The organism is Homoserinimonas sedimenticola, from assembly GCF_026094475.1.
Lineage (GTDB): Bacteria > Actinomycetota > Actinomycetes > Actinomycetales > Microbacteriaceae > Homoserinimonas > Homoserinimonas sedimenticola.
Map to the genome: position 1 here is coordinate 228,540 of NZ_JAPELL010000001.1, position 57,671 is coordinate 286,210.

General features: G+C 67.0%; 49 protein-coding genes and 1 tRNA gene (2 of these 50 cut by a window edge). 38 read left to right on the plus strand and 12 right to left on the minus strand.

The window, feature by feature from the left end:
* From OH146_RS01055 to pyk, 17 genes are all read left to right on the plus strand, one after another.
* A protein-coding gene (locus tag OH146_RS01055) for an RsmB/NOP family class I SAM-dependent RNA methyltransferase (protein WP_265156496.1) crosses the window boundary here: on the plus strand, window positions 1–1,002 show its 3' portion. Its footprint begins 411 nt before the window's first position; only the last 1,002 of its 1,413 coding nucleotides appear in the window; its start codon lies off the left edge, out of view; its stop codon occupies window positions 1,000–1,002.
* A gap of 9 nt (window positions 1,003–1,011) precedes the next feature.
* On the plus strand, window positions 1,012–1,674 hold the full coding sequence (gene rpe, locus OH146_RS01060) for a ribulose-phosphate 3-epimerase (RefSeq protein WP_265156498.1): 663 nt from the start codon (window positions 1,012–1,014) through the stop codon (window positions 1,672–1,674).
* Between the two features lie 18 nt (window positions 1,675–1,692).
* Window positions 1,693–2,067, plus strand: a complete 375-nt coding sequence (locus tag OH146_RS01065) for an FKBP-type peptidyl-prolyl cis-trans isomerase (RefSeq protein ID WP_265156500.1) — start codon at window positions 1,693–1,695, stop codon at window positions 2,065–2,067.
* 70 nt (window positions 2,068–2,137) lie between these two features.
* Complete coding sequence (locus tag OH146_RS01070; protein WP_265156502.1) at window positions 2,138–2,401, plus strand: phosphoribosyl-ATP diphosphatase; 264 nt, start codon at window positions 2,138–2,140, stop codon at window positions 2,399–2,401.
* Window positions 2,402–2,460: 59 nt separating this feature from the next.
* On the plus strand, window positions 2,461–3,300 hold the full coding sequence (hisG, locus tag OH146_RS01075; protein WP_265156504.1) for an ATP phosphoribosyltransferase: 840 nt from the start codon (window positions 2,461–2,463) through the stop codon (window positions 3,298–3,300).
* Between the two features lie 8 nt (window positions 3,301–3,308).
* Window positions 3,309–4,070, plus strand: coding sequence for an imidazole glycerol phosphate synthase subunit HisF (gene hisF, locus OH146_RS01080; RefSeq protein ID WP_265156506.1), 762 nt, complete (start codon window positions 3,309–3,311; stop codon window positions 4,068–4,070).
* A 1-nt stretch (window position 4,071) separates the two neighbouring features.
* A complete protein-coding gene (gene hisI, locus OH146_RS01085; RefSeq protein WP_372508443.1) occupies window positions 4,072–4,473 on the plus strand; it encodes a phosphoribosyl-AMP cyclohydrolase in 402 nt (133 codons plus the stop codon).
* A complete protein-coding gene (locus tag OH146_RS01090; RefSeq protein WP_265160587.1) occupies window positions 4,466–5,989 on the plus strand; it encodes an anthranilate synthase component I in 1,524 nt (507 codons plus the stop codon). Before hisI ends, OH146_RS01090 begins: the two co-directional genes overlap by 8 nt.
* Entirely contained in the window at window positions 5,986–6,597 is a 612-nt protein-coding gene (locus OH146_RS01095) for a Trp biosynthesis-associated membrane protein (protein ID WP_265156508.1), read from the plus strand. The genes OH146_RS01090 and OH146_RS01095 overlap by 4 nt, the downstream gene beginning before the upstream one ends.
* A 32-nt stretch (window positions 6,598–6,629) precedes the next feature.
* Window positions 6,630–6,860 carry a DUF6704 family protein gene (locus OH146_RS01100; RefSeq protein ID WP_265156511.1) on the plus strand — a complete coding sequence of 77 codons (231 nt, stop codon included), beginning with the start codon at window positions 6,630–6,632 and terminating at the stop codon, window positions 6,858–6,860.
* A 5-nt stretch (window positions 6,861–6,865) separates the two neighbouring features.
* Window positions 6,866–7,639: an indole-3-glycerol phosphate synthase TrpC gene (gene trpC, locus OH146_RS01105; protein WP_265156513.1), complete on the plus strand. Its 774-nt coding sequence runs from the start codon at window positions 6,866–6,868 to the stop codon at window positions 7,637–7,639.
* A gap of 30 nt (window positions 7,640–7,669) precedes the next feature.
* A complete protein-coding gene (gene trpB, locus OH146_RS01110) occupies window positions 7,670–8,881 on the plus strand; it encodes a tryptophan synthase subunit beta (RefSeq protein WP_265156515.1) in 1,212 nt (403 codons plus the stop codon).
* Window positions 8,878–9,687 carry a tryptophan synthase subunit alpha gene (gene trpA / locus OH146_RS01115; RefSeq protein WP_372508444.1) on the plus strand — a complete coding sequence of 270 codons (810 nt, stop codon included), beginning with the start codon at window positions 8,878–8,880 and terminating at the stop codon, window positions 9,685–9,687. The genes trpB and trpA overlap by 4 nt, the downstream gene beginning before the upstream one ends.
* Window positions 9,688–9,741: 54 nt before the next feature.
* Complete coding sequence (lgt, locus tag OH146_RS01120; protein ID WP_372508445.1) at window positions 9,742–10,770, plus strand: prolipoprotein diacylglyceryl transferase; 1,029 nt, start codon at window positions 9,742–9,744, stop codon at window positions 10,768–10,770.
* Between the two features lie 85 nt (window positions 10,771–10,855).
* Window positions 10,856–15,430, plus strand: coding sequence for a glutamate synthase large subunit (gene gltB / locus OH146_RS01125; protein ID WP_265156519.1), 4,575 nt, complete (start codon window positions 10,856–10,858; stop codon window positions 15,428–15,430).
* Window positions 15,423–16,877 (plus strand): glutamate synthase subunit beta, encoded by a 1,455-nt coding sequence (locus OH146_RS01130; protein ID WP_265156521.1) that lies wholly within the window; start codon window positions 15,423–15,425, stop codon window positions 16,875–16,877. The genes gltB and OH146_RS01130 overlap by 8 nt, the downstream gene beginning before the upstream one ends.
* 77 nt (window positions 16,878–16,954) lie before the next feature.
* Window positions 16,955–18,412 (plus strand): pyruvate kinase, encoded by a 1,458-nt coding sequence (gene pyk / locus OH146_RS01135; protein WP_265156523.1) that lies wholly within the window; start codon window positions 16,955–16,957, stop codon window positions 18,410–18,412.
* On the opposite strand, the gene OH146_RS01140 is transcribed toward pyk, so the two are convergent.
* Window positions 18,394–19,320: a LysR substrate-binding domain-containing protein gene (locus OH146_RS01140; protein ID WP_265156525.1), complete on the minus strand. Its 927-nt coding sequence runs from the start codon at window positions 19,318–19,320 to the stop codon at window positions 18,394–18,396. The genes pyk and OH146_RS01140 overlap by 19 nt on opposite strands.
* Window positions 19,321–19,357: 37 nt before the next feature.
* Window positions 19,358–20,662 carry an MFS transporter gene (locus OH146_RS01145; RefSeq protein ID WP_265156527.1) on the minus strand — a complete coding sequence of 435 codons (1,305 nt, stop codon included), beginning with the start codon at window positions 20,660–20,662 and terminating at the stop codon, window positions 19,358–19,360.
* A gap of 143 nt (window positions 20,663–20,805) precedes the next feature.
* Between OH146_RS01145 and OH146_RS01150 the strand changes: the two genes are divergently transcribed.
* Window positions 20,806–21,273 (plus strand): DUF3237 domain-containing protein, encoded by a 468-nt coding sequence (locus tag OH146_RS01150; protein WP_265156529.1) that lies wholly within the window; start codon window positions 20,806–20,808, stop codon window positions 21,271–21,273.
* Here the strand turns inward: OH146_RS01150 and OH146_RS01155 are convergent.
* Window positions 21,270–21,758 carry a 2'-5' RNA ligase family protein gene (locus OH146_RS01155; RefSeq protein ID WP_265156531.1) on the minus strand — a complete coding sequence of 163 codons (489 nt, stop codon included), beginning with the start codon at window positions 21,756–21,758 and terminating at the stop codon, window positions 21,270–21,272. The genes OH146_RS01150 and OH146_RS01155 overlap by 4 nt on opposite strands.
* A 58-nt stretch (window positions 21,759–21,816) precedes the next feature.
* Window positions 21,817–21,899: transfer RNA gene (locus OH146_RS01160), tRNA-Leu, on the minus strand.
* 39 nt (window positions 21,900–21,938) lie between these two features.
* Between OH146_RS01160 and OH146_RS01165 the strand changes: the two genes are divergently transcribed.
* Window positions 21,939–22,541: an ANTAR domain-containing response regulator gene (locus OH146_RS01165; RefSeq protein ID WP_265156533.1), complete on the plus strand. Its 603-nt coding sequence runs from the start codon at window positions 21,939–21,941 to the stop codon at window positions 22,539–22,541.
* A 45-nt stretch (window positions 22,542–22,586) separates the two neighbouring features.
* Here OH146_RS01165 and OH146_RS01170 read toward each other — a convergent pair whose 3' ends face one another.
* Window positions 22,587–22,934 (minus strand): PaaI family thioesterase, encoded by a 348-nt coding sequence (locus tag OH146_RS01170; protein ID WP_372508484.1) that lies wholly within the window; start codon window positions 22,932–22,934, stop codon window positions 22,587–22,589.
* Window positions 22,935–23,073: 139 nt separating this feature from the next.
* Here OH146_RS01170 and polA point away from each other — a divergent pair, with 139 nt between their 5' ends.
* From polA to rpsA, 4 genes are all read left to right on the plus strand, one after another.
* Entirely contained in the window at window positions 23,074–25,752 is a 2,679-nt protein-coding gene (gene polA / locus OH146_RS01175; RefSeq protein ID WP_265156538.1) for a DNA polymerase I, read from the plus strand.
* A 39-nt stretch (window positions 25,753–25,791) separates the two neighbouring features.
* Window positions 25,792–27,450: a DUF885 domain-containing protein gene (locus tag OH146_RS01180; protein WP_265156539.1), complete on the plus strand. Its 1,659-nt coding sequence runs from the start codon at window positions 25,792–25,794 to the stop codon at window positions 27,448–27,450.
* A 152-nt stretch (window positions 27,451–27,602) separates the two neighbouring features.
* Complete coding sequence (locus OH146_RS01185; protein ID WP_265156540.1) at window positions 27,603–29,714, plus strand: reprolysin-like metallopeptidase; 2,112 nt, start codon at window positions 27,603–27,605, stop codon at window positions 29,712–29,714.
* A 198-nt stretch (window positions 29,715–29,912) separates the two neighbouring features.
* Window positions 29,913–31,361: a 30S ribosomal protein S1 gene (gene rpsA / locus OH146_RS01190; RefSeq protein WP_265156542.1), complete on the plus strand. Its 1,449-nt coding sequence runs from the start codon at window positions 29,913–29,915 to the stop codon at window positions 31,359–31,361.
* A gap of 66 nt (window positions 31,362–31,427) precedes the next feature.
* On the opposite strand, the gene OH146_RS01195 is transcribed toward rpsA, so the two are convergent.
* Window positions 31,428–32,024 carry a DUF4126 domain-containing protein gene (locus OH146_RS01195; protein ID WP_265156544.1) on the minus strand — a complete coding sequence of 199 codons (597 nt, stop codon included), beginning with the start codon at window positions 32,022–32,024 and terminating at the stop codon, window positions 31,428–31,430.
* 83 nt (window positions 32,025–32,107) lie between these two features.
* On the opposite strand from OH146_RS01195, the gene coaE reads away from it, so the two are divergent.
* A complete protein-coding gene (gene coaE, locus OH146_RS01200) occupies window positions 32,108–32,728 on the plus strand; it encodes a dephospho-CoA kinase (protein ID WP_265156546.1) in 621 nt (206 codons plus the stop codon).
* Here the strand turns inward: coaE and OH146_RS01205 are convergent.
* Together OH146_RS01205 and OH146_RS01210 are read right to left on the minus strand one after the other, a co-directional pair.
* Window positions 32,725–33,690, minus strand: a complete 966-nt coding sequence (locus OH146_RS01205; protein ID WP_265156548.1) for a M56 family metallopeptidase — start codon at window positions 33,688–33,690, stop codon at window positions 32,725–32,727. The genes coaE and OH146_RS01205 overlap by 4 nt on opposite strands.
* Window positions 33,691–33,716: 26 nt before the next feature.
* The gene (locus OH146_RS01210; RefSeq protein WP_265156549.1) at window positions 33,717–34,091 is read right to left on the minus strand and encodes a BlaI/MecI/CopY family transcriptional regulator; all 375 of its coding nucleotides are present in this window, start codon (window positions 34,089–34,091) and stop codon (window positions 33,717–33,719) included.
* A gap of 110 nt (window positions 34,092–34,201) precedes the next feature.
* Here OH146_RS01210 and OH146_RS01215 point away from each other — a divergent pair, with 110 nt between their 5' ends.
* The 14 genes from OH146_RS01215 to OH146_RS01280 all read left to right on the plus strand — a co-directional run bounded on the left by OH146_RS01215 (window position 34,202) and on the right by OH146_RS01280 (window position 54,044).
* Window positions 34,202–35,770 carry a cytochrome ubiquinol oxidase subunit I gene (locus tag OH146_RS01215; protein WP_265160593.1) on the plus strand — a complete coding sequence of 523 codons (1,569 nt, stop codon included), beginning with the start codon at window positions 34,202–34,204 and terminating at the stop codon, window positions 35,768–35,770.
* 19 nt (window positions 35,771–35,789) lie between these two features.
* Window positions 35,790–36,821 (plus strand): cytochrome d ubiquinol oxidase subunit II, encoded by a 1,032-nt coding sequence (gene cydB / locus OH146_RS01220; RefSeq protein ID WP_265156551.1) that lies wholly within the window; start codon window positions 35,790–35,792, stop codon window positions 36,819–36,821.
* A gap of 38 nt (window positions 36,822–36,859) precedes the next feature.
* The gene (cydD, locus tag OH146_RS01225) at window positions 36,860–40,192 is read left to right on the plus strand and encodes a thiol reductant ABC exporter subunit CydD (RefSeq protein ID WP_265156553.1); all 3,333 of its coding nucleotides are present in this window, start codon (window positions 36,860–36,862) and stop codon (window positions 40,190–40,192) included.
* Window positions 40,193–40,201: 9 nt separating this feature from the next.
* Entirely contained in the window at window positions 40,202–42,280 is a 2,079-nt protein-coding gene (gene uvrB / locus OH146_RS01230; protein ID WP_265156555.1) for an excinuclease ABC subunit UvrB, read from the plus strand.
* A gap of 104 nt (window positions 42,281–42,384) precedes the next feature.
* A complete protein-coding gene (gene uvrA, locus OH146_RS01235; protein WP_265156557.1) occupies window positions 42,385–45,366 on the plus strand; it encodes an excinuclease ABC subunit UvrA in 2,982 nt (993 codons plus the stop codon).
* A 29-nt stretch (window positions 45,367–45,395) separates the two neighbouring features.
* Complete coding sequence (gene uvrC, locus OH146_RS01240) at window positions 45,396–47,375, plus strand: excinuclease ABC subunit UvrC (protein WP_265156559.1); 1,980 nt, start codon at window positions 45,396–45,398, stop codon at window positions 47,373–47,375.
* Window positions 47,376–47,419: 44 nt separating this feature from the next.
* Window positions 47,420–48,295, plus strand: a complete 876-nt coding sequence (gene rapZ / locus OH146_RS01245) for an RNase adapter RapZ (RefSeq protein ID WP_265156561.1) — start codon at window positions 47,420–47,422, stop codon at window positions 48,293–48,295.
* 55 nt (window positions 48,296–48,350) lie between these two features.
* Entirely contained in the window at window positions 48,351–49,331 is a 981-nt protein-coding gene (gene whiA, locus OH146_RS01250; RefSeq protein ID WP_265156563.1) for a DNA-binding protein WhiA, read from the plus strand.
* Window positions 49,332–49,398: 67 nt separating this feature from the next.
* Window positions 49,399–50,025, plus strand: coding sequence for a superoxide dismutase (locus tag OH146_RS01255; RefSeq protein WP_265156565.1), 627 nt, complete (start codon window positions 49,399–49,401; stop codon window positions 50,023–50,025).
* Between the two features lie 169 nt (window positions 50,026–50,194).
* Window positions 50,195–51,202, plus strand: coding sequence for a type I glyceraldehyde-3-phosphate dehydrogenase (gene gap / locus OH146_RS01260; RefSeq protein ID WP_265156567.1), 1,008 nt, complete (start codon window positions 50,195–50,197; stop codon window positions 51,200–51,202).
* Between the two features lie 93 nt (window positions 51,203–51,295).
* Window positions 51,296–52,510 (plus strand): phosphoglycerate kinase, encoded by a 1,215-nt coding sequence (locus OH146_RS01265; RefSeq protein WP_265156569.1) that lies wholly within the window; start codon window positions 51,296–51,298, stop codon window positions 52,508–52,510.
* Window positions 52,501–53,301 (plus strand): triose-phosphate isomerase, encoded by an 801-nt coding sequence (gene tpiA / locus OH146_RS01270; RefSeq protein WP_265156571.1) that lies wholly within the window; start codon window positions 52,501–52,503, stop codon window positions 53,299–53,301. Before OH146_RS01265 ends, tpiA begins: the two co-directional genes overlap by 10 nt.
* Window positions 53,302–53,418: 117 nt before the next feature.
* A complete protein-coding gene (secG, locus tag OH146_RS01275) occupies window positions 53,419–53,670 on the plus strand; it encodes a preprotein translocase subunit SecG (RefSeq protein ID WP_265156573.1) in 252 nt (83 codons plus the stop codon).
* An 11-nt stretch (window positions 53,671–53,681) separates the two neighbouring features.
* On the plus strand, window positions 53,682–54,044 hold the full coding sequence (locus tag OH146_RS01280; RefSeq protein ID WP_265156575.1) for an RNA polymerase-binding protein RbpA: 363 nt from the start codon (window positions 53,682–53,684) through the stop codon (window positions 54,042–54,044).
* 59 nt (window positions 54,045–54,103) lie between these two features.
* Here OH146_RS01280 and pgl read toward each other — a convergent pair whose 3' ends face one another.
* The 4 genes in view from pgl to OH146_RS01300 are tightly spaced (at most 2 nt apart) and all read right to left on the minus strand, a layout consistent with a single transcriptional unit that may run on beyond the window.
* Window positions 54,104–54,868 (minus strand): 6-phosphogluconolactonase, encoded by a 765-nt coding sequence (pgl, locus tag OH146_RS01285; RefSeq protein ID WP_265156577.1) that lies wholly within the window; start codon window positions 54,866–54,868, stop codon window positions 54,104–54,106.
* A 2-nt stretch (window positions 54,869–54,870) separates the two neighbouring features.
* A complete protein-coding gene (locus OH146_RS01290) occupies window positions 54,871–55,815 on the minus strand; it encodes a glucose-6-phosphate dehydrogenase assembly protein OpcA (RefSeq protein WP_265156579.1) in 945 nt (314 codons plus the stop codon).
* On the minus strand, window positions 55,812–57,350 hold the full coding sequence (gene zwf / locus OH146_RS01295; RefSeq protein WP_265156581.1) for a glucose-6-phosphate dehydrogenase: 1,539 nt from the start codon (window positions 57,348–57,350) through the stop codon (window positions 55,812–55,814). Before zwf ends, OH146_RS01290 begins: the two co-directional genes overlap by 4 nt.
* Window positions 57,350–57,671: the final stretch of a phosphoglucose isomerase-related protein gene (locus OH146_RS01300; RefSeq protein ID WP_265156584.1), read on the minus strand. It continues 1,277 nt past the right edge of the window; only the last 322 of its 1,599 coding nucleotides appear in the window; its start codon lies off the right edge, out of view — the gene reads right to left on this strand; it ends in the stop codon at window positions 57,350–57,352. Before OH146_RS01300 ends, zwf begins: the two co-directional genes overlap by 1 nt.

Here is a 57,671-nt window from a genome sequence, read left to right on the forward strand (position 1 = left end):
GGCGTGCTGCGCACGATTTCCCGCTCGACTTCCGAGGAGTGGCGAGGGCGGGCTTTGGCGGCCACGCGGGGGGCTGACGACCGTCTGGCGGTCGAGCATTCGCACCCCACCTGGGTCGTGCGCGCTCTTCGCCGAGCCCTTGCAGCGGAGGGCCGCGAGGGCGAGTTGGAGGCCCTACTCGAGGCCGACAACATCGCCCCCGCAGTGAACCTCGTCGCACTGCCCGGCCTCGCGGAGGCGGGGGAACTCGATGCGGGTGCCGGTCGCCATTCGCCGCTCGCTGCCATCAGCACGGGCGGCGACCCCGCTCGCATCCCGGCCGTCGCCGAGGGGCGCGCTCGCGTGCAGGATGAGGGCTCGCAGCTTGCCGCGCTCGCGCTCAGCCGCGCCGAGGAGGTGCGCGCGGGCGAGCGTTGGCTCGATCTCTGTGCGGGCCCGGGTGGCAAGGCGGCCCTGCTGGCTGCGGAGGCGGCAGCATCCGGCGCCTCTCTTGTCGCGAATGAGGTCGTGCCTGCGCGAGCGGAGCTGGTGCGCCGGGCCCTCGCAGCGGTGCCAGGCGGGGTGGAGGTGAGCGTGAGAGACGGCCGGAGCTGGGGCGAGGCCGCCCCGGGCAGCTTCGACCGAGTGCTGATCGATGCCCCCTGCACGGGTCTTGGCGCGCTACGGCGACGCCCCGAGGCCCGATGGCGCAAGCAACCGCGGGATGTCCCTGCGCTCGCGACCCTTCAGGGGGAACTACTCGAATCGGGAATCCGGGCGGCGAAACCGGGTGGTCTCGTCGCCTATGTCACCTGTTCGCCGCACCTTGCGGAGACGCGCGTCGTTCTCGAGACGGCGATGCGGCGGCATCCCGACCTCACGCTCGAGGATGCGCGGGAGGTGCTTTCCGGCATCGTCTCGCAGCCGCTGGACTTGGGCGATTCGGCCGGGACCGTGCAGCTATGGCCGCATCGTCACGGCACGGATGCGATGTTTATCTCGCTGCTTCGCCTGCCTCGATAGGCTCGCCTCATGAGCGTCCGCGTCAACCCCAGCATCCTCTCCGCCGACTTCGTGAATATGGAGCAGGAGCTCGGTCGCATCGCGGGAGCGGATCTCGTGCACGTGGATGTCATGGATAACCACTTTGTGCCCAACCTCACATTCGGTCCACAGATGGTGGAGCGGATTCAGGCCGTCTCGCCGATTCCGCTCGACGTGCACCTCATGATCGACGACCCCGACCGCTGGGCTCCCGGCTACGCCGAGCTGGGGGCGTATTCGGTCACATTCCACGCGGAGGCGGCGAAGGACGCTGTCGCGTTGGCGCGCCGCCTGCGCGAAATCGGGGCCCGTGCGGGCATTGCTCTCAAGCCCGCGACGCCCGTCGATTCCTATTTGGAGCTGCTCGAGGAGTTTGACCAGGTGCTCGTGATGACGGTCGAGCCCGGTTTCGGCGGCCAGTCCTTTATGCATGGCGTGATGCCGAAGCTTGAGATCCTGCGCGACACGGTGAGGCGTCGGGGGCTGGACGTCTGGCTGCAGGTCGACGGCGGCGTCACGGAGGAGACGATCGGGATCGCGGCGGAGGCGGGGGCGAACACCTTTGTCGCGGGGTCGAGCGTGTACAACTCGCCGGATCCGGCCGCCCAGATTGAGGCATTGCGCACGGCGGCCTCCAGCCACCACCACTGATCTGCTTGGATGGAGCACATGACTGATTCGAACCGCAGCAAGCCCGAGATCGACTTCTACGAGGGCGAGGCTCCCACGGAGCTCGTCATCACAGACATTGAGGTGGGCACGGGTGCCGAGGCGATGCCAGGCGCGACTGTCGACGTCCACTACCTCGGCGTCGACTTCGAGAGCGGCGAGGAGTTCGACTCCTCCTGGAGCCGCGGCCAGTCGATCAACTTCCCCCTCGGCAGCCTCATCGCCGGGTGGCAGCAGGGCATCCCCGGCATGAAGGTCGGCGGCCGCCGCCAGCTGATCTGCCCGCCCCACCTGGCGTATGGTCCGGCGGGCGGCGGGCACCAGCTCTCGGGCCGCACGCTCATCTTCGTGATCGATCTGCTCGGCGTCAGCTGAGCGCTGGGTCGGCGCGCGGCATCCGGCGCCCCGGCATCCGGCACCCTCTAGGACTAGTACCCTTGTCTGCGTGAAGACCTTCGATGACCTGTTCGTGGAGCTCCAGGCGAAGGCCGTCGATCGTCCCGAGGGATCCCGCACGGTCGTCGAGCTCGATGCGGGTGTGCACACGATCGGCAAGAAGATCGTCGAGGAGGCCGCCGAGGTCTGGATGGCGGCCGAGTATGAGTCGGACGACGAGACGGCGGCGGAGATCTCCCAGCTCCTCTACCACCTGCAGGTGCTCATGCTCGCGAAGGGCATCACGCCGGCCGACGTCTATCGACATCTCTGATCCCTTCTTCGCCGCACACCGCCCATGAGCGGGCCTGTCGCGCCCGCAGAGAGAGAATGATGCTTCGCATTGCAGTGCCCAACAAGGGCTCCCTCGCCGAGACCGCAGCGGAGATGCTGCACGAGGCAGGGTACGCGGGTAGGCGTGACCCTCGCGCTCTGACGGTGGCCGATCCGCAGAACGATGTCGAGTTCTTCTATCTGCGCCCTCGGGACATCGCGACCTATGTCGGCTCCGGGGCTCTTGATGTCGGGATCACGGGCCGCGACCTCCTGTTGGATTCGGGTTCGCCTGCCAAGGAGATCGCGAACCTCGCCTTCGGGGACTCGACCTTCCGCTTCGCCGGTCCGGCGGGGCGTTTCTCCGAGCTGTCGGACCTTGAGGGCGTGCGCGTGGCGACAAGCTATCCGGGCCTCGTCCGCGATTTCCTCGCGCGCAACGGCGTGACCGCCGAGCTCGTCAAGTTGGACGGGGCGGTGGAGTCGGCGGTCAAGCTGGGGGTCGCGGATGCAGTCGCCGATGTCGTCTCGACCGGTTCGACTCTCCGTGCCCAGGGTCTTGAGATCTTCGGACCCGTCATCCTCGAGTCGAGCGCCGTCCTGATCGCGGCGGAGTCGGAGCTTCCCGGCATCTCGACGCTTCACCGGCGGCTGCAGGGCGTCCTGGTGGCGCGCCAGTTCGTCATGATGGACTATGACCTCCCGGCCGAGCTGCTTGAGGCGGCTGCCGCGATCACCCCGGGGCTCGAGTCGCCTACCGTCTCGCCCCTGCGGGATGAAAACTGGGTGGCGGTCCGCGTCATGATTCGTCGTGTCGGCATGAACCGTGTCATGGATGAGCTCTATGACCTCGGAGCCCGCGCCATCCTCGTGAGCCCGATTCACGCGGCTCGGCTGTAGGTGTCGCCATGTCGGTAGCGGTGCGGGTCATCCCGTGTCTCGACGTCGCGGCGGGTCGGGTCGTGAAGGGCGTCAACTTCCTCAACCTGCGTGATGCGGGCGACCCGGTGGAGCTTGCACGCAAGTACTACGAGCAGGGGGCGGACGAGGTCACGTTCCTCGATGTCACGGCGACGGTCGACGAGCGCGCGACGATGTATGACGTCGTTCAGGCGACAGCTGAGCAGGTCTTCATCCCGCTGACGGTCGGTGGCGGCGTCCGCACGACCGAGGACGTGTCGCGGCTGCAGGGGCACGGTGCTGACAAGGTGGGTGTCAACAGTGCGGCGATCGCGCGTCCCGAGCTTCTCTCGGAGATCGCGGATCGCTTCGGTTCGCAGGCGCTCGTGCTGTCGCTCGACCTCAAGCGTTCCGAGCGGATGCCCTCGGGTTTCGTCGTCACGACCCATGGCGGTCGCACCGAGACCGATCGTGATGGAATTGCGTGGGCGCGCGAGGCGATCGAGCGGGGTGCCGGTGAGCTTCTCGTCAATTCAATCGACGCCGACGGCACCAAGAATGGTTTCGACCTGGAACTGATCGCGGCGATGCGCGAGGTGAGCTCCGTGCCGGTCATCGCGAGCGGCGGCGCAGGCCGTGTCGAACACTTTCCGCCCGCGATCTCGGCGGGCGCTGATGCCGTGCTCGCAGCATCCGTGTTTCACAGTGGTCAGCTGACGATCGGCGATGTCAAGCGCGAGCTGCGCGATGAGGGAATTCCGGTGAGGTGAGATGACGGACACCATGACGAGCGCCCAGATCGACGAGGTGCTTGCGCGAGCCGCTTTCGGCCGTGACGGGTTGATGCCCGCGATCATTCAGCAGCATGACAGCCTCGAGGTGCTCATGCTGGGGTGGATGGATGCGGAGGCCCTGCGGCGCACTCTGACCGAGGGTAGGGTCACGTTCTGGTCTCGGTCGCGGCAGGAGTACTGGCGCAAGGGCGACACCTCCGGCAACGTGCAGTTCGTCCGCGGCGCCGCCCTCGACTGTGACTCCGATACGATCCTCGTCACCGTCGATCAGGTAGGACCCGCGTGCCACACGGGCGCGCGCCGCTGCTTCGACGTCGATCCGCTCCGGCCGACGCAGGGCCGGGCAGGACAGGAATTCGCAGATCATGACCATGAATGACTCGACGACTCGCGAGCAGTTCGACGCCCTCCTGCCCACCCACCGGGTCATCCCGGTTCTTCGGGAGATCTTCGCGGACGGCGAGACACCGGTCGGAATCTACCGCAAGCTCGCGGATGGCCGCCCCGGCTCGTTCCTACTCGAGTCGGCGGAGCAGGGCGGCATCTGGTCGCGCTTCTCCTTCATCGGCGTCTCGTCGTTCGGCGTACTGAGCGAGGAGGAGGGGCGGGCGACCTGGCTCGACTACGGCCTGCCGGTCTCCCGCGCTTTCGAGGGAGAACTGCCGGAGGGGCCCCTCGCGGCCCTCGATGTTCTTCAGAAGCGCTGGGCGACTCCCAAGGTCGAGGGTCATCCTCCTCTCACGGGTGGTCTTGTCGGGTTCATCGGCTGGGAGGCCGTGCGGCAGCTCGAGCGGTTGCCGGACGGCCCACCTCAGGACTACCCCTTCCCGGCGCAGGCGATGACCTTCGTTTCGGAACTTGCGGTCGTGGATCACCGCACGGGCTCCGTTCTCCTCGTTGCTGCCGCGCTCAACGACGGCGCCGAGCAGCCCGACGAGCTGTGGGCGGATGCCTCGGCGCGACTTGACGCGCTGCAGGAGCGTCTCTCCCAGCCGTCCGAGGCGTGGCTCGCCGACGTCGACATGTCGATCGCCCCCTCACCTGAGGCGCGGATCGCGGAGACCGACTACCACCGCGCCGTTGAGAGGTCGAAGCAGTTCATCCGCGATGGTGACGTGTTCCAGGTGGTCATCTCGCAGCGCTTCGATCACGATGTCTCGGCGGAGCCGATCGACGTCTATCGCGTCCTGCGCACCCTCAACCCGAGCCCGTACATGTATCTGCTCGCGCTCGAGTCTGCCTCGGGGGAGCCGTACTGGGTCATCGGTTCCTCGCCGGAGGCTCTCGTGAAGGTGCAGGATGGGCGCGCTTTCAGCCATCCGATCGCTGGCTCTCGCCCACGCGGCGCGACGCCCGACGAGGATGCATCGCTCGCGGAGGACCTGCTTCGCGATCCTAAGGAGCGCGCAGAGCACCTCATGCTCGTCGATCTCGCGCGCAATGACCTTCAGAAGGTCTGCCTCCCCGGATCCGTGGAGGTCTCCGAGTTCATGCAGGTCGAGCGCTACAGCCACATCATGCACTTGGTCTCGAGCGTCGAGGGCGAGTTGCGTCCGGATGCCTCGCCGCTTGAGGTCTTCGCGGCGACCTTCCCGGCAGGAACGCTCTCGGGGGCGCCTAAGCCGCGCGCGCTCGAGATCATCGACGAGCTCGAGGTGGCTCAGCGTGGATTGTACGGCGGCGTTGTCGGCTACTTCGGGCTTGCCGGTGACGTCGACCTGGCGATCGCGATCCGCACCATGACGATCTCGGGCGGCACTGCACGCGTGCAGGCCGGTGCGGGCCTTGTGGCCGATTCAGACCCGGCGTCCGAGCACCAGGAGGCAAGGAACAAGGCCGCCGCGCCGCTGCGGGCCGTCGCGGTCGCCAACGCGCTGCGGCGGATCACCGGATGACGCGAACGCGGGCGTCGAAGCCTCTCGCCCTTGCCGCCGTCGCACTCCTGAGCGGCGCGATCCTGCTCGCCTGGTCGATGACGTGGTTCACCGTGCGGCTCGCCGATGGCACGTCTCCCACCGGGACGCTGGCTGTCGCGGGCGATGTGGCAGCGCCCGCGCTCGTTCCTCTCGCCCTCGCCTCCCTCGCCCTCGTCGCGGCCCTCGCGATCGCGGGCCCTGCCGTGCGCGTCGTGCTTGCCGTGATCCTCGCGTTTCTGGGGGCGGGGGTCGCGGCGTCGGCCGTCGTGGCCCTTGCGGATCCGCTGCGCGCGGTCGCGGCATCCGTTGTCTCGCTGACCGGTCTCGACGGCGAGAGCGCTGTCGATGCGACCGTGGCCTCGATCGAGGCATCGGCATGGCCGATCGTGACCGTCGTGCTCGGCTGCCTTCTCGCGGGCACGGCAATCGTCGTCGCGATGCGGACGCGCGGCTGGGCCGGCCCGTCGGCGCGCTATGACACGCCAGTCTCGCGCGCGGAGGAGCCACCGCGTGGGGCCTCGACCGTCTCTGACTGGGATGCTCTGAGCGATGGCGACGACCCGACCGGCCCTCCCAGCGCACGATAGACTTTTCCCATCGCACCCGAGAAGGAGTTTCAGTGAGCGACGACAACACCGACCCCGGCCACGGCCACTCTCCCGCAGCCTGGACCGCCGTCACCATCATGCTCATCGCCTTTGCGGCGGGCACCTTGGCGTTCTGGCTCGACCAGCCGGTCTTCGTGTGGGCGTCTGCGGGTCTGCTCGTCGTCGGGCTTCTCGTCGGTTGGATCATGGCCAAGGCGGGTTACGGTGTCGGCGGGCACCGCACGACTCCGAAGGACCACTGAGCTCCGTGCTCGATGACCTTCTCGCCGGCGCGCTGGCGGATGCCGAGGCGCGCCGCAGCACCCGACCGCTCCGCGAGGTCGAGGCCCAGGCCCTCGCCCGTCCTGCAGCTATCGACGCGATCGAGGCCCTTGCTCCGGCTGAGCATGTGAAGATCATCGCCGAGGTCAAGCGCGCGAGTCCTTCGCGCGGCGCCATGGCGGAGATCCCCGATCCGGCCGCCCTTGCCGTCGCCTACGAGACGGGGCGCGCGAGCGCCATCAGCGTCCTGACGGAGGGGCGGCGCTTCGGTGGGTCGCTCGCCGATCTGGAGGCCGTGCGCGCTGCGGTGTCGCTTCCCGTTCTGCGGAAGGACTTCATCGGTGACCCCTACCAGGTGTTCGAGGCACGTGCAGCGGGGGCCGATCTCGTTCTCCTCATCGTGGCAGCCCTCGAGCAGGAGCGGCTGGCGTCCCTCTACTCGCTCATTCGCGAGCTGGGCATGACGGCGCTCGTCGAGACGCACAGCGCCGAGGAGGTGAGCAGAGCGCTCGACGTGGGGGCTGAGCTCATTGGAGTCAACGCCCGCGACCTGTCGACCTTCGAGCTCGATCAGGAGCTCTTCGGCGAACTCGCGGTGCAGATCCCGGCTGGCGTCATCCGCGTCGCTGAGTCCGCCGTGAAGTCGGCGGCGGATGTTGCGCACTACCGCGCGGCGGGAGCTGACGTCGTGCTCGTGGGGGAGGCGCTCGTGACCCAGGGTGACCCCGTCGGCACTCTGCAGGAATACCTGGCCGTCTGACGGCCCCCGAGAACGGAAACCTCGACAGCAATGGCCCTACGAGACCAGACCGGCCCCTTCTTCGGGGAGTACGGCGGGCGCTTCATGCCCGAGTCCCTCATCGCGGCGATCGACGAGATTGCTGAGGCCTATGAGGCCTCGCGCGACGACCCGAGCTTCCAGGCGGAGCTCGCAGAGCTGCACCGCAGCTACACAGGCAGGCCGTCGATCATCACAGAGGTGCCTCGCTTCGCGGAGCACGCGGGCGGCGCCCGCATCATCCTCAAGCGCGAGGACCTCAACCACACGGGCTCGCACAAGATCAACAACGTGCTGGGTCAGGCTCTCCTCACGAAGCGCCTCGGCAAGACGCGCGTGATCGCCGAGACGGGTGCCGGGCAGCACGGTGTCGCGACTGCGACGGCGGCGGCCCTCTTCGGTCTGGAATGCACCATCTACATGGGTGAGGTCGATACCCAGCGCCAGGCACTCAATGTCGCGCGGATGCGTCTTCTCGGTGCCGAGGTGGTGTCGGTGACGACAGGCTCGCGCACCTTGAAGGACGCGATCAATGAGGCCTACCGCGAGTGGGTGACCTCGGTTGAGACGACCAACTACGTCTTCGGCACGGCGGCGGGTCCCCATCCCTTTCCCGCGATGGTTCGCGACTTCCAGAAGATCATCGGTGAGGAGGCACGCGAGCAGGTCCGTGAGCTCACGGGCCGCCTGCCCGACGCGGTGGCGGCGTGTGTGGGCGGCGGATCGAATGCCATCGGCGTCTTCCACGCCTTCCTCGACGACCCGGATGTGCGGCTGTACGGCTTCGAGGCCGCGGGAGACGGTGTCGACACTCCGCGCCACGCCGCCTCGATCGGGCGGGGGCGCCCCGGTGTGCTCCATGGCGCGCGGAGCTATCTCCTGCAGGACGAGGACGGGCAGACGATCGAGTCGCACTCGATCTCGGCGGGACTCGACTACCCGGGCGTCGGGCCAGAGCACGCCTGGTTGGCGGACCTCGGCCGGGCCGAGTACCGTCCGACGACCGACACTGAGGCGATGGACGCCCTCCGGCTTCTGAGCCGTACCGAGGGGATCATCCCCGCGATCGAGTCGGCCCACGCGCTCGCGGGTGCGCTTGAGCTCGGTCGTGAGCTCGGTCCGGAGGCGATCATCCTCGTCAACCTGAGTGGCCGAGGGGACAAGGATGTCGCCACGGCGGGCCGCTGGTTCGGCCTGTTCGATGAGGGGGCACGACAGGAATGAGTGATGCAGTGACGAGGAACGCGGCATCCGTCGAGTCCGTCATCCGCGCACGCCGCGACGCGGGCAGCGGCGCTCTCGTGGGCTACCTCCCCGTGGGGTTCCCCGACCTGGATACGAGCGTCGACGCGGCGGTGGCCCTCGCCGAGAACGGCGTCGACGTGCTCGAGCTGGGCGTGCCGTACTCAGACCCCGTCATGGATGGGCTCGTGATCCAGAAGGCGACGCAGACCGCCCTTGAGCGGGGCTTCCGCCTCCGGGACGTCTTCACGGCGGTGGAGCGCATCCGGGCCCGCGTCGACATCCCAGTGCTGGTCATGACCTACTGGAACCCCGTCATGCAGTATGGCGTGGAGCGATTCGCGACAGACCTCGCGTCGGCGGGCGGCTCCGGCCTCATCACACCGGACATCACCCCCGACTCCGCGGGGGAGTGGATCGACGTGAGCGACCGCACCCGGCTCGACCGCGTGTTCCTCGCGGCGCCCACCTCGAGCGACGCACGCCTGCGCCAGACCGTCTCGGCCACGAGGGGATTCGTCTACGCCGTCTCGACCATGGGCATCACGGGACTCCGCACCGACCTGGATGCTGCGGCCCGCACGCTCATCGCCCGCCTCCGTGATGCCGGCGCTCGCACGGCCTGCGTCGGCATCGGAATCTCGAATCCGGAACAGGTGCGGCAAGTGCTCGAATACGCGGATGGCGCGATCGTCGGCACCGCGCTTGTGAAGTCGCTCGCGGAGGGTGGGGTTTCAGCCTTGGCCGAGACCGCCTCTGCACTCTCCGCCGGTACTAGGCTTAACTAGTTTCTCCACGGGTCCGGCGCAAGCCGCCCGCCCAGACGAAAGGTTGCCCCGCGCGTGATCGTGCCCACCAGCATCCCCAGCCCAGACGACGAGTGGCGCGTCTTCAACCTTGGAGAGTGGTTGCGCGATCTCGGCCTCGACTGGTTCACGCTCGACATCGCAATCCACGCCTATGCGCTCTGCATTCTCATCGGAATCTTCGCCGCGGCGTGGCTCACGAATCGCAGGTTGACGGCGCGAGGTGCCGAGCCGTGGGTCGTCATCGATATCTGCCTCTTTGCGGTGCCCCTCGGCATTGTCGGTGCACGGATCTTCCATGTACTGACCCACCCGGACGACTACTTCGGCCCCGGTGCCAATCCGTGGGCAGTGCTCTTCGTTTGGGAGGGCGGTATCGCAATCTTCGGTGCCCTGATTGGGGGAGCGGTCGGAGCTCTCATCGGCTGCCGCATCACGGGTATCCGCTTTTGGAGCTTCGCCGACGCTCTGGCTCCGGGTCTGCTCCTTGCGCAGGCTTTCGGGCGCTTCGGCAACTGGTTCAACCAGGAGCTCTACGGTCTCCCCACCGACCTGCCGTGGGGCCTTGAGATCGATGCCGACAACCCCGCTTTCCCCGTGGGGCTCCCCGATGACACGCTGTTCCACCCGACCTTCCTCTACGAGGTCATCTGGAACCTGCTGGGTGTCGTCGTCATCATCGCCGTCGCACGCCGCCTGCAGCTGCAGTGGGGTCGCGTCTTCGGGCTCTATCTCATCTGGTACGGCGCGGGCCGGATCGTCTGGGAGTCGATCAGGATCGACCCGAGTGAGGTGTTCTTCGGCATCCGCACGAACGTGTGGGCGGCCCTCGCAGCGGTCATCATCGGCATCGTCATCATCGTCGTTCAGGGGCGTCGCCACCCCGGGCTCGAGCCGAGTCCGTACGTGCCCGGGCGCTCTTGGCAGCCCGACCGTGATGTACACTCTGACGACACATATTCGGACGACGACGATGACTACAGGGTGGTGGTCTCGTCCCCCGAGTCGCCCGCATCCGTGTCATCCACCGGGTCCGCCACAAGCGGCTCGAGCACATCACCCTGAACCGCGAGGCAACCCGCGCGCTGGTACGGGATTTCCACAGAGGGCCATCGGCGTCCCACTTGTTCCAACCCCGAGGACGGTCCTTATGACTCTTCCCAACCCCTTCACACGATTCAGCACCGTTCCCGCCGCGTCGGGCTTGTTCGACCCTGACCAGGAGCGGGATGCTTGCGGCCTCGCAATGGTCGCCACGCTTCGCGGCACGCCAGGCCACGACATCATTGCGACGGCCCTGGAGGCGCTTCGCAACCTCGAGCACCGCGGCGCAATCGGTTCCGACGCGGGCACGGGAGACGGCGCCGGCATCATGACCCAGATCCCCGACGCGTTCCTGCGCGAGGTGACCGACTTCGAGCTGCCCAGGGTTGGCTCCTACGCGGTCGGGATGGCATATCTGCCGACCGAGGCTGACGCCCGGTCTGCGGAGAAGGCTGGCATCGAGGCGATCGTCGTCGAGGAGGGGCTTGAGGTCCTGGGGTGGCGCGAGGTTCCGATCGTCCCCGATGTTCTCGGTAACCTTGCCCGCCAGGCGATGCCTGCCTTCGAGCAGCTCTTCATCGCCGCGGCTGCAGGCGAGAGCGGCGATCGTCTTTCCGGCGTCGAGCTGGACCGGCGCGCCTTCCGCGTGCGCAAGCGCGCTGAGCGCTCGCTCGGGTCGTACTTCCCGTCCCTCAGCAGCAGGACCCTCGTCTACAAGGGAATGGTCACGACGCTTCAGCTCGAGCCCTTCTACCCGGACCTTTCCGACGAGCGTTTCGCGTCGAAGCTCGCCCTCGTGCACTCGCGCTACTCGACCAACACCTTCCCGTCGTGGCCGCTCGCCCAGCCCTTCCGGATGATCGCTCACAACGGAGAGATCAACACGGTGCAGGGCAACCGCAACTGGATGCGTGCCCGGCAGTCCCAGCTGGAGTCGGAGCTGCTCGGCGACATGGCGCCGCTCATGCCCATCGTGAGCCCCGGCGCGAGCGACTCGGCCTCGTTCGACGAGGTTGTAGAACTGCTGGAGCTTTCCGGCCGCTCGCTGCCCCACGCCATGATGATGATGGTGCCCGAGGCCTACGAGAACCAGGCGGACATTGACCCTGCCCGGCGTGCCTTCTACGAGTACCACTCGATGCTCATGGAGCCGTGGGACGGCCCTGCTGCCCTCGTCTTCACGGACGGCAGCCTCGTGGGCGCGACGCTCGACCGCAATGGTCTGCGCCCCGGACGCTTCCTGATCACGGATGACGGGCTCGTCGTGCTGGCGAGCGAGATCGGTGTCTTCGACGTCGAGCCGAGCCGCGTGGTCCGCAAGGGGCGCCTGCGGCCGGGTCGTATGTTCCTGGTCGACACGGCCGCGGGTCGCCTCATCGAGGACGACGAGATCAAGGGTCAACTCTCCGCCGCGCAGCCCTGGCAGGAGTGGCTCGACAACGGGCGGATCAACCTCAAGGACCTGCCTGAGCGCGAGCACATCGTGCATACGCCCGCGTCGGTGACCCGGCGCCAGCGCACCTTCGGCTACACGGAGGAGGAGGTGCGCATCCTCATCGCCCCTATGGCGCAGAACGGCCAGGAGCCGATCGGCGCGATGGGCTCGGACACGCCAATCGCGGTGTTGTCGGAGCGTCCGCGACTCCTATTCGATTACTTCACGCAGCAGTTCGCGCAGGTGACCAACCCGCCGCTCGACTCGATCCGTGAGGAAGTGGTCACGTCGATGCGCACGGGGCTCGGCCCGGAGCGCAACCTCCTCACGGCGACGCCCGAGCACGCGTACCAGATCGCCCTCGATTTCCCCGTGATCGACAACGATGAGCTCGCGAAGATCCTGCGCATCGATTCCTCACCGGGAAGCCGCACGACCACGACGGTCAAGGGGCTCTATCGGCATGACTCCGGCAAGACCGCCATGCGCGATCGTCTCGCCGCCATGTGCGAGGAGGTCGACGACGCGATCGAGCGCGGTGCCAAGTTCATCGTGCTCTCGGACCGTGATTCCAACCGCGACCTCGCCCCCATTCCCTCACTGCTGATGCTCTCGACGGTGCATCACCACCTCATCCGGCGTGAGAACCGCCTCAAGGTGGGTCTCATCGTCGAGGCGGGTGACGTGCGCGAGGTGCACCACGTCGCACTCCTGATCGGGTACGGCGCATCCGCCGTGAACCCGTACCTTGCCATGGAGACGGCGGAGGAGCTTGTCCGCAACGGCACTGTCACCGGCACGACCCCCGACAAGGCTGTTCACAACGTCATCAAGGCGCTCGGCAAGGGTGTCCTCAAGATCATGTCCAAGATGGGCATTTCCGTCGTCGGTTCCTATGTGGGCGCGCAGGCCTTCGAGGCCGTCGGTCTCGCCCAGGACTTCGTGGACGAGTACTTCACGGGAACGACGACCAAGCTCGGCGGAATCGGCCTTGAGGCCATCGCGGCGGAGAACCTCGCCCGCCACTACTCCGCGTATCCCGAGGAGGGCACGTCGCGCACGCACGAGCGTCTCGCAACGGGTGGCGAGTACCAGTGGCGCCGCGAGGGCCCGCCCCACCTCTTCAACCCGGATACGGTGTTCCGACTGCAGCATTCGACGCGTACTCGTCGCTACGACATCTTCCGCGACTACACGCGACTCGTCGACGAGCAGGCGAGCAGCCTCATGACCCTGCGCGGCCTGTTCGAGCTGGAGAAGGGCGTGCGTCCGCCCGTTCCGCTCGACGAGGTCGAGCCCGTATCGGAGATCGTCAAGCGCTTCAACACGGGTGCCATGAGCTACGGTTCGATCAGCAAGGAAGCGCACGAAACGCTTGCGATCGCGATGAACCGGCTCGGTGGTCGCAGCAACACGGGCGAGGGCGGCGAGGATGTCGAGCGGTTGCTCGATCCCGAGCGCCGCAGTGCCATCAAGCAGGTGGCCTCGGGGCGCTTCGGCGTCACGAGCATGTACCTGACGCACGCGAGTGACATTCAGATCAAGATGGCGCAGGGGGCCAAGCCGGGGGAGGGCGGCCAGTTGCCCGCGGGCAAGGTGTACCCCTGGATCGCCAGGACCCGCCACGGCACGGCCGGCGTGGGACTGATCTCCCCTCCGCCCCACCACGACATCTACTCGATCGAGGACCTCAAGCAGCTCATCTTCGATGTGAAGCGGGCAAACCCGGAGGCTCGCGTTCACGTCAAGCTCGTGAGTCAGAACGGCATCGGCGCGGTCGCCGCTGGTGTCTCCAAGGCCCTCGCGGATGTTGTGCTCGTCTCCGGGCACGACGGCGGAACGGGTGCGAGCCCGCTCAACTCCCTCAAACACGCGGGAACGCCGTGGGAGCTCGGCCTCGCCGAGACGCAGCAGACCCTCATGCTCAACGGCATGCGAGACCGCGTCGTCGTGCAGGTCGACGGTCAGCTCAAGACAGGTCGCGACGTCATCGTCGCGGCGCTCCTGGGCGCCGAGGAGTTCGGTTTCTCGACGGCACCGCTTGTCGTCGAGGGCTGCATCATGATGCGCGTCTGCCACCTCGACACCTGCCCCGTCGGCGTCGCGACGCAGAACCCGGAGCTGCGGGAACGGTTCACGGGCAAGGCCGAGTACGTCGTGAACTTCTTCGAGTTCATCGCGCAGGAGGTGCGCGAGTACCTCGCGGAGCTGGGCTTCCGCTCGCTGGACGAGGCGATCGGTCACAACGAGGTCCTCGGCATCGATCGCGCCGTGAAGCACTGGAAGGCTGAGGGTCTCGACCTGACTCCGATCCTCGTGGGCCCGCAGTTCTCCGAGAACGAGCCCCGCCGCAACTCGACCACCCAGGACCATGAGCTCGACCGGCACTTCGACGTCGAGCTCATCCGGCAGGCCGCTCCGGCTCTCGAGAATGGCACGCCCGTCACGATCGAGCTCCCCATCCGCAACACGGAGCGTGCGGTGGGCACGATGCTCGGCAACAGGGTCACGCGTGCGTACGGTGAGCAGGGGCTTCCCCCGAACACGATCGATGTGCGCCTGCGTGGATCCGCGGGCCAGTCGCTCGGGGCCTTCCTTCCCTCGGGCATCACGATTCGGCTTGAGGGAGACAGCAACGACTATGTCGGCAAGGGTCTCTCTGGCGGCAGTGTCGTGCTGCGTCCCGATCGCGATGCCGTCTTCCCGGCGGAACTCAATGTCATTGCCGGCAATGTCATCGGCTACGGTGCGACGCAGGGCAGCCTCTTCATCCGCGGGCGCGTGGGTGAGCGCTTCCTCGTACGAAACTCGGGCGCGACGGGCGTCGTCGAAGGCGTGGGAGACCACGCTCTCGAGTACATGACCGGGGGCCTCGCGGTCATCCTGGGCACGACGGGGCGCAACCTCGGCGCCGGCATGTCGGGCGGCACGGCCTACGTGTACGATCTCGTCCCCGAGCGTGTCAACCGTGAGTCGCTCGCGTCCGGCGAGCTCATCCTCGAACCGCTCGGCAGTGGCGACGTGGCGATCCTCGTCGACCTGCTCGAACGGCACGTCGCCGAGACGGGGTCGACCCTGGCGAAGCGGATGCTCGAGGAGCGCGAGGCGACGATGGAACGCTTCGTCAAGGTGGTCCCGCGGGACTACGCCGCCGTCATCGCTGCACGCGAGACGGCCATCAGTGAAGGACTCGACCCCGACGGCGACGTCGCGTGGTCACGCATCATGGAGGTGACCGGTGGCTGATCCGAAGGGATTCCTGAAGACGCGGGAGCGCGAGCTGCCCCCACGTCGTCCGGTCGCGCTGCGGCTGATGGACTGGAAAGAGGTCTACGAGCAGGGTGACGCGGCGACGCTGCGCCGCCAGGCGGGACGCTGCATGGACTGCGGCATCCCGTTCTGCCACCAGGGTTGCCCGCTCGGCAACCTCATTCCCGAGTGGAACGACCTGACGCGCCGAGGTGAGGGCCGCCAGGCGATCGATCGCCTGCACGCCACGAACAACTTCCCCGAGTTCACGGGCAAGCTCTGTCCCGCCCCGTGCGAGACCTCGTGCGTCTTGGGAATCAATCAGCCGCCTGTGACCATCAAGCAGGTCGAGGCCTCGATCATCGAGCAGGCCTGGGCGAACGACTGGGTCGAGCCGCATCCGCCGGAGCGGCTGACGGGCAAGACGGTCGCCGTGGTCGGCTCGGGGCCGGCGGGTCTCGCGGCAGCGCAGCAGCTCACGCGAGCAGGTCACACGGTCGCCGTCTACGAGCGCGACGACCGCATCGGCGGTCTGCTTCGTTATGGCATTCCCGACTTCAAGATGGAGAAGCGGGTCCTCGAGCTGCGTCTCAAGCAGATGCAGGCAGAGGGCACGCGCTTCCGCGCGGGCGTCAATGTCGGAGTCGACATCTCGTGGAGTGATCTGCGAGCTCGCTACGACGCGGTCATTGTGGCGACGGGCGCGACGGTTCCGCGTGATCTGCCGATTCCTGGGCGCGACCTGGCAGGTGTCCACTTCGCGATGGAGTACCTCGTCGAGCAGAACCGCGTCGTGGCGGGTGACCAGGTGGTCGACCAGATCACTGCCGAGGGAAAGCACGTCGTGGTGCTGGGCGGCGGTGACACGGGCGCGGACTGCATCGGGACGGCCCACCGTCAGAAGGCGCTCTCGGTCACCAATCTGGCGATCGGCAAGCAGCCGCCGTCGGAGCGTCCCGAGCACCAGCCGTGGCCCACGCAGCCCACCCTGTTCGAGGTGCAGTCGGCCCATGAGGAGGGCGGCGAGCGCGTCTACCTCGCTTCGACGGTCGAGTTCCTCTCCAACGAGGTCGGCGAGGTGCGGGCCATCCGTGTCGCTGAGACGGAGTACATCGACGGTCGACGCGTGCCGAAGTCGGGCACAGAACGTGAGATCCCCGCGGACCTCGTCCTCCTCGCTCTCGGCTTCACGGGGCCCGAACGGCAGGACCTCGAGGGCCAGCTCTCCCTGTCGTTCGACGGCACCGTTCCCGCGCGGGAGTCGAACTACGAGTCCGACCACTCGGGCGTCTTCGTGGCAGGCGATGCCGGACGTGGACAGTCGCTCATTGTCTGGGCCATTGCGGAGGGCCGCGCGGTAGCCGCGGAGGTCGATCGCTTCCTGGAGGGGGACACCCTGCTCCCCGCTCCCGTGCGCCCGACTGACCGGCCCATCGCACTTTGATGCCGTTTCGAACATATCCGGCTTTGGTCATAGGCTTGGCCCGTCCCTGAGTTGTCGAACCCGATAGAAAGAGCTGCATGAGACGCGCAAAGATTGTCGCTACCCTTGGGCCCGCGACGTCCAGCTACGAGAACATCCGAGCCATAATCGAGGCCGGGGTAGACGTTGCACGCATGAACCTCAGCCACGGCAGCTACGCCGTTCACGAGGAGATCTACGGGAAGGTTCGGCGAGCGGCGGCGGCGACCAACCGGCCTGTCGCGATCCTCGTGGATCTCCAGGGGCCGAAGATCCGCCTCGGCAAGTTCGCGGACGGGCCCCACCACCTCGAGGTCGGGGACCGCTTCACAATCACGACCGAGGACATCGAGGGGACTGCTGAGCGCTGCAGCACGACCTACAAGGGGCTTCCCGGCGATGTCGCGCCCGGCGACACCCTGCTGATCGACGACGGACGCGTCAAGCTGCGCGCGATCTCCTCCTCCGAGACCGAGGTCGTTGCGGAGACAGTGGTGGCGGGCGCCGTCTCCAACAACAAGGGCATCAACCTGCCCGGCGTGGCCGTGAACGTTCCGGCGCTCTCGGAGAAGGACGAGGATGACCTCCGCTGGGGTCTTCGTCTCGGCGCCGACTACATCGCCCTCAGCTTCGTGCGCAACGCCGACGATGTCGTCAGGGTGCACGAGATCATGGCGGAAGAGGGCGTGCGCGTCCCCGTCATCGCGAAGATCGAGAAGCCGCAGGCCGTCGACAACCTCGAGGCGATCATTGACGCCTTCGATGGGATCATGGTGGCGCGCGGAGACCTCGGGGTGGAGCTTCCGCTCGAGGCCGTGCCGATCGTGCAGAAGCGGGCGGTCGAACTTTGCCGACGCATGGCGAAGCCCGTCATCGTGGCGACGCAGATGCTGGAGTCGATGATCTCGAACCCCATCCCGACCCGGGCTGAGACCTCGGATGTCGCGAACGCCGTCCTAGACGGTGCTGACGCGGTCATGCTGAGCGGTGAGACGAGCGTGGGGGAGTACCCGGTCGTGACTGTGCAGACGATGGCCCGCATCATCGAGTCAACCGAGGTGCACGGGCTTGACCGGGTCCCTCCGCTTGGCACGAAGCCGCGGACGCAGGGCGGTGCGATCACGCTCGCGGCGGCAGAGGTCGCGGAGTTTGTCGAGGCCAAGTACCTCTGCGTCTTCACGGAGTCAGGGGACTCGGTGCGGCGCATGACGCGCCTGCGCAACCCCATCCCGATCCTCGGTTTCACCCCCTCTGAGGACATCCTGCGCCGCATGTCGCTCAGCTGGGGCGTCCAGAGCTTCAAGGTCGACCGGGTCAAGCACACGGACGCCATGTACCGTCAGGTCGACGACGCGCTCCTGGGCGGCGGCTTCGCAGAGGTGGGCGATCGCGTGATCGTGATCTCGGGCTCCCCTCCCGGCATTCCCGGCTCGACTAACGACCTTCGCGTCCACCGCGTCGGAGATGCCCACAATGCCGTCGCCCCTGTGTGGGCTGATCAGGCGCCCGAGGCGTAGAGGTCCTCTGGCCGAATCTCTGGAACGTGCTCCTGCGCGATCGCGACGAAGCGGCGTGCCTTAGCTGAGAGGGGCCGTGCCGCCGGCCAGACGATCGACACGCGTTCGCTGGGCGGAGCGGGGTCGAGGGGACGAGCGATGAGCGGCAGGCCCTCATAGCTGCTGCCGTTGCGCGGGCGCTGGATGAAGATCGAGTAGCCCAGGTTGCGGGCGACGAGGGAGCGAACGAGCTCGAAGTGGGTCGTTCGCAGCCTGATCCTCGGAGCGAGCCCGTTGGCGGCGAAGTAGGCGAGGATGTTGGCCGCTCCCGGTGACGAGTCGAGGGCGATGAGTGGCTCCTCTTCGAGAGCGGTCAGGGGTACGACATCGAGGGCGGCGAGCGGATGCTCGGGAGCGAGGATGACATGCATCGCCGTGTCGTAGAGCTGCACGCTCGAGAACTCGCGGTCGAGATGCATGTTGTAAGCGACGGCGAGTTCAATCTCTCCGGAGCGTAGCTGCTGCACGAGCGTGGACTGGTCGGCCGTCGTGATGGTGAGGGTGACCTCGGGATGCTCGCGCTCCAGGTGGGAGTGCACGGCGGGGATGACGGTGGGGGCCAGGGAGGCGAAGCATCCGATGGAGAGGGGACCGGCGAGGTGTCGGCCGTCATCCGTGCCCGCGAGTTCGTCGGCCTGCTGCAGTAGGGCGAGCGCTCTCTCGAAGACTCTGCGTCCCTCCGCGGTCAATTGGATGCCGTGTGCTCGGTTCCGCACGCAGAGCTGCATCCCGAGTGCTTCTTCAAGATCGTCGAGGGCTGCTGCGAGGGCCGACCGCGAGATGTGCTCCTGATCGGCCGCGGCACTGATGCTTCCGGCTCCCGCAATGGCGCAGAAGTAGCGGAGTTGGCGCAGCGTGAGCGAGGTCATCGTGGCGGGCCGATCGGCGCGGCCCGCCACGTGAGGGTCACCGCAGGGCGCGCCCGCGCGTTTCTGGCATGAAGATCAGCACTGCTGTCGTGATGGCGCATAGGACCATGATGTATGCCGCGAAGCCGAGGTGCAGCCCGAGGCTCGAGAGCCACGTGTTGAGGTAGGGCGCGGTTCCGCCGAAGATGGCGGCGGATGTCGCATAGGCGATGCCGATCAGGGTGGCGCGCTGTCGGGTGGGCACGAGCTCGGCGAAGACGGCGCCCAGCGGCGCACAGTTGGCGGCCATGAGGATCGCGGCGACCCCCATCGTGAGCATGAGGGTCCAGGGGCTGCCCCCGAGGAGGAGTTCTAGCGGGATCGCGGCGATGAGGAAGCCGATCGAGAACACGAAGAGCACGGGTCGTCGACCGACCGCGTCGCTGTAGCGCCCCCACGCGAGGCAGGCGACGAGGAAGATGGCTTGAGCGATGACGCCGATCACGAGCGCGACCGTGGGGTCCATTCCGTAGGCGCGGCTGGCGTAGCCGGGGGCGAAGATGATCCACGTGTAGAACGCGACGACGCCGCTGATGGTGAGACCCACGATCTGGAGGGCTCCGCGTCGTTCCGCCCAGAGTTCGGAGAACGTCGCGCGCAGCGTGGGTCGTTCCTCCTCGGCGGCGGATGCCTCGTAGTGTGCGGACTCGTCCATCCGGAAGCGGATGTAGAGGGCGTAGACACCCAGCAGGGCGCCGATCGCGAAGGGGATGCGCCATCCGTATTCGGCCATGGCAGTGTCGCTGAGGATTGCTGTGAGCGCCGCTCCGAGGCCCGTCGCCGCCATGGATCCGATCGCGACCCCGACCCAGGGTGTGCTGGCCCAGAGCCCGCGCCGGCGCTCGGGGGCGACTTCCGCGAGGTATGTGAACGCGGAGCCCGTCTCTCCGCCGTGGGAGAGGCCCTGCACGAGGCGGGCGAGAAGGAGGACGGCCGAGGCGAGCACTCCAATCTGTGCGAACGTCGGCGACACGGCGATGATGAGGCTACCGATCGCTGCGAGGGCGATCGCGAGGGTCAGGCTGAAGCGGCGCCCGCGCCGGTCGGCGATGCGCCCGAAGACCCATCCGCCGATGGGGCGCATGAGGAAGCCGACGGCGAAGATGGCGAGGGTCGACAGGAGCGCCGAGAGAGTGTCGGTGCTGGAGAAGAACTGCGCGGCGAAGAAGGGCGCGAAGATTGCGTAGATGTTCCAATCGAACCACTCGAGAGCGTTGCCGATGTTGACGGCGACGAGGTCCTTCCGTCGCTTGCGTGCATCGATCGCGGGGGCTTCGGATGCCGGGTGTGCTGTCGTCGTCATGTGCTCCTCCATCGCAGCGGGACAATCGTGGACCTCCCCATGCTGGGCAGCTTCGTTGAAGTCGTCAACGATATTTATCCGACATGAGATGTCGGTTTCCTCGCCATGGCGGCTGCGGCTCGTGCTTGCTACCGTCGCAAAGCGTGATCACTCCACAGACGCCGGAACTTCGCTTCCTCGCGGACATTGCCGTTGCCGTCGGCGAGCCGATCGAGATCGGGGAGACGCTGGGCGGCCGTCGAAGAATCATTCCCATCTTGGGTGGGAGAGTGGAAGGTCCCGAGCTCAACGGCGCAGTCTTGCCCGCCGGCGCGGACTATCAGGTGCTCCGCAGCGAGTCCGTCACCGAATTGCAGGCCGAGTACGCGATCGAGACTGACGAGGGCGAGCGCGTCGCGATCAGCAACTTCGGCATCCGTTCTGGGAGTCCGGAGGACATCGCCGCCCTCGTGAGGGGGGAGCGGGTCGACCCGGGCAGGATCTACTTCCGCTGCACCCCGCGCATGTACTCGGCAGGGCCGCGGTGGAGCTATCTGTCGTCCCGCATCCTGCTGGGGGCAGGCGTGAGAACCCCTGATGAGGTGCTGCTCCGCGTCTTCGTCGTCGACTAGCTCCGAGCGCCCAAGGGCACTGAGGCGAGCACGACACGTCCGCGCGGTTCAGAGCGCGGGGCCATGTCGACGACCGCGACGTGCGAGAGGGTGAGCCGGTCATCCTCATGTACCCGGCCATTGCGCTTGGCGGTGACGTGGGGTCGGAACTCCTGAGACGGATGCCGCGGCGACACCATGAGCGGCTGCAGCGCATTCTGAAGATCTGACTGCAGGGCAAAGAGCCCCTCGTGGGGGCGGATGAGGTTCACTGGGATGTTCTGACGCCGTCCGAACATCGCCTCGCCACCAACCGTGACGCGCAGCGGACAGTAGTCGCGGACCGAATGGATGACGGTCTCCTCGACCTCGTCCATCGAGGAGTGGGTCGAGAAGGGTGCCACGACCGTGACGTGCAGCGGCCAGTAGTCGACGGCGAAGCGCTCGCCCACGTCGAGACGTGCGAGGGGAAGCACGACGACGATGCGCTCGGCTGACTCGCTCACGAGCATCCGCCGTCTTCCCGATGCCCGCGCGGGCAGCTTTTTGGCGCAGGACGGGTTGTGCCGGTGGTGGGGGTCGAACCCACACGTCCTCTCGGACAAAGCATTTTGAGTGCTCCGCGTCTGCCATTCCGCCACACCGGCGCACGATGACCCGGTTCAGAATACCGTAGGCTTTACGGCGTGGCAGACCAGGAATCTACTCAAGCACCCCGTCGCGTCGTCGTGGCCGAGGATGAGTCGCTCATCCGACTCGACATCGTCGAAACGCTCCGCGACAACGGATTCGATGTGGTGGGGGAGGCTGGCGATGGCGAGGCCGCAGTGGCTCTCGCCACGGAGCTGCGACCAGACCTCGTGGTCATGGACGTCAAGATGCCCCTCCTCGACGGGATCTCGGCGGCGGAGAAGCTCAGCAAGAACCACATCGCACCCGTCGTGCTGCTGACGGCCTTCAGCCAGAAGGAGCTCGTTGAGCGGGCAACCGAGGCGGGTGCCCTCGCCTACGTCGTGAAGCCGTTTACGCCCAATGATCTCCTGCCGGCGATCGAGATCGCCCTCGCCCGCTACGCGCAGATCATCGCCCTCGAGTCGGAGGTCTCCGACCTCGTCGAGCGCTTCGAAACCCGCAAGCTCGTCGACCGCGCCAAGGGTCTGCTCAACGAGAAGATGGGGCTTTCCGAGCCCGAGGCCTTCCGCTGGATCCAGAAGGCGTCGATGGACCGCCGTCTCACGATGCACGACGTCGCGAAGACAATCATCGACCAGTTCGCGCCCAAGAAGTAGCACGCGTCAGCAGGGGTAGCGGGGCGTCAGCAGGGGTAGCGCGCGTCAGCGACGGTCGCGCAGCATGTTGGTCATGCGCACGGTCGAGAGACGGTTGCCGTCGTCGTCCGTGATGGCGATCTCGTGGGTCGCGAGAGTGCGGCCGAGGGAAATCGCGCGGCACGTGGCCGTGACCCAGCCCTCCGTGATCGACCGGCTGTGGGTCGCGTTGATCTCGATGCCCATGGCGTAGCGCCCCGGGCCGGCGTGAATCGCGGACGACATCGAGCCGAGCGATTCACCTAGTACGACGTGGGCGCCGCCGTGGAGGAGTCCGATGACCTGCCGGTTTCCCTCGACGGGCATACGGGCAACCGAGTACTTAGCAGACAGCTCGATGAACTCAATGCCCATCTTTCGAGGGAGCTCACCCCCCTGGGTGTCGCTGAGCCGGGCGATCAGCTCGGGGTCCAGGTCCGGGGGGAGCTTCGTCATTGAGGTGCCTTTCCCAGCGGCACGGCGGCGTGTCGGCGGCCCCCGTTAGGCTGGCTTCGTGTCGGATACCGCAAAGCCTACCCTTCTCGTCGTCGACGGCCACTCGCTCGCCTTCCGTGCCTTCTACGCCCTTCCGGTCGACAGTTTCGTCAACCGTGAGGGGCAGCACACGAACGCGATCCACGGCTTCCTGTCCATGCTGCTGAGCCTCCTCGCGCAGGAGAAGCCCACGCACCTCGCGGTCGCCTTTGACATCTCCCGCTACTCCTTCCGCACGCGGGAATATGCGGAGTACAAGGGCACCCGCGGTGAGACGCCGCCCGAGTTCATCGGGCAGGTTCCGCTCCTCGAGGAGGCGCTGTCGGCGATGAACATCGTCACGATCTCGAAGGAGGACTACGAGGCCGACGACATCCTGGCGACGCTCGCGACGCGGGGCGCCGCCGAGGGGTACCGCGTGCTCGTCGTGAGCGGCGATCGCGACACCATCCAGCTGGTCAACGATGACGTCACCCTGCTCTACCCGAATGCTCGGGGCGTCTCCGAGCTCAAGCGCTACGACCGGGACGCGGTCATGGAGCGCTATGGCATCGAGCCGGAGCAGTATCCGGATGTCGCGGCTCTCGTCGGCGAGACGAGCGACAACCTCATCGGCATCGACAAGGTCGGCGAGAAGACGGCCGTCAAGTGGATCAATCAATACGGCAGCCTGGACGAGATTCTCGCGCACGCCGACGAGATCAAGGGTGTCGTGGGGCAGAACCTGCGTGACCAGAAGGAGAACGCGATTCGCAATCGCCGCCTCAATCGTCTTGTCACGGATGTCGAGCTGCCCGTGGGCCCCGCGGATCTCGAGCGTCGACAGATCAACGTCGCGGCCGTGAGGGAGGTCTTCGATCGCTTGCAATTCCGCACCCTCCTCGAGCGCGTCCTCAAGATCGCCGCGGCGGAGGGGTCGACCGAGGCCCTTACCTCGGCTGCCGCGGTCGATGACTCGGGCGCCGCCCAACTCGCTCCCGTCGTGCGCACGCTCGTCGACGAGGAACTCGCGCAGTGGCTCGCCAAGCGCACGGGCCCGGATGCCTCGCCGCTCGGGCTCCGCGTCGAGATCGGCGCGGAGGGCATCACGGGCTTCGGCATCGCCACGCTCGACGATTCGGTCTACGTGCCGTGGGCGGAGGGACGCCCCGACTACGCGGCGCTTGAGTCCTGGCTCGCGAGCGACGCGCCAAAGGTTTTGTTGGATGCGAAGCGCCAGTACAAGGCGCTCGCGACGGCGGGCCTCGACCTTGCCGGAATCGCATTCGACACGAGCCTCGCCTCCTGGCTGCTGAGGCCTTCGGGCAAGTCGGAGGATCTCGCGTCCCAGGTCTACGCGGTCCTCGGTGAGACTGTCACGGTCTCCGACCCCAATCAGCTCCTGCCGGAGGTGGAGTCTCTGAGCGCCGCAACGGAGGCCTGGTACGTACTGCGCATCGCCGACGCGCTTCGCGAACGTCTGGACGAAGGCACGGCGCGAGTCCTGGCTGACATCGAGCTTCCGCTCGTGCCAGTTCTCGCCCGCATGGAGCTGACGGGCATCCAGGTCGTGCCGACGGTCCTGGCCGACCTGAGGTCCCGGCTCGCGGCATCGGCGGCAGGCTTTGCTGCCGAGGCGTATCGGGAGATTGGGCGGGAGGTCAACCTGGGGTCGCCCAAGCAGCTCCAGCAGGTTCTCTTCGAGGAGCTCGGCATGCCAAAGACCCGGGCGAACAAGACGGGCTACTCGACGGACGCCGCCTCCCTCGCCGACCTGCAGGAGAAGAGTCCTCACCCCTTCCTCGGGCTCCTGCTGCAGCATCGCGACGTGACGAAGCTCGGGCAGATCGTGGACACGCTTGAGAAGAGCGTGCGACCCGACGGCCGAATTCACACGACCTATGAACAGACGGGTACGAGCACGGGACGAATCTCGTCCAATGACCCAAACCTGCAGAACATCCCCATCAAGACGGAGGTCGGCAGGGAGATCCGCTCCTCCTTCACCCATGGCTCCGAGTTCTCGACGCTTCTGACGGCCGACTACTCCCAGATCGAGATGCGGATCATGGCGCACCTGTCAGGTGATCCGGGCCTGATCGAGGCCTTCAATGCGGGGGAGGACCTGCACCGCTTCGTGGGAGCACGCATCTTCCATGTCGAGCCGTCGGATGTCACTCCGCTCATGCGCACGAAGGTCAAGGCGATGTCGTACGGCCTCGCGTATGGGCTCAGCGCCTTCGGCCTCTCCAAGCAGCTCCGCATCGACACAGCCGAGGCGAAGCAGCTCATGACTGACTACTTCGCCCGATTCGGTGCGGTTCGCGACTACCTGCGTTCTGTCGTCGAGAAGGCTCGGGAGGATGGCTACACCGAGACGATCTTCGGCAGGCGGCGGCCCTTCGGCGACCTCCGTTCCAACAACCGAGTGCTGCGCGAGAACGCCGAGCGCGCGGCGCTCAACGCCCCCATCCAGGGAACCGCGGCCGACATCATGAAGATCGCGATGGTCGACGTCGCCCGTGACATCCGCGAGAAGGGCCTCCGGTCGCGGATGCTCCTGCAGGTGCACGACGAGCTCGTCTTCGAGGTGGCCGACGGTGAGGTGGAACCCCTGACGGAGATCGTCCGAACTCGCATGGGGGGAGCCGCAGAGCTCGCCGTACCTCTCGAGGTGCAGGTCGGCATCGGAGCGAACTGGGACGCGGCCGCGCACTGACCGCCGGGCCGAGCGAACGACCGGAGATACGCTGTCGACATGAGCGAAGCGAGGACCCCCACGGTGGTCGACCAGATTGCCGAGGACTGGGTTTCGACCCTGACGCGGCTCGACCCCACGACTGCGACCTACATCGGCGTGCCGGGCCGACATGGGGAGTTCGGTGACTACTCGCCTCATGGTGTTGAGGCACGGGCGGATGCCGCACGCGACACCCTGCGTCGGCTTGCGGCTGCGACATCCGCCGACGAGGTCGATCGCGTGACCGTTGCCGATCTCACCTCGACGCTTGAGCTCGATCTGGAGGTGCACGAGGCGGGTCTTCACCTTCGTGACCTCAACGTCCTCGCATCGCCTGCCACCGAGATTCGCGAGATCTTTGACCTCATGCCGACCGAGACAGAGTCGGACTGGAGTGATATCGCGAGCCGCATGAATGCGGTTGCGGGCGCGATCGACGGTTACATCGAGACTCTGCGTCAGGGCATCGCGGAAGGCGTGACCCCAGCGCGCCGACAGGTCTTGGCGGTGGCCGAACTGACGGAGCGTGTGGGGCGTCCCGACGGATTCTTCCCGCGTTTCGCGAGTGGCGCCGCCGAGGTCGGCGATGCGCTTCGCGGCGACCTGATCACGGGGGCCGTACTCGCCACCGAGGCTTACGCCCGCCTGACCGCTTTCCTGCGCAGCGAACTGGCTCCGGCGGCGAGTGAGACGGATGCCGTCGGGCGGGAGGTCTATGCGCTCCACTCCCGCCGCTTCCTGGGGGCGACGATCGATCTCGACGAGACCTACGAGTGGGGGATCGAGGAGCTTGCTCGTATGACGGCGGAGCAGGAGGCGGTGGCCCGCACGATCGTTCCCGGCGGCACCGTCGAGTCGGCGATCGCGGCCCTCGACTCGGACCCGGCACGTATCCTGCACGGCACGGCCGCCCTTCAGGAGTGGATGCAGGCGCTCAGCGACCGCGCCGTCGAGGAGCTTTCGCGCACTCACTTCGAGATCCCCCAGCAGATTCGGCGGCTCGAGTGCATGATCGCGCCGACCCAGGATGGCGGCATTTACTACACGGGCCCCGCCGACGACTTCAGCAGGCCGGGCAGGATGTGGTGGTCGGTGCCCGTGGGTGTGACGGAGTTCTCGACGTGGCGCGAGACGACGACGGTGTACCACGAGGGTGTGCCGGGGCACCACCTGCAAATCGGTCAGGCCGTCGTGAACCGGTCGGAGCTCAACACGTGGCGCCGCCAGCTTGCGGGCTCTTCGGGCCACGCGGAGGGGTGGGCCCTCTATGCCGAACGGCTTATGGGCGAGCTGGGCTACCTCGACGACGCGGGCGACCGGCTGGGGATGCTCGATGCACAGCGGATGCGCGCCGCGCGAGTCGTGCTCGACCTCGGCGTCCATCTCGGCAAGCCCCGCCTTGACGGTACGGGCCAGTGGGACTTCGACTACGCCCTGGCGTTCTTCCGCGAGAACTGTCACGAGCCCGACCCGAGCACGCTCTTCGAAGTGCACCGTTATTTCGGCTGGCCGGGCCAGGCGCCGTCCTACAAGGTGGGGCAGCGCCTTTGGGAGGAGTTGCGCGACGAGGTGCGGCGGCGGGCCGGCGCGGACTTCGAAATCCGCGACTTCCACCGGAGGGCGCTCGCGCTGGGCGGAGTCGGTCTCGACACGCTGCGCACCGCAGTTCTCGGCTGAGGGCGGCACAAGTCGGTGCCGGCACCCAGGCACGACGGCCGCAACAGACGAACCATCGCGGAATGACGCCCCCCTGAAGTGGGGGTGGGCCTGGCGGGGAAATTTCGTTCGTGCACTGCCTATTCTCACGAAGCCTGCCTAAGCTAATGAGTATGACCAAGCCTTTGCGCGGTGGTCTGGTCGTCTTGGGGGGACTTCTTGCGAGCCTGGTGATGCTCGTGCCGGGTACCTTCATGGCGCCAGCCGATTCCGCAGCCGCCTCGATCGCTTCTTCCTCCCTTGCCGCCGAGCAGGATGCTTCTGCCGCCCTCTCCGGCGAGGATGAGCCTGCCGCGGAGCCGGGCGATGAACTTCCCATCGCCGACTCCGCACTCGCTGCGGAGGCATCGGTCGAGCTGACCGGTGAGGTGATCGTGTCGATCTCGGAGGAGTTCCCCGCCGAGCACGACGAGCACGAGCATGCTGAGGAGGAGCTCGAATACAGCTACTCCGTCGAGACGGCGAGCGGGGTTGTCGTCCCGATCGAGGGTGACATCCCGGCCGCGGTGTCATCGGGCGATATCTTCGAAGGTCGGGTGGCGGTCGAGGCAGAGATCCTCGAGCAGTTGACGCCCGAGGCGGCCGACGAGGTCGGGTCGGCGAAGGGCTCCGAGCCCCTCGCCGAGGCATCCTCTGCCGCTCAGGAGGTTCTAGCGGCTGCGACCGAGGCAGGGGCGGAGCTCTCCGTCGTGGAGGCGCAGGTGACGGTGGCGCCCGTCGCGGAGGCGGCTGCGGCGCAGCGCCACGAGCTGGTTCTCGTCGTGAACTCTCCTGACGGTGTCGCACCGGTCTCGGAGTCGGATTCCTACCTGCGTTCGGTTGCGAATTCGGCGGCGGCGCACTGGCAGTCGTCGTCAAACGGCCTCGTCGCGCCGTTCGACGTGGCAGCGACGATCGCACGCACGAGCGGCGGCACATGCGCGGAGTCTCCCTTCACGACGTGGAACAGCGTCGCGACCCAGCTCGGCTACAGCAGCTGGAATGCCTTCCGCACGAGCGTTCCTGGCACGGCCAGGCACCTCGTCGTGTTCAACCCCTCCGGATGCTCGGAGACGGGTGTCGGCATCGTCGGCACGGGCCTCCACTACGGTGGCGCGGTGCGAATGTCGATCGGTGGCGGCGTCGATCTCACGACGCTCGCACACGAGATCGGGCACAACATCGGTCTTGGCCACTCCAACCTTCAGGTCTGCTCGGGGGCGTCGTGCACGAGTCACGAGTACTGGGACATCTATGACGTCATGGGGCTCGGAGTTGTCGGGTTCGACACCCTGACCCCGCTCAACACGAGCACGGCCTCCCGCCTCGGCTTCCTGCCCGCCCCCGCGACGCAGAGCCTGGCGCTCGACAGTGGCGCGGGGTCAAAGTCGTGGACGGTCTCGCTTGCGAAGCTGGAGAGCTCCAGCGGCATCCGTCACCTCTCTGTCACCGACCCCAGTACGGGCGAGGTGTTCCACGTGGAGCTGCGCAGCGGTGAGGGCAGCCCGACGCCGTACTACGCCTATGGGGCGACGAGGACGCTCGGCGGCACGAGCGTGACCTTCGCGCCCGGCGTGCGGCTGTTGCGCGCCTCCGGCAACGGCTCAGCCGTCGTCTCGGCGGTCGCGTCAGGCGGAGCGCGTCGCGCGGCGATCGTCGCCGGCCAGTCTGTGACGAGTCCCTCCGGCGGCATCACCGTCGCAGCTGTCTCGGGTTCTGTTTCGACTGCGATGAGCGTGCGCGTCACCCTCACGTCTGCAAGCGTGGCGGCGGCCGATGGAACGATGCCGGTCTACCGTTTCTGGAGCGACGCCTACCAGGGCCACTTCTACACGATCAGTGCGACTGAGAAGGCGCAGATCCAGGCGAAGTATCCGAGCAACATCTGGAAGTACGAGGCCGTCGCGTACAGCGCGTTCACGAAGCAGGTGGCTGGCACAGTGCCGCTCTACCGATTCTGGAGCGACACCATGAATGGTCACTTCTACACCGCCAGCGAGTCCGAGAAGAATCACGTCATCGCGGCCTACGACGACAGCGTGTGGAAGTACGAGGGTGTCGCCTACTACGTGTACCCGTCGTCCTCTTCGGTGGCGGGAACCCGTCCGGTCTACCGCTTCTGGAGCGACACGAAGCGGCACCACTTCTACACCGCAAGCGAGTCGGAGAAGAAGCATGTGATCGCGGTCTACGACGACAGCGTGTGGAAGTACGAGAATCCCGCCTTCGCCGTGCCCACCTCCTAGGAGGAGGCCTTCCCTCGCGCTTGCCGCAGGAGCGCGAGGGAGGGTATGCTGGAGAGTCGCAAATTTGCGACCATCTGTCCGCCTGCCACGGCGACGCCGGATGTCGGTTCCTCCGACGCCGCTGAAAACACACGCACCATCTCGTCCGTGGCCTGATTTCTGCCCAACAGGGGCAATCCATCCTGGAGCAACCACTACATGACAATCGCAACGACCGGTAAGGCCCCCAAGCAGGTCGCCATCAACGACATCGGATCTGCTGAAGACTTTCTCGCCGCGGTCGAAAAGACGCTGAAGTTCTTCAACGACGGAGACCTCATCGAGGGCACCGTCGTCAAGATCGACCGTGACGAGGTCCTCCTCGACGTCGGTTACAAGACCGAGGGTGTCATCCCCTCCCGCGAACTCTCCATCAAGCACGATGTGAACCCCGACGAGGTCGTCACGGTCGGTGACACGGTCGAGGCCCTCGTTCTCCAGAAGGAGGACAAGGAAGGCCGTCTCATCCTGTCGAAGAAGCGTGCGCAGTACGAGCGCGCGTGGGGCGACGTCGAGAAGATCAAGGAAGACGACGGCGTCGTCACCGGTACGGTCATCGAGGTCGTCAAGGGCGGCCTCATCGTCGACATCGGCCTCCGCGGCTTCCTCCCGGCGTCGCTCATCGAGCTTCGCCGCGTCCGCGACCTCACGCCCTACCTCGGGCAGGAGATCGAGGCCAAGATCCTCGAGCTCGACAAGAACCGCAACAACGTCGTCCTCTCGCGTCGCGCCCTGCTTGAGCAGACCCAGTCCGAGAGCCGCACGACCTTCCTCAACAACCTTGCTAAGGGCCAGGTTCGCAAGGGTGTCGTGTCGTCGATCGTCAACTTCGGTGCATTCGTGGACCTCGGCGGCGTCGACGGCCTTGTCCACGTCTCCGAGCTCAGCTGGAAGCACATCGAGCACGCGAGCGAGGTCGTCGAGGTGGGCCAGGAGGTCACCGTCGAGATCCTCGAGGTGGACCTCGAGCGCGAGCGTGTCTCCCTGTCGCTCAAGGCGACGCAGGAGGACCCGTGGCAGGTCTTCGCCCGCACGCATGCAATCGGTCAGGTTGCTCCGGGCAAGGTCACGAAGCTCGTTCCCTTCGGTGCGTTCGTGCGCGTCGCAGAAGGCATCGAGGGTCTCGTCCACATCTCCGAGCTGTCCGACAAGCACGTCGAGCTCGCGGAGCAGGTTGTGTCGGTCGGTGACGAGGTCTTCGTCAAGGTCATCGACATCGACCTGGAGCGTCGCCGCATCTCGCTGAGCCTCAAGCAGGCCAACGAGGGCGTCGACCCCGAGGGCACCGAGTTCGACCCGGCACTCTACGGCATGCTCACGGAGTACGACGAGCAGGGTAACTACAAGTACCCGGAGGGCTTCGACCCCGAGACGAACGAGTGGAAGGAAGGCTTCGAGGAGCAGCGCGCGAAGTGGGAGGCGGACTACGCCGCAGCCCAGGCTCGCTGGGAGGCTCACAAGAAGCAGGTCGCGGCGGCCGCCGCGAAGGACCTCGTCGACGCTCCGTCGGCTGGAGGTTCCTCCTTCTCGAGCGAGTCGTCCTCGACGGGCACTCTCGCCGACGATGAGGCGCTTGCGGCTCTGCGCGAGAAGCTCTCGAGCAACTAGCATCTCGCAGCCCACGACAGAACGGCCGGACCTTCGGGTCCGGCCGTTCTGCTGTCTGCGCTCGCCCTAGGACTCCGCGGACGCCACACGCCTGCGGCGTGCACGGCGCAAGGCTGCGATGAGCCACCAGGCGAGGAGCGGTACCGCGACCACGACGAGGATCGGAACGACGATCGCGAGCACCGAGAGAATGATGCTCGCAGCATCCTCGACAGCGCTCACCAATGGCGCGGCTGCTCCCGCCGTGACCGCGTTGAGCACGGGTCGCGCCATCATCCTGGCCAGATGTACGACGAGAGCGATGCCGACGCCCGTGAGGATCGGCACCCACTGCTGGGATTCGAAGAAGGCCGCCGGGTCGGTCACGGCAACCGTCTCGGAGTTTGCGCCAGAGCCGAAGGCGAGGCCGCCGGCGGTAGGGCGTAGGACCGTTTGCACCCAATCGTTGACGCTGTCGACCACGGGAACCTTGTCGGCGATGATCTCGACGACAAGCAGCACGCCGAGGATGAGGAGCACCCATTCGTTCTCGAGCCACGCCCACTGGGGCGGCAGCGCGACGACGTCGAGCAGGCGGCTGGCCAGCCCGATGAGCATGAGGGGAATGTAGGCGTTCAGGCCGGCGGCTGCCGCGAGCCCGGCACCGGTGAGCAGTTCGATCATGAGCCCTCCAGGGAAAGCGTGAACAGCTTCCCATCGGTCTCGACCCTAGCCGAGGCGGTCCGTCGCACGGCTAGCATGGTGCCGTGTATCTTCTGGCCCTGACCGGCGGCATCGCCTCTGGCAAATCTCTCGTTGCCGATCGCCTCCGATCGCTCGGGGCTGTCCATATCGACGCGGATCTTCTTGCGCGCGAGGTTGTGGCGCCGGGCTCCGAGGGACTGGCGGAGATCGTCGCTGCGTTCGGAGACAGTGTGGTGACTCCCGGAGGCGAACTCGATCGCGCTGCCCTCGGCTCGATCGTCTTCTCCGATCCGGAGAGCCTTGCTCGGCTCAATAGGATCACGCATCCGCGGGTGCGTGAACTCACGGCGCGACGTATCGCGGATGCCGCGGCAGCCGATCCGGAGGCCGTCGTCGTGTACGACGTACCCCTGCTCGCCGAAAGCGGCGCGGGCGCCTCGGAAGCTTACGACCTCGTCGTGGTCGTGGCGGCCGAGCGAGCGCTGCGGCTGCGCCGCATGGTCGAGCGGCGCGGCATGAGCGAGGCCGAGGCGGCGGCCCGCATCGATGCCCAGGCGAGCGATGCCGAGCGCGCGGCGATCGCCGACGTCGTCATCGACAACAATGGAACGGTCGAGGAGCTCCTCGCGCGCGTCGACGCTCTCTGGGTCGAGATCGCCGCGCGCGCTGCGGCATCCTCCTAGGCGAGCGCGGGCGCGAGGAGTAGCGCGGTCGGCACGAGGAGGAGAGCGGCGGATGCGGCGAGTGCCGTCACCCGACCCATGACGCCGAGCGGCTCGGCCGCGGAGACGAGTCGCTCGATGCGTCGCAGCGCGGCCGGCTCGGAGGCTCCCAGCGTCTCGGGAAGGTTCTCCGCGACATCCGCCCCCGGCCGTGGACGTCCGGCTACCCCATCGAGCCCGAGCGCCACACGGGCGATGGAGCGCGCCAGGACGGCCTCGGACGCCTGGCGTCTCGCCCGATCATCCGCGAGCATCTCGACGAGCACCGCGACGGCGTCGAGGGCGCGCGTCGCAATGGGGAACCACGGGAGCGAGCGGCGCCACGCCCCGAAGGCGAGCAGGAGCAGATGGTGTCTCTGTCGCGCGTGCGCCTCCTCATGGGCGATGACGGCGGCGAGTTCCTCGGCGTCGAGAATCTCGAGCAGGCCGTCGGAGAGCACTGTGACGGATCGGGTGGCGCCGGGCAGGCAGTAGGCGACGGGGGCGGCCTCGTCGAGGAGCCGGGCGCCCGGATGCTCGGGGTCGGGCCTGCTCAGGAGCGCGAGCAGTTGGCGGTGGCGACTCCGCGACCGGCTGGCCCGCACGGCGGCGAGCATGAGGTTGAGCACGAGGTGCACCGCGAGGAGCACGGCGCCGCTGAGAGCGAAGGTGTGGGGGAGCGTGGCACCCTCCGGGAGGGTTCCGTTCAGAAGGTGTTGCAGGAGGGAGGCGAGGCCCCGCACGAGATCCTCGCCGAAGGGCGTGAGCCCGAACACGAGGAGCGAGCCGATCATGGAGAGTCCACCGGCCAGGGCGATCGCCTGCCACACGATGAGGGCTACTGCCGGTGCCCGCGCGGGCCACGCCGCCCGGGCGAGCGCGAGGGGGACCGGCCACGCGAGCGCCACCGCGAGGGCGGCGAGGGCGAGCGAGGCGGGCAGCACGGACAGACGCTAGCAGGCTGACGTGCTCAGCGGGTCCGGTCGCCCGCGCCGTCAAGGAGAGCGCGGAGTGCCGCGACGTCGCTCGGCTGCACCTGCCCGACGAACCGGGCGAGCACGGCCTTGCGATCCGGGGCCGAGCCGAGGACTTCGTGCATGAGCTCGGCCATGTGGGCCTCGCGACTCATGACGGCGCGGTAGAGGTGCGGCCTCTGCGCGCGGTCCCGTCGCACAAAGTCCTTCTGCTCGAGGCGTGAGAGGACCGTCAGGACGGTCGTCGCCGCGAGGTTTCGATCGCCGCCGTTGGCCTGCAGGCGATCACGGATCTCGTTGGAACTGAGGTCGCCGTCCGCATCCCAGAGCACGTCCATGACGACGCGCTCGAGCTCTCCGAGTGTTGCCATGCCTCAATTCTACCCCAAGTAGAAATTGAACTCTACATCGTGTAGAACTTGTTTCGACGACAACGAAGCCGGGCGCGACCGGCGTCCGGGAGGAGGTCCTCGTGGACGCAATCGACCCGCTCCTGATCGCGCGCTGGCAGTTCGGGATCACCACCGTGTACCACTTCTGGATGGTGCCGCTCACCCTGGGCCTGGGGCCCGTCGTCGCCTTCATGCAGTCCCGTTGGCACAAGACGGGCGACGAGCGTTGGTATCGCATGACCAAGTTCTGGGGCAAGCTCTACCTGATCAACTTCATCATGGGCGTCGCGACCGGCATCGTGCAGGAGTTCCAGTTCGGTCTCGCGTGGAGCGAGTACAGCCGCTTCGTCGGAGACGTCTTCGGTGCACCGCTCGCGATGGAGGCCCTCCTCGCGTTCTTCGTCGAGTCGACCTTCCTCGGGCTCTGGATCTTCGGCTGGAACCGACTGCCCAAACGACTGCACCTTGCCTGTCTCTGGATCGCCGTCATCGGCTCAGTGATCTCGGCCTACTTCATCATCGTCGCGAACTCGTGGATGCAGCATCCGGTCGGCGTCGAGCTCATCGACGGACGACCCGTCATGACCGACGTGCTCGCGGTGCTCGGCAACAACACGGCCATCGCCGCCTACATCCACACGATCTTCGGCGCCCTCGCGGTCGGGGGCGGCTTCCTCCTCGGCATCGCCTGGTACCAGCTCTGGCAGCGCCGCCGAGACGGCATCGACACGGTCGACAGCACGGGGCGGGTCGTCGTCGGCGAAGCAACCGACATTCCGGGGCGCGACCGGGCAGACCACCGCGTGTGGATCTCCTCGCTGCGCATCGGGGCGGTCGTCGCGGTCGTCGCCTTCGCGGGCGTCGCGGCCTCCGGTGACCTGCAGGCCAAGCTCATGTTCGACCAGCAGCCGCTCAAGATGGCGGCGGCGGAGGGCGCCTGCCACGACGGCACGGCGTTCTCGGTGCTGTCGGTCGGCAACCTCGGCTCGAAGGACTGCGACGACGTCGTGGCCGTGATCGAGGTGCCGGGCATCCTCTCGTTCCTGGCCAACGGCGACTTCGAGACGGAGATCCGGGGGATCAACTCGCTCATCCCCGAGTACCAGGAGAAGTACGGGACACACCTGCCCGACGACCCCATGTATGGCGCGCGCGCGGGGCAGGAGATCGAGTACCTGCCGATCATGGAGGTCACGTACTGGGGCTTCCGGCTCATGATGGGCTTCGGCGCTCTCGCCGCCGTCGCCGCGGCCGTCGCACTGTGGATCACGCGCAGAGGCACGGTTCCCGCGAGCCGTCCGCTCATGCAGCTCGCGATCGTTGGCATCCTCGCCCCCTTCGCCGCTAACTCGGCGGGGTGGATCTTCACGGAGATGGGGCGGCAACCCTTCGTCGTGGCGCCGAACCCCAACCCGAGCGGGACCGATGGGGTGTTCATGTTCACGGCCGCGGCCGTGTCGCCCGGGGTGAACTTCACGGAACTGCTCTTCTCGCTCGCGGCCTTCACCCTCGTCTACGCCGTGCTCATGGTCTTCGAGGTGCGGCTGCTCGTGCGCTACGTGCGGGGCGGGGTCGCGAGCTCAGTGCCCAAGCTCCACGCGCGACGCGACGACGACTCGCCTCCCCCCTCCGACGACGTCCTCGCCTTCGCCTACTGATCCCGCAAGGAACACGCTCATGGAATTCCTGCCCACGCTCTGGTTCGTTCTCATCGCCGTCCTCTGGATCGGCTACCTCTTCCTCGAGGGCTTTGACCTCGGCGTCGGGATGCACCTGCTCTTCTCCGCCCGAAGCGAGCGTGAACGCCGCGTCATGCTCAACACCATCGGGCCCGTCTGGGACGGCAACGAGGTGTGGCTGCTGACGGCGGGCGGCGCGACCTTCGCGGCCTTCCCGTTCTGGTACGCCTCCCTCTTCTCCGCCCTCTACATCCCGCTCGTGATCGTGCTGCTCGGCCTCATCTTCCGGGCCGTGGCGATCGAGTACCGCGGCAAGGGATCGACGGATGCCTGGATCCGCTCCTGGGACTTCGCGCTGGGTCTCGGCAGCCTCGTGAGTGCCTTCGGAGTCGGCGCCGCGCTCGCGCTCACAACCACAGGACTGCCGCTCAATGAGAACGGGGACCGCGTCGGGGGCGCCTGGGCGTGGTTCAACGGCTACGCCGTCCTCGGCGGCCTCGCGGTCGTCGGCTTCTGCCTCGTGCACGCCGCCGCCTTCCTCGCCCTCAAGACGGAGGGCCCAGTCCGGGAACGCTCCCGCCGTTTCGTGTCGCTGGCGCTCCCGGTCGCGCTGCTTCCCCTCGCAGCCTGGGTGCTCGTGATCCAGTTCCGTTCCGGAACACTCGTGACCTGGGCGCTCGTGCTCGTCGCCGTCACCGCCGCTGTCGTCGCATGGTTCGCGAACCGCGCGGGTCGCGAGGGCTGGAGCTTCATCGGCCTCGGTGTCTTCCTGGTGACGGGCGCCGCCGCGCTCTTCGGCGCCGTCTATCCCATCGTGCTGCCCTCGACCCTCGACCCGGCCCACTCGCTCACGATCTGGAACGCCTCATCCTCCGACTACACGCTGGGGGTCATGAGTATCGTGGCGGCCGTGGGGGTGCCGCTCGTCCTCGTCTACCAGGGCTGGACGTACTGGGTCTTCCGCAAGCGAGTTACGGCAGCGAGCATCCCCGAGGCCCACGCCGTCATGCCGGCCGTGCGTTCCCGATGAGGGCGCCGGATGCTCGGAGCTCGTCGCCCTTCGCGGGGATGTCCCTCCTGCCACTCCCGACGCTCGCGCTGCTCGGACTCACGGGTGCGCTCAATGCACTCGCTCTCGTGGGCATGGCGAGTGCACTGGCCGCGGGGATCACCGCGCTCGTCGAAGGGTGGGACGATGCAGGCCACGCGCTCGCGTGGGGGCTCGCCTCGGCGGCCCTGCGCGCGGGTGTGGCGTGGGTGCAGCGGGTCGTCGCGACGAGGGCGCTGCTCGAGACGAAGGAGCGCCTCCGGCGGGAACTCGCGGAGCGCCTCGTACGCCGAGGGGGAGCGCGCATCGGGGCCGACTCGACCCTCGCGACCCGCGGCCTCGACGGGCTCGACAGCTACATCACAGTCTTCCTGCCCGCTCTTGTCAACGCGGCCTGCGTGCCCCTGCTCGTGGGGGCCCGCATCCTCTCGGCCGACTGGGTGAGCGCGCTCATCATCGTGCTGACGGTCCCGCTCATCCCGGTCTTCATGGCGCTGATCGGCCTCCACACTGAGGAGCGGGTGGCGGCCGCCGCAGCCGCGCTCGAGCGCCTGTCCCAGCACGTCGTCGAGCTCGCGCGGGGGCTTCCGGTCCTGCTGGGCCTCGGCCGCGCGACGGAGCAGGCACGAGCGCTGCAGAGGATCTCCGAGGAGTTCCGGGGGCGCGCGATGCAGACCCTACGCACGGCCTTCCTGTCCTCCCTCGCGCTCGAGCTCATCGCGACGATCTCCGTCGCCATCGTCGCGGTGTTCATCGGCGTGCGCCTCGTGCACGGGGTGATGCCGCTCGAGCTCGGCCTCCTCGCCCTCCTGCTCGCGCCCGAGTGCTTCACGCCGTTTCGCGCGGTCGGCTCGGCCTTCCACGCCTCACAGGACGGCAAGGAGGCGCTCGGCCGCGCCCGCGCGGCGATCGAGCAGCCGGATGCCGCGTCCCCCCTGTCGCTCGGCGACGTCGTGTCGGCGCAGGGCCTCACGGTGCGGTATGCGGAGCGGGAGACACCGGCTGTGTCGCGACTCGACTTCACGGCGCCCGAGGGCGGCATCACGGTGCTCGATGGGCCGAGTGGCGCAGGCAAGACGACGGTCCTCCGCCTTCTCGCGGGCCGCCTCCCCGAGGGAGAGCACGGCGCGGTCGTCGAGGGCCTCGTGACGCTCGTCGACCGGGAGCGCGTCGCATGGTTGCCCCAGCATCCTCACGCTCTCGCCGACAGTGTGAGGGAGGAGCTGGAGCTCTATTCGGAGGGGGTGCCCACCGGCGAGGACCACATCCGCCGAGTACTGCGCAGACTGCAGCTGGAGTCCCTCGCACTCGCGGATCCCGCGCGGCTGAGTCCGGGGGAGCTCCGCAGGGTCGCCTTCGCGCGGGTGCTCCTCCGCGTTGAGGCCGGGGCGCGCCTCGTGCTCCTCGACGAGCCGACCGCCCATCTCGACACGTCCTCGACGCACGCGGTTCTCGCGGCGATCGAAGAGATGCGTGGCCGGGCGACCGTGCTGGTCGCGTCCCATGACCCGGCCGTCCGTGCCCTCGCCGACGCGACGGTCGTGCTCGGCGCGGGGCCCACGCCCCGAGGGGAGCTCGTCACGTCGGGCGACATGGTCGATCCCGCGAGCGGTCAGGGGGAGGCATCCGTCGACCTCGCCTTCGACGATCCGACCGGCGCCGGGGCGGAGCTCCTCCGCTTCCTGCGGCCCGTCGCGGGACGCATCGCCCTCGCGCTTCTGCTCGGCACTCTCGCGGCGCTCTTCGCGATCTCACTGACGGCGGTCTCCGCATGGCTCATCGTGCAGTCGAGCCGCCAGCCGCACATCATGACGCTCCTCGTCGCGATCGTCGGGGTGCGTTTCTTCGGCATCGGCCGCGCCGTCCTGCGGTACGCAGAACGCCTCGTCGGGCACGACGCCGTGTTCTCAGCGCTGACGAGTCTGCGGGTGCGCCTGTGGAAGGGTCTCGCGGCCCACGGGCTCAAGAGTCGTTCCGCACTGCACGGCGGCAATGCACTGGACCGTCTGGTGCGCGACGCCGATGTCGTGCGCGACCTCGCGCTGCGCGCCGTGCTTCCCCCTCTCGTCGGTGCCATGACGGTGGCAGCCGGCGCCGCCGGACTCACGGTCGTCCACCCCGGCGCGCTACCCGTCCTTCTCTGCCTCGCCGCAGTCCTCCTCGTAGTGGCGCCGACCGCGGGTCTCCTCGCCGACCGCTTCGCGGCCCGGGCCGAGCAGGAACTGAGATCCACCGTCCTGCGGCGCTTCACCGCGATGCTCACAGCGGCCGACGATCTCGCCGCGAACGGCGTCGACGCCCGGGCGCGCGAGTCGCTCGCGACCGCGGATGCCGCGGCCAGTGCCGCCGCGCGGAGAGGGGCCGGCTCCCTCGGCCTCGGCGAGGCGCTCGTGATCGCTGCCTGCTCGATCGCTGCGCTCGCGATGCTGCCGCTCTCAGCGGACGCGGTCACCTCCGGCAGGCTCGACGCGGCGCTTGTCGCGGTGCTCGCCCTGACGCCGCTCGGTCTCATCGAACCCGGACTGGACCTCGTCTCGGGTGTGCGCCAGTGGCCCGCGCTGCGGCTGGTCCTGCGCCGGGTGGGCGCACTGACGGCGGGTGAGTCACCCGAGGGTGCGCCCCCTCTCCGGGAGGCGGGACGGGTCACCGAGCTCTCCCTCTCCGGCGTGTCGGCGTGCTGGCCGGGCGCCCGTCGGCCCGCCTTCGAGTGCGTCGACGCGAGCGTGGGTGCGGGCGGCTGGCTCGTCGTGACGGGGCCGTCCGGGGCGGGCAAGTCCACCCTGCTTTCGCTCCTTCTCGGCCACCTCTCGCCGGCCTCCGGCCACTACCGCCTGAACGGCACGGATGCAGCGGCTCCCGAATCCCGCGGGCTCCTGTCGAGGATCGCCTGGTGCCCGCAGGAGGGCTACCTCTTCGACTCGACCCTGCGAGGCAACCTCCTCATCGCGCGCCCACGCGCTGCTGCGCCCAGTGACGAGGAGATGGTCTCGGCGCTCGAGCGGGTGGGGCTCGCTCCACTCCTCGCGAGCCTCCCCGACGGCCTCGACACCCGGGTCGGGAGCGATGGGCCCGCGCTCTCTGGCGGGCAACGCCAGCGGGTCGCCGTCGCGCGGACTCTGCTCGCGGCATCCGACGTCATCCTGCTGGACGAGCCGACGGCCCACCTCGACGAGGCGGCGGGGGAGTCGCTCGTGCGCGACCTGCGGCGGGGCCTCTCGGATCGCATCGTCGTCCTCGTAACACACGCCCCCTCCCTGATCGCGCCGGGGGACGTGCGCGTCGAGCTGTCGGGAGCGGCCGAGCGGATCCCGGAGCTCGCCGTCTCCAGCATCAGTGTCGGTGGTGCTGCCTAGACTTGGGACATGCAAGCGACCAGGTCCGTGCGCCCATTCGAGGTCATCAGCGAGTACTCTCCGAGCGGCGACCAACCGGCCGCGATCGCGGAACTCGCTGGGCGGATCAACGCCGGTGAAACCGACGTCGTGCTCCTCGGCGCGACGGGTACCGGCAAGTCGGCCACGACCGCCTGGCTGATCGAGCAGGTGCAGCGACCGACCCTCGTGATGGCGCACAACAAGACCCTCGCCGCCCAGCTCGCGAATGAGTTCCGCGACCTGCTGCCCAACAATGCGGTCGAGTACTTCGTGTCGTACTACGACTACTACCAGCCTGAGGCCTATGTGCCGCAGACTGACACATTCATCGAGAAGGACAGCTCGATCAACGCCGAGGTCGAGCGCCTTCGGCACTCGACCACGAACTCGCTCCTCAGCCGTCGTGACGTTGTCGTCGTGTCAACCGTCTCGTGCATCTACGGTCTCGGCGCGGCGGAGGAGTACCTCGAGGCGATGATCCCGCTGCAGGTCGGGCAGCGCATCAGCCGCGACGCGATCGTTCGGCAGTTCGTCGCGATGCAATACCAGCGCAACGATGTCGACTTCTCGCGGGGCAAGTTCCGGGTCCGGGGGGACACGATCGAGATCATCCCGATGTACGAGGAGAATGCGATCCGCATCGAGATGTTCGGTGACGAGATCGAGGCGCTCTTCGCCCTCCACCCCTTGACGGGCGAGGTGTTGAACCAGATGGATGCCGTCTCGGTCTTCCCCGCGACGCACTATGCGGCGAGTCCCGACACGATGCAACGCGCGATCGTGAGCATCCGGGAGGAGTTGGAGCAGCGACTCGCGGAGCTGGAACGCCAGGGCAAGCTCCTCGAGGCGCAGCGACTGCGCATGCGCACGACCTTCGACCTCGAGATGATGGAGCAGATCGGCTTCTGCAGCGGCATCGAGAACTACTCTCGCCACATCGACGGCCGTGCTCCTGGCGCTCCGCCGAACTGCCTCCTTGACTACTTCCCCGACGACTTCCTCGTCGTCATCGATGAGTCGCACGTCACGGTCCCGCAGATCGGCGCGATGTTCGAGGGGGATGCTTCACGCAAGCGCACTCTCGTCGACCACGGTTTCCGCCTCCCGAGCGCCCTCGACAACCGGCCGCTCAAGTTCAGCGAGTTCCTCGACAGGGTGGGCCAGAAGGTGTACCTCTCGGCGACCCCGGGCAAGTATGAGCTCGGGGTATCTGACGGAGTCGTCGAGCAGATCATTCGTCCGACCGGGCTCGTCGATCCCGAGATCGTCGTCAAGCCCAGCAAGGGCCAGATCGACGACCTCCTCGAGGAGGTCCGGCTGCGCACGGAACGCGACGAGCGGGTCCTCGTCACGACGCTGACGAAGAAGATGGCCGAGGAGCTCACCGACTTTCTCACGGAAGCGGGGGTACGCGTGCGGTACCTGCACTCGGATGTCGATACTCTTCGACGCGTCGAACTCCTCACGGAGCTGCGACAGGGTGTCTACGATGTTCTCGTCGGCATCAATCTCCTCCGCGAGGGCCTCGACCTTCCTGAGGTGTCACTGGTCGCGATTCTCGACGCGGACAAGGAGGGATTCCTCCGTTCCTCGACCTCCCTTATCCAGACGATCGGCCGAGCCGCCCGAAACGTCTCCGGTGCCGTCCACATGTATGCCGATGTCGTGACCGATTCCATGCGCCTCGCGATTGAGGAGACCGATCGACGCCGCGAGAAGCAAATCGCCTACAACACCGAGAACGGCATCGATCCCACACCGCTTCGCAAGCGCATTGCCGATATCACGGATGTTCTTGCGCGTGAGGAGGCGGACACGGCCGAGTTCCTCGGGGGACGCGGGGATCGCCGCCGCGCACCAACCCCGTCCCTGAGCAAGAGGGGCGGGGGCTTCGAGGGGCTCGCAGCTTCCGGTGCGAGCGATCTCGATGCGCTCATTCGCGACCTCACCGATCAGATGCTCCAGGCGGCTTCAGAGCTCAAGTTCGAGCTCGCGGGAAGACTGCGCGACGAGGTTGCCGACCTCAAGAAGGAGCTGCGCAGCATGGAAGCTGCTGGCCACATCTGAGGCGCTAGAATAGAACAGATGTTCGAACACCTTGCACTGTTCGATGCATCGTTGCGGCCGGCCTCCCGGCTCGGCTTGAGAAGAGAGAACGTAGGCTGACAATCGTGTCCATCACCCCTGTCGAATCGTCGTCGCGACTGAGTGTTCGCGGCGCGCGCGTCCACAACCTTCGCGATGTAGATCTCGAGATTCCGCGCGACTCGCTTGTCGTCTTCACTGGCCTGTCGGGGTCGGGAAAGTCCTCGCTCGCCTTTGACACGATCTTCGCCGAGGGCCAGCGTCGCTATGTCGAGTCGCTCTCTGCTTATGCTCGCCAGTTTCTGGGACAGGTGGATCGTCCTGATGTCGATTTCATCGAGGGTTTGAGCCCTGCCGTCTCGATCGACCAGAAGTCCACCAACCGCAACCCGCGGTCGACCGTCGGCACGATCACCGAGATCTACGACTACATGCGGCTCCTGTGGGCCCGCATCGGCGTGCCCCACTGCCCTGTCTGCGGTGAGCGGATCGAGCGCCAGACGGTGCAGCAGATCGCCGACCAGCTCATGACACTCGAGACGGGAACTCGGTACCAGGTCGTGAGCCCCGTCGTCTCACAGAAGAAGGGCGAGTTCGTCGACCTCTTCCGGGATCTTGCGGCGTCTGGTTACTCTCGCGCCATCGTCGACGGCGACGTCGTGCAGCTCACCTCGCCTCCGACCCTCAAGAAGCAGGTCAAGCACGACATCTCGGTCGTCGTCGACCGTCTTGTCGCGGCAGACGACATCCTGGGCCGGCTGACCGACTCGCTCGAGACAGCCCTGCGCCTCACCGATGGCCTTGTCGCGATCAACTTCGTCGACGCCGAGGGCGACGCCGCGTGGCGCACGTTCTCCGAGAAGTTGTCCTGCCCCAACAACCACCCGGTTCAACTGACGGAGATCGAGCCGCGCACCTTCTCCTTCAACGCTCCCTTCGGTGCCTGCCCTGAATGCTCGGGGCTCGGAACGCGGATGTCGGTGGATTCGGACCTGCTCCTCGGTGATCCCGCACTGAGCCTTGCCGACGGCGTCATCTTGCCTTGGACGCAGAGCGGCAAGGGACTCTACAACTACTTCCAGCGCCTCCTCGAGGGCCTTGCCCGAGACCTCGACTTCTCGCTCACGACCCCGTGGCAGGATCTTGACCCCGCAGTGCAGGACGCGGTTCTGCGAGGCAACGACTTCCAAGTCAGCGTGAAGTGGCGCAACCGTTTCGGTCGCGAGATGAAGTACACGACCGGCTTCGAGGGCGTCATCCCCTACATCGAGAGAAAGTTCCTCGAGGCGGAGACGGATTCTGCTCGCCAGCGCTTCGCGAGCTACCTGCGGGAGATCCCCTGCGCCGTTTGTCACGGCAAGCGCCTCAAGCCGGAGGTTCTCGCGGTCACGGTGCAGGGCTCAAGCATTGCGGATGTCGCGGAGCTGAGTCTCTCGGACGCCTACTCCTTCATGCGTGACCTCAAGCTCAGCGACCGCGAAGCCCACATCGCGGCGGCGGTCCTGCGGGAGATCCGCGCGCGCCTCGAGTTCCTTCTCGAGGTCGGTCTTAACTACCTCAACCTGGCCCGCTCCGCCGGTTCGCTCTCGGGAGGCGAGGCGCAGCGCATCCGCCTTGCCACTCAGATCGGTTCGGGCCTCACGGGTGTGCTCTACGTGCTCGACGAGCCGAGCATCGGCCTCCACCAGCGGGACAACCGTCGCCTGATCGAGACTCTTGTGAAGCTCAAGAACCTGGGCAACACGCTCATCGTGGTCGAGCATGACGAGGACACGATCCGTACGGCCGACTGGGTCGTCGACATCGGCCCGGGTGCGGGGGAGCACGGCGGCAAGGTGGTCCACTCGGGTTCCTATGACGAGCTGCTCCACAACGAGCTCTCCATCACGGGAGACTATCTCTCGGGGCGGCAGAGCATCGCGGTGCCGGAGGCGCGGCGTCGTGTCGACCCGGAACGGATGCTGCGTATTGAGGGCGCTCGCGCGAACAACCTGCGCGAGGTCACGGCAGAGATTCCGCTCGGCACCTTCACCGCCGTCACGGGAGTGAGCGGTTCGGGCAAGTCGACCCTGATCAATGACATCCTCTACAAGGTGCTCGCGAACGAGCTCAACGGGGCTCGGCAGATCCCGGGCAAGCACACGCGCGTCACTGGTCTCGACAGCCTCGACAAGGTCGTGCACGTCGACCAGGCGCCCATCGGCCGCACTCCGCGCTCCAATCCCGCGACATACACGGGCGTCTTCGATCGCATCCGCACGCTCTTCGCCGAGACGGCGGAGGCCAAGGCACGTGGTTATCTGCCGGGGCGCTTCAGCTTCAACGTCAAGGGGGGCCGCTGCGAGAACTGCTCGGGTGATGGCACGATCAAGATCGAGATGAACTTCCTGCCCGATGTCTATGTGACCTGCGAGGTATGCGGGGGAGCGCGATACAACCGTGAGACGCTCTCCGTGCACTACAAGGGCAAGAACATCGCCGAGGTCCTCGACATGCCCATCAGTGAGGCGGCGGAGTTCTTCGAGTCGATCGGCGCCATCCATCGCTATCTCCTGACCCTCGTGGAGGTCGGGCTCGGTTACGTGCGCCTCGGGCAGAGCGCGACGACGCTCTCAGGGGGTGAAGCCCAGCGCGTCAAGCTTGCGACCGAGTTGCAGCGGAGGTCCAACGGGCGCAGCATTTATGTTCTCGACGAGCCCACGACGGGGCTGCACTTCGAGGATGTGCGCAAGCTGCTGGTCGTGCTCAGCGGCCTGGTGGACAAGGGCAACACGGTCGTCGTGATCGAGCACAATCTCGATGTGATCAAGTCGGCCGACTGGATCATCGACATGGGGCCCGAGGGCGGCGCGGGGGGCGGCCAGGTCATCGCGACGGGCACGCCGGAGCAGGTTGCGTCAAGCGAGGTCAGCCACACGGGTCGCTTCCTTCGCGAACTTCTTCCGGCGGAGTCGCTCGAGGTCGCTTCCGTCCCGGTCACGGCCAGGAAGTCGGCCAGGAAGAAGCCGCGTGCGGGCTCGAGCAGGAGCGCGGGCACAAAAGCTCAGGCATCCGGGGCGGCCACATGAGGCGCGTCGTCGGTTCGTGATGGCCGAGCATGAGTGACACGGTCCCGTATCGGCCCAAGGCGGGCGAGATCCCCACGGAGCCGGGCGTCTACCGGTTCAAGGATGCCAGGCAGCGTGTGCTGTATGTCGGCAAGGCCAAGAACCTCCGAGCGCGGCTGAGCAACTACTTCGCGCCGTTGCCGAGCCTGCATGAACGTACGCGTCGCATGGTGACCACGGCGGCATCCGTCGAGTGGACCGTGGTGGGTACCGAGTTCGAGGCCCTGCAGCTGGAGTTCACGTGGATCAAGGAGTTCGATCCGCCATTCAACGTGCAGTTCCGCGATGACAAGTCGTATCCCTACCTCGCGATCACTCTCCAGGAAGACGTGCCGCGTGTGCTCGTGACGCGCAACAAGGGCATCCGTGGTGCACGCTACTTCGGGCCGTATACGAAGGTAGGGGCTCTCCGTGAGACGGTGGACCTGATGCTGAAGGCCTTTCCGATGCGGAGCTGCAGCGACACGATCTATCGACGGGCGGAGCAGGCGGGCAGGCCTTGTCTGCTCGGGGATATCGGCAAGTGCTCTGCGCCGTGCGTGGGCCGGGTGACGAAGGGCGAGCACAAATCCACCGCGCTCGATTTCGCGTCCTTCATGGCGGGGCAGGACCGCCGTTACGTCAACGAGCTGACGGATCGGATGATGCGGGCAGCCGAGGAGCAGGACTACGAGGCTGCGGCGAAGCTCCGCGACCAGCGGTCCGCGCTCGAGACCGTCCTGTCGAAGAACTCGATGGTGCTCTCCGACTCGATCGATGCAGATCTCTTCGGCATCGCCCACGACGAGCTTGCCGCCGCCGTGCAACAGTTCTCGGTGCGCGGTGGACGCATTCGCGGCGTGCGCAGTTGGGTTGTCGACAAGGAGCTTGACCTCGAACTCCCAGAGCTCGTCGAGTCGGTACTGCAGAAGGCCTACGGTGACGACGCAGAGCCACCGCGGAGGGTGATTGTTCCCGCCTTACCCGATGACGCGGCTGAGCTCGAGCACTGGCTTGCGACGCGTCGTTGGGAGCTTACGGGCCGAAGCGCGAAGTCCACTCTCTCGGTCGCTCGGCGGGGCGAGCTTGCCGCTCTTGCCCAGACGGTCGATGCGAACGCGAAGAACGCGCTTGTGCTCTACAAGACGCGGCGAAGTGGAGATTTCACGGCGAGATCGCAGGCTCTGGCAGACATTCAGGATGCTTTGGGGATGCCGGATGCGCCCTTGCGGATGGAGTGCTTTGACGTCTCGCACCTCTCCGGCACCAACATCGTCGCCTCGATGGTCGTGTTCGAGGATGGGCTGCCGCGCAAAGACCAGTACCGCAAGTTCTCGATCCAGGAGGCGGCCGACGATACGGCCGCGATCGCTGACGTGCTCCGACGCCGTCTCGCTCACCTCGACGACGAGGCCACGCCCCTATCGGCGGTAGCGGCCGGGACCGCAGATTCTGGTGCCGCCGATACGGATGCCGCGGCCCTCGACGCGGCGCCGGTCAAACGTTTTGCATACCGTCCCAATCTGCTGATCGTGGACGGAGGCCAGCCGCAGGTGGCAGCGGCTTCCGCCGTACTGAAGGAGTTGGGCATCACAGACATTGCGTTGTGCGGGATTGCGAAGCGCCTCGAGGAGGTGTGGCTGCCGGGCTCCGAGTACCCCGTCATCCTGCCCCGCAACAGCGAGGCACTGTTTCTCATTCAGCGGATCCGGGACGAAGCTCACCGTTTCGCGATCTCCTTCCAACGGCTACGACGCAAGCGTGACATCCACTCCGTCCTGTCGGAGATCCCCGGAGTGGGACCGTCCCGTGTCGCCCTCCTGCTCAAGCATTTCGGTTCGGTCGCGCGGCTCCGCGACGCGGTCCCCGAGCAGATCGCCGAGGTGAAGGGGATCGGACCGGCTCTCGCCACCACGATCCACTCGAGATTGCGGTCTTCGGGCGGCGCAGGGACGCCCGCGGCGTCGTCAGCTGCCGCAAGTGATGAGTAGGCTTGACGGGCACGCAACGGCGAGGGGACAAGAGGGCGAGCGAGATGGCGGAGGGTTCCGAACGGCAGGAGGTGCTGATCGTCACCGGCATGTCCGGGGCAGGACGCTCGACCGTCGGCAACGCACTCGAGGACCTCGGTTGGTATGTCGTCGACAACCTGCCGCCGCAGATGCTTCGCCCGCTCGTGGAGCTCGCGGGTCGGGCAGGCGGCAACCTTCCGCGCATCGCGGCAGTCGTCGACGTCCGCGGTGGTCGCCTCTTCTCGGATCTTGTCGAGATGATCGAGTCCCTGCGATCCGGATCCACCGTCCGGGTGCTGTTCCTCGACGCGACGGATGCTGCGCTGGTCCGTCGTTTCGAACAGGTGCGGCGTCCGCATCCGCTGCAGGGTGATGGCACCCTTCTCGATGGGATCTCGGCCGAACGCGCCCGCATGCTCGAGATTCGGGAGTCGAGCGATATTGTCATCGACACCTCGGACCTCAACATCCACCAGCTCGCTACGCTCGTCACCGAGACGTTCTCGCGAGAGAGCACGCCGGGTGTACGGGTCACGGTCATGAGCTTCGGCTTCAAATACGGTGTTCCGACCGATGCCGACCTCATCGCCGACATGCGCTTCCTTCCGAACCCTTTCTGGATTCCCGAGCTGCGGCCACTCAACGGCAGGGACGCGGAGGTCAGCGACTTCGTGCTCTCTCAGGAGGGCGCCGAGCCGTTCCTCAGCTCCTACGTGCGCGCTCTTGAACCCGTGCTTGCGGGCTATCAGCGCGAGAACAAGCGACACGCCACGATCGCGGTGGGCTGCACGGGGGGCAAGCATCGATCCGTTGCCGCTGCCGAGGAGTTGGCGCGGCGGCTTGCGGCGATTCCGGGCGTCGTGACGAGCGTCAAGCACCGCGACCTCGGCCGCGAGTAGTCGCACGCTCTCCGCCACCGACTACACTTCATACCCGCACGAAAGGACCCCCCACGTGGCTCTCACCGCCGATGTCAAGGAGGAGCTCACCGGAATCGAGGTGAGCAAGACCAGCGTTCGGGCCGCCGAACTCTCGACCATCCTCCGTTTCTCCGGCGGGTTGCACAGTATCTCTGGGCGGATCGCCGTCGAGTCGGAGGTCGACAGTCCAGCGCTCGTGCGCCGCGTGCGGAAGGACCTTGCTGAGCTCTATGGCGTGCGCGGCGATGTCGCGATCGTGCCAGCAAACGGCATGCGCAAGACCACGAACTACCTCATCCGCGTGCTGGACGGCGGGGAGACCCTTGCCCGCCAGACGGGCCTGCTGGATGCGCGTCGCCGTCCCATTCGAGGCCTGCCGAATCGGCTCACCACCGGGTCGAGGGAGGACCTTGCCGCGATCTGGCGGGGTGCTTTCCTCGCCCAGGGCACGCTGACCGATCCGGGACGTTCGGCGGCCCTCGAGGTGGTCTGCCCGGGTAATGAGGCCGCGATGGCGCTTGTCGGTGCGGCCTCCCGTCTGGGCATCGCTGCCAAGGCGCGTGAGGTGAGGGGCGTCCACCGCGTGGTTGTCCGTGATGGCGAGGCCATCAGCGCGATGCTCGTGACGATGGGTGCCACCGAGACCGTTCGGGAGTGGGAGTCGTTGCGTCAACGCCGCGAGGTGCGTGCCACGGCCAATCGTCTCGTGAATTTCGACGACGCCAACCTGCGGCGATCGGCGCAGGCCGCCGTCGCCGCATGCGCGCGTGTCGAGCGGGCACTCGAGATCCTCGGGTCGGATATTCCGGATCACCTGCGCTACGCGGGTGAGCTGCGGCTTCAGTTCCGAGATGCGAGCCTCGATGAGTTGGGGCACCATGCCGATCCGCCCATGACGAAGGATGCCGTGGCGGGCCGCATCCGCCGCCTTCTGGCCATGGCCGATAAGAAGGCGGAGGAGACAGGCGTACCCGGCACGGATGCGAACCTGCCCCCCGAGTACGAGGACGCGTAGACTGGCGACGACCCCCGCCTCAGCGCACACGCTTCGCTGTGCCGCGGCTGAACAAAAGGAGAATCAAATGGCTGAATACACCCTTCCAGACCTCCCGTATGACTACGCCGCCCTTGAGCCCAGCATCAGCGGCACGATTATGGAGCTTCACCACAGCAAGCACCACCAGGCCTACGTGACGGGGGCCAACACGGCGCTCGCGCAGCTGGCGGAGGCACGCGACAAGGGTGACCTCGCGAACGTCAACAAGCTTGAGAAGGACCTCGCCTTCAACCTCGGAGGCCACGTCAACCACTCGGTCTTCTGGACCAACATGTCGCCCGACGGCGGTGACAAGCCCGAGGGCGAGCTCGCCTCCGCGATCGATGACCACTTCGGGTCCTTCGAGAAGTTCCAGGCACACTTCACCGCGACCGCGCTCGGCGTGCAGGGCTCTGGTTGGGCTGTGCTCGCGTGGGATTCGATCGGTCAGCGGCTCATCATCGAGCAGCTCTTCGACCAGCAGAGCAACGCCGCGCTCGGCACTGTGCCCCTCCTCATGCTCGACGTGTGGGAGCACGCGTACTACATCGACTACAAGAACGTCCGTGCGGACTACGTCAAGGCGTTCTGGAACATCGTGAACTGGCAGAACGTGCAGCAGCGTCTCGACGCTGCACGCACCTCGACCTCGGGCCTGCTGGTACTCTCATAAGTCGCTCGGCCGGGCCCTAGGGCCCGGCCGTCCACTTGTCGTCGGGTCACAGCCCCGGCAGGCGCCACGAGCGCCAGGCATGCTCAACTCGCACCGCTGTTCCTCTACCCCCAACCGCTCCGGTAGCGGCACCCTCGCTCCCGGGGCACGACACACAACAGGAGTCTCATTGAGCGTCAAGATCGGCATCAACGGCTTCGGCCGAATCGGCCGCAACTACTTCCGCGCTGCCCTCGCGCAGGGGAGTGACCTCGACATCGTCGCCGTCAACGACCTGACCGACAACGCGACCCTCGCACACCTGCTCAAGTACGACTCGATCACGGGTCGCCTCGACGCGGATGTCACGCTGGAGGGTGACAAGATCATCGTCGATGGCAAGCCGATCACGGTTCTCGCCGACCGCGATCCTGGCAATCTGCCCTGGGGTGAACTCGGGGTCGACATCGTCATCGAGTCCACGGGCTTCTTCACGAAGGCCGAGGCGGCGCGCAAGCACATCGACGCCGGTGCCAAGAAGGTCCTGATCTCCGCTCCCGCGACGGGGGAGGACGCCACCTTCGTCATGGGTGTCAACCACGAGTCCTACGACCCCGAGACGCACCACATCATCTCGAATGCCTCCTGCACGACCAACTGCCTCGCCCCTCTCGCCAAGGTGTTCAACGACACCTTCGGTATCGAGCGTGGTCTCATGACGACGGTCCACGCCTACACCGCCGACCAGAACCTGCAGGATGGTCCCCACAAGGACCTCCGTCGTGCACGTGCCGCCGGCGTCAACATCGTTCCGACGTCGACGGGTGCCGCAAAGGCGATTGGTCTCGTCATGCCGGAGCTCGTCGGCAAGCTCGACGGCTTCGCGCTTCGCGTCCCCGTGCCGACCGGCTCGATCACGGACCTCACCGTCACGGCGACGCGCAGCGCATCCGTCGATGACATCAAGGCCGCCTACCGTGAGGCCGCCGAGGGACCGCTCAAGGGCATCCTCAAGTACACGGAGGATGAGATCGTCTCGAGCGACATCGTGACGGACCCGCACTCGTCGATTTTCGACGCGGGCCTCCTGCGCGTGATCGGTGACCAGGTCAAGCTCTCTTCCTGGTACGACAACGAGTGGGGTTACTCCAACCGCCTCGTCGACCTCACGGAGTACGTCGCCGCACGCCTCGGCTGAGCATTCGGCGGGAGGGTAGGGCGTTCGGTCCTCCCTCCCGCCCCACGGTCCTATTCCCCTGCCAGCTCTTGCTCCCTGCGGAGGCCTTTCAGCATGACCCTTCGAACCCTCGATTCTCTCGGTGACGTCAGCGGCAAGTCCGTCATCGTCCGCTGTGACCTCAATGTGCCCCTGGAGGAGGGGCGCATCACGGATGATGGGCGCATTCGCGCCTCGCTGCCCACGCTCACGCGGCTACTCGACCAGGGTGCGCGCGTCGTCGTCATCTCGCACCTCGGTCGGCCTAAGGGGGAGCCGGAGGCGAAGTACAGCCTCGCCCCCGTCGCCGCTCGCCTGGGCGAGCTGTTGGGTCGCGAGGTCGCCTTCTCGCCGGAGACCGTCGGCGATGCAGCGACTTCGATCGTGGAGTCACTGCGGGGCGGTGAGATCGCCCTCCTCGAGAACCTTCGCTTCTCGCCCGGTGAGACCTCGAAGGACGAGGCGGAGCGAGTGGCGTTCGCGGCACGTCTCGCAGAGTTTGGCGACGCCTTCGTCTCCGATGGCTTCGGCGTCGTCCACCGCAGGCAGGCCAGCGTGTACGAGCTGGCGAAGGCGCTTCCGAGCGCGGCCGGTCTCCTGATCGAGGCCGAGCTCGACGTCCTCGACCGGCTCACCGCTCGTCCTGAGAAGCCCTACACCGTCGTGCTCGGCGGTTCCAAGGTTTCCGACAAACTCGGGGTCATCGGGCACCTGTTGCCCCGTGTCACGAGCCTCCTCATCGGCGGCGGCATGATGTTCACCTTCCTCGCCGCGCTGGGCCATCGGGTGGGCGGCAGCCTCCTCGAGGAGGACCAGCTCGACACCGTGCGCGGCTACCTACAGGAGGCCGAACGGCTGGGTGTCGAGATCGTCCTGCCGACGGATGCCGTCGTCGCCTCGCATTTCGGAGGGGATGCGGAGCACGAGGTCCGTCGCGTCGACGAGCTCGAGGCGACGCCGTGGGGCGAGAAGGGAATGGGCCTCGACATCGGGCCCGAGACGGCCGCCGCTTTCGCAGAGCGCGTGCGATCTTCCCGCACGGTCTTCTGGAACGGCCCCATGGGGGTCTTCGAGCTCGGACCCTTCGCCGGCGGTACGAAGGCGGTGGCGGAGGCGCTGAGCCAGGTAGAGGGCCTCTCGGTCGTCGGTGGCGGCGATTCCGCTGCGGCCGTGCGCGCCCTCGGCTTCGACGATGACCGTTTCGGTCACATTTCAACGGGTGGCGGAGCCAGCCTCGAGTTCCTCGAGGGTGCCTCCCTGCCGGGACTGGAGGTCCTCGGATGGCAGTGACGGCTACGGGGGCACGTACCCCCTTCATTGCAGGCAATTGGAAGATGAATCTCGACCACCTGCAGGCAATCGCCTTCGTGCAGAAGCTTGCGTGGAGTCTCAAGGATGCTCGCTTCGACTTCGACGAGGTCGAGGTCGCGGTCTTTCCGCCCTTTACCGATCTGCGTTCAGTCCAGACGCTCATTTCGGCTGACAAGCTCTCGCTCCGCTTCGGGGCACAGGATGTCTCGGCTCACGATTCAGGCGCATACACGGGGGAGATCTCCGGGGCGTTCCTTGCGGCTCTCGAGTGCGGTTACGTCATCATCGGTCACTCAGAGCGGCGCACGCTTCACCTGGAGACCGACGAGCAGGTCGGTGCCAAGGCTGTCGCGGCTCTCAAACACGGCATTACTCCCGTGATCTGTGTCGGAGAGACCGCGGATGATCTGGCGGAGCACGGGCCGAGCGCTGTGCCGGTGGCCCAGCTCACGACAGCCCTCGAGAACGTCGCAGCGGGTGCCGAGATCGTCGTCGCCTACGAGCCCGTGTGGGCGATCGGTTCTGGCCAGGCGGCCACGCCCGAGCAGGCGGAGCAGGTCGCTGCGGCCCTGCGCGAGGTCGTGCGGACGAGGTTGGGCGAGGATGCCGCTTCCGCGACGCGCGTTCTATACGGCGGGTCGGTCAAGGCTTCCAACATCGCGTCGTTCATGCGTCAGCCCAACGTCGATGGGGCTCTCGTCGGGGGCGCGAGCCTCAATGTCGAAGAGTTCTCGAGCATCTGCCGCTTCAAGTCGCACGTCGGCACCTGAGGGTTTGATCTTCGGCTCTCGCCGTGCTCGTCAGGTGCGGGGTTATACTGGTTCCTGACTTATGCGCACCCGAAGGCGCCCCGCTCGCTCACGCGAGCTCATTTCGAAAGGCATTCCGTGCAAATCCTCCAGGTCCTGTTCCAGGTCGTGCTGGGCATCACCAGCATTCTCCTGACTCTGCTCATCCTCCTGCACAGGGGGCGCGGCGGGGGACTCTCCGACATGTTCGGTGGCGGTGTCACGTCGAGCCTCGGAGCCTCCGGCGTCGCGGAGCGCAACCTCAACCGTTTCACCGTCGTTCTCGGACTGGTCTGGCTCACCTCCATCGTGGTGCTCGGGCTCATCACCAAGTTCGACTCGGCAGTCTAGAAGGAGCAACAGTGGCGTCAGGCGGCAGTGCAATCAGGGGATCCCGCGTCGGTGCGGGCCCCATGGGGGAGCAGGACCGGGGTTTCCATGCGGAGCGCATCCAGGTCCACTACTGGTGCAGCAACGGCCACCAGCTGAGCCCTTACTTCCTCGCGACGATCGAGCCGGAGGAGATCCCCGAGCAGCTCGACTGCCCCAACTGCGGCGCTCCCGCCGGGCGTGACCGTGACAATCCTCCCCAGGTTGCGAAGCTCGAGCCCTACAAGACTCACCTCGCGTATGTGAAGGAACGGCGTACGGAGGAAGAGGCGGTCGCCCTGCTTGAGGAGGCGCTCACTCAACTCCGCGCCCGTCGCGGCTCCGTCACCTCCTGAAGTTCCTCTTCATCGGCACCGCCACCGGCGTCGCGTGAGAAGGAAGCTCACGGTCGCTTCTAGAGGTCTATGACGAGCTCTCGAGGCACATCTGTCGCCGCCTCACTGTCGACGAAGAATACAGTTTCGAGCCGAGCCCTGACGCCGGCCACTGGCACGAGGTTTCTGCTCGCCCCCGCGAGAGCGAGGCCGATCGCTGACGCCTTGTCGGCTCCTGCCAGGGCGAGCCAGATCCGGTCCGAGTTGTTGATAACGGGGAATGTCAGGCTCAGCCGCTCGGGCGGGGGCTTTGGCGAGTCCCGCACGGCGACGACTGCGTCTTCCGCGTTGACCTGCTCGAAATGGGGGAACAGGGATGCGACGTGGCCGTCCGGCCCGACGCCGAGGAACGTGATGTCGAACACGGGAGCGATTGCGTCCGGCTCGGCGAGCCGTGCGAGTTCGGCGCGGTACACACCGGCGGCCGCGTCGAGCGTCTCGCTGCCGTCACTCGCGGCGAAACGGTGGATGTTGTCCTCCGGCACATCGATGAGCGAGAGCAGGGCATCCGTCGCCTGCTTGTCGTTCCGCTCGGCATCGTCGTGAGGCAGCCAGCGCTCGTCTCCCCACCAGAAATGTACGCGCTTCCAGTCGACGTTTGATGACTCCGGGTCCCGTGCGACCGCCCGCAGGATCGCGATGCCGAGCGTCCCCCCGGTCAGGCACACGTGCACCTGCTGCTTGCCCTCGTGGAGGGCGCGGATGACGGACACGAAGCGGGCGGAGACGAGGGCGACGACATCGTCCTTCGTCTCGCGGATGACGACGGCGCGGGAGGGTGGCACGGTCACTCCTTGACGGTGGGGGCGGCGAGCTCGTTCAACCCGGACCGTAGCACGTCCCCGAAGAGCCTGTCGGGGCTGAGCCGGCGCAGCTCCTCCGCAAGGCAGTCGCGAAGGCCCCTGCGTGGCAGCGAGATATCGTGCACGGGCTGGCCCGGCTGCGTCAGGGTGGCAACGGGCGGGGCGGTGCGCTCGAGCGTGATCTCGCCGGAGGCTCGGGTCAGGGTGACGCCGTGGATGCCGTGGTCGCCTTCGCGGGTGATCTCCACCGAGGCGGGCACCTCCAGCTGCCGCTGCAGCCATGCCGCAAGCAGGAGCGTCGAGGGCGAGGCGGAGGAACCGCGCACCTGCACCGCGGTCACCGGCTCGAAGGGGGGCTGATCCAGGACGGCGGCGAGCTGGGCCCGCCAGAGGGTGAGCCGGGTCCACGCGAAGTCGGTGTCGCCGGGGGCATAGGTACCGGCCAGCGCATGGAGGAAGGCGCCCGGATCGTCTTGCGCGGCGGCGTCCGTGATCCTGCGCTGTGCAATCCGGCCAATGGGGGAGTCGGAGACGACGGAGGGGGTGCGGCCGGGCCACCACGCGACGACCGGGGCGTCCGGCAGGAGCAGCCCCATGACGAGGCTCTCCTCGCTCTGCACCGTGTCCCCGTACGCCTTCAGCACGATGACCTCGCTCGCGCCGGCGTCGCCACCGACGCGGATCTGCGCATCAATCCGAGGGTCGGCCTGACCGGCGTCGTCGGAGGGCGTCGAGACGACGATGACTCGCATTGGATGCTCGCGAGAGGCCTCGTTGGCCGCCTCGATGGCCTGTTCCTCGCTACCGATCTCGGTCGCGATCACGAGGGTGAGAACGCGACCGAGGGCGACCGCTCCGCCCTCCTCGCGAATGTTGACGAGTGCCTTCGAGATGGCGCTGCCCGTTGTGTCGGGAAGGTCGATGATCACGGGCGCCTCCACTGTCGTCCGTCGCGGGCGAGGAGTTCATCCGCCGAGGCGGGTCCCCAGGTGCCCGGGCGATACTGCTCGGGCGCGCCCTGTTCGGCCCAGAACTCCTCAATGGGGTCAAGGATCTTCCAGGAGAGCTCTACCTCTTCGTGCCGCGGGAAGAGGGGCGGATCACCGAGGAGAACGTCGAGGATGAGCCTCTCGTAGGCCTCGGGGCTCGCCTCCGTGAAGGCGTGGCCGTAGCCGAAGTCCATCGTGACGTCGCGCACGCGCATGGTCGCGCCGGGCACCTTGGAGCCGAAGCGGATGGTCACACCCTCATCGGGCTGCACGCGGATCACGAGGGCGTTCTCGCCGAGCGACGTCGTCTGGTCCTCCGCAAAGAGGTTCTGGGGAGCGCGTTTGAACACGACGGCGATCTCGGTAACGCGGCGCCCGAGTCTCTTGCCTGCTCGCAGGTAGAATGGAACGCCCGCCCAGCGCCGGGTGCCGATGTCGAGTCGGATCGCCGCGTAGGTCTCCGTCGTCGACTCCGGGTTCATGCCCTCCTCCTCGAGGAAGCCCACGACCTGCTTTCCCCCCTGCCAGCCGCTGCTGTATTGGCCGCGGGCAGTGGCGGCACCAAGGTCGGCGGGGAGGCTGACCGCGGCGAGGATCTTCTCCTTTTCAGCCCGCAGGTCGGCGGCGTCGAAGGATATCGGCTCCTCCATCGCGGTGAGAGCCAGAAGCTGAAGCAGGTGGTTCTGGATGACGTCACGCGCGGCCCCGATGCCGTCATAGTAGCCGGCGCGCCCACCCACACCGATGTCCTCGGCCATCGTGATCTGCACGTGGTCGACGAAGTGGGCGTTCCAGAGGGGCTCGAAGAGCTGGTTGGCGAAGCGCAGCGCAAGGATGTTCTGAACGGTCTCCTTGCCCAGGTAGTGGTCGATCCTGAAGACGGAATCGGGAGGGAAGACCGATTCGACGACGTCGTTGAGTTCGCGTGCGGTCTTGAGGTCGCTGCCGAAGGGTTTCTCGATGACGACTCGGCGCCATCCTGCCTCGCCCTGCTCAGCGAGCCCGGAGCGACGGAGCTGCTCGGTCACGAGCGGGAACGACTTCGGGGGGATCGACAGGTAGAACGCATGGTTCCCCATCGTGCCCCGCTCACGGTCGAGCTCCTCAAGGGTGCTCTTGAGAGTCGCGAACGCGTTGTCGTCATCGAAATCGCCTTGAACGAATCGGATGCCCTGGGCAAGCTGTGCCCAGACGTCCTCGTCGAACGGGGTGCGGGCGTACTGCTTGACCGAGTCGTGGACCTGCTGCTCGAAGTCCTGGTCGTCCCAGTCGCGGCGCGCGAAGCCGACGAGACCGAAGCCGGGCGGCAGGAGCCCACGGTTCGCAAGATCGTAGACGGCAGGCATGAGCTTTTTGCGCGAGAGGTCGCCTGTCACGCCGAAGATGACAAGTGCGCTCGGCCCTGCGATCCGATTCAGCCGCCGATCAGATGCGAGGCGAAGGGGATTGAACTCGGGGGTGATCTCGACTGGCATCAGCGGATGGTGTCCAGCAGGACGGCGACGCCCGCGTCCACGTCACGCAGAGTGAGCGTGAGGACGGGCATCCCGTGATCCTCGAGGACGCTTGCGTCTCCAGCAGCCTGTGCGCGCAGCAGTTCACCGAAGGTGAAGGGCCTCCCCGGGATCGCCAGGTCGTCGCCGCCTCCCGCGACGATCTGAAGGAACACGCCGTTCGCGGGGCCACCCTTGTGGTACTGGCCGGTCGAGTGGAGGAATCGTGGCCCCCAGCCGAAGGTCGTCGGGCGCTTCGTTCGCGCCGCAATGCGGTCGCGCAGCTCCTCGAGTGCGGGATGC

What these genes read in the sequence shown, in the direction of transcription:
- OH146_RS01145 (WP_265156527.1), bottom strand. Translation starts at nt 20,662, where the DNA reads ATGACGACGACAGCACACCCGGCATCCGAAGCCCCCGCGATCGATGCA.
- pyk (WP_265156523.1), top strand. Translation starts at nt 16,955, where the DNA reads ATGAGACGCGCAAAGATTGTCGCTACCCTTGGGCCCGCGACGTCCAGC.
- OH146_RS01185 (WP_265156540.1), top strand. Translation starts at nt 27,603, where the DNA reads ATGACCAAGCCTTTGCGCGGTGGTCTGGTCGTCTTGGGGGGACTTCTT.
- trpA (WP_372508444.1), top strand. Translation starts at nt 8,878, where the DNA reads ATGAGTGATGCAGTGACGAGGAACGCGGCATCCGTCGAGTCCGTCATC.
- OH146_RS01265 (WP_265156569.1), top strand. Translation starts at nt 51,296, where the DNA reads ATGACCCTTCGAACCCTCGATTCTCTCGGTGACGTCAGCGGCAAGTCC.
- cydB (WP_265156551.1), top strand. Translation starts at nt 35,790, where the DNA reads ATGGAATTCCTGCCCACGCTCTGGTTCGTTCTCATCGCCGTCCTCTGG.
- uvrC (WP_265156559.1), top strand. Translation starts at nt 45,396, where the DNA reads ATGAGTGACACGGTCCCGTATCGGCCCAAGGCGGGCGAGATCCCCACG.
- OH146_RS01065 (WP_265156500.1), top strand. Translation starts at nt 1,693, where the DNA reads ATGACTGATTCGAACCGCAGCAAGCCCGAGATCGACTTCTACGAGGGC.
- zwf (WP_265156581.1), bottom strand. Translation starts at nt 57,350, where the DNA reads ATGCCAGTCGAGATCACCCCCGAGTTCAATCCCCTTCGCCTCGCATCT.
- hisG (WP_265156504.1), top strand. Translation starts at nt 2,461, where the DNA reads ATGCTTCGCATTGCAGTGCCCAACAAGGGCTCCCTCGCCGAGACCGCA.
- rpe (WP_265156498.1), top strand. Translation starts at nt 1,012, where the DNA reads ATGAGCGTCCGCGTCAACCCCAGCATCCTCTCCGCCGACTTCGTGAAT.
- trpB (WP_265156515.1), top strand. Translation starts at nt 7,670, where the DNA reads ATGGCCCTACGAGACCAGACCGGCCCCTTCTTCGGGGAGTACGGCGGG.
- OH146_RS01170 (WP_372508484.1), bottom strand. Translation starts at nt 22,934, where the DNA reads ATGGGCATTGAGTTCATCGAGCTGTCTGCTAAGTACTCGGTTGCCCGT.
- OH146_RS01140 (WP_265156525.1), bottom strand. Translation starts at nt 19,320, where the DNA reads ATGACCTCGCTCACGCTGCGCCAACTCCGCTACTTCTGCGCCATTGCG.
- OH146_RS01090 (WP_265160587.1), top strand. Translation starts at nt 4,466, where the DNA reads ATGAATGACTCGACGACTCGCGAGCAGTTCGACGCCCTCCTGCCCACC.
- uvrB (WP_265156555.1), top strand. Translation starts at nt 40,202, where the DNA reads ATGCAAGCGACCAGGTCCGTGCGCCCATTCGAGGTCATCAGCGAGTAC.
- OH146_RS01195 (WP_265156544.1), bottom strand. Translation starts at nt 32,024, where the DNA reads ATGATCGAACTGCTCACCGGTGCCGGGCTCGCGGCAGCCGCCGGCCTG.
- rpsA (WP_265156542.1), top strand. Translation starts at nt 29,913, where the DNA reads ATGACAATCGCAACGACCGGTAAGGCCCCCAAGCAGGTCGCCATCAAC.
- OH146_RS01255 (WP_265156565.1), top strand. Translation starts at nt 49,399, where the DNA reads ATGGCTGAATACACCCTTCCAGACCTCCCGTATGACTACGCCGCCCTT.
- OH146_RS01210 (WP_265156549.1), bottom strand. Translation starts at nt 34,091, where the DNA reads ATGGCAACACTCGGAGAGCTCGAGCGCGTCGTCATGGACGTGCTCTGG.
- hisF (WP_265156506.1), top strand. Translation starts at nt 3,309, where the DNA reads ATGTCGGTAGCGGTGCGGGTCATCCCGTGTCTCGACGTCGCGGCGGGT.
- OH146_RS01180 (WP_265156539.1), top strand. Translation starts at nt 25,792, where the DNA reads ATGAGCGAAGCGAGGACCCCCACGGTGGTCGACCAGATTGCCGAGGAC.
- tpiA (WP_265156571.1), top strand. Translation starts at nt 52,501, where the DNA reads ATGGCAGTGACGGCTACGGGGGCACGTACCCCCTTCATTGCAGGCAAT.
- hisI (WP_372508443.1), top strand. Translation starts at nt 4,072, where the DNA reads ATGACGGACACCATGACGAGCGCCCAGATCGACGAGGTGCTTGCGCGA.
- cydD (WP_265156553.1), top strand. Translation starts at nt 36,860, where the DNA reads ATGTCCCTCCTGCCACTCCCGACGCTCGCGCTGCTCGGACTCACGGGT.
- gltB (WP_265156519.1), top strand. Translation starts at nt 10,856, where the DNA reads ATGACTCTTCCCAACCCCTTCACACGATTCAGCACCGTTCCCGCCGCG.
- rapZ (WP_265156561.1), top strand. Translation starts at nt 47,420, where the DNA reads ATGGCGGAGGGTTCCGAACGGCAGGAGGTGCTGATCGTCACCGGCATG.
- OH146_RS01095 (WP_265156508.1), top strand. Translation starts at nt 5,986, where the DNA reads ATGACGCGAACGCGGGCGTCGAAGCCTCTCGCCCTTGCCGCCGTCGCA.